The organism is Niallia sp. FSL W8-1348 (genome assembly GCF_038006745.1).
GTDB lineage: Bacteria > Bacillota > Bacilli > Bacillales > Cytobacillaceae > Niallia > Niallia alba.
In genome coordinates, this window is the sequence record NZ_JBBOVV010000001.1 from 3,553,599 (window position 1) to 3,611,269 (window position 57,671).

A 57,671-nucleotide genomic window follows, 5' to 3' on the forward strand; every position below is an offset into this window, starting at 1 on the left:
TTTTTTTCATTACCCATTGTTTTTTTTAAGATAATATTTACTCCAGGAGGGCAATGATCAAGTATGCCATTAAGTATGTTTGTTCCAAATGTATCATCTAAGTTCGTCACAATTAAACCGATTGTGAATTTATGTAATTCTAATTTTTGTGTGTTTGTTATTTTTCCTTTATTGGAAATAACAATAGTCCCCTCTTTCGGCTTTCTAGAAAGGTATCCTTGATTTTTTAATTCATTTAATGCACGTTTGATCGTTATACTACTAACGTTAAATTGAGACGCTAATTCTGATTCAGATGGAAGTTTTTCATTTAGTTTCCATTCCTTTTTTATAATTTGCTTTTCAAGTTTTTCATAAACTATTTGATAAAGAGGCTTTTTCATAATTTCACCTGTTTCTTCATAAATGTTATACATACCGATAAATACCCACTAGCGTCGCATTAAAATAACTTTTTAATAAACAATAGATTGTTTTTTCTGTCAATTCATTTCTCCATAAAAAAATCCTTTATAATGGTTTGGTGGTAGTAACCTATCCAAATCCAAAAATAAAGGAAATCGCATGGATAAGTTTACACGAAAAACATCATTTGAACAATGACTTTCACCCATTTCCAATAATCTTTTTGAGGAACAAGTGAAAACCTATCAATTAAATTACTATACTAAGAAGCTTCATATGACTTCCTTTTTGAAATTACTACTGTACGCACAACTCCATGAAACAGAGAGCTTGCGTGCTTTAAGTGATTGTGTATTTTCGGAAGAATTACAGAACACAACCCAACTTGATTCCATTAGTTTTTCTCAACTGGGTAGACGATTAAATCGGGTTCCAACTAAGTTTTTTCAAACCATTTTTCTTGATTTAGTCACGCAAATTCACGAAAAGACTGATTTTCAAGCGAGAAGAAAAACGACAACTCCACTCAAAATCATTGATTCAAGTACATTGCCATTGAATTTGAACAATCATAAGTGGGCAAAATTCCGGAAAACAAAATCTGGTGTGAAGCTCCACCTTCGCCTTGTGTTTATGGAAAAAGGATGTTCTTATCCAGACCAATCTGTGCTTACGAATGCAAACGAACATGACCGTGGTCAGCTTGAAGTACTTGTCGATGACAAAGAATGCATGTATGTGTTTGACCGTGGATACTTGGATTATGAACGATTCGATCGCATGACAGATGAAGGCTATTTCTTCGTTTCCCGTTTGAGAAAAAATGCTGTTGTACGTAAACTTGAAACATTTTCGTTACCAGAAGATTCTTCAGTTTTATCAGATGAAATGGTCGTCATTGGAACGACACAAAATCGTTCTGAAAATGAATTTCGTTTGATCAAAGTACTAGATTCAAAAGGCAATCAGCTACATTTATTAACGAATCGCTTTGATTTAAGTGCAGATGAAATCGCTGAACTTTACAAATCACGCTGGGCCATTGAATTGTTTTTCAAATGGATGAAACAACATTTGAATATCAAAAAATTCTATGGCCAGAGTGAACAGGCTGTACATAACCAAGTGTATATTGCCATGATCGTGTACTGTTTGAATGTACTGGCTCAGCTGAACACGGGAAGTAAGCGAACGTACTTACAAATTAGTCGCTATTTAAAAGCAGCTTTATGGAAGTCGGCTCGCGTTTGGTTGCGAAAAATAGAAGGCAATACAGTCCCATAAGGATCTCAAAGCCTCTGTCACACTTGTCAATGGTTATAGTAAAAAAATGGATGTTTGCTACCTCTACTTGAGCATCTTTCTTTTTACTCAAAATTGGACAAAATGAAAAACTGAAAATTCATTCAATATTTATGCGACTCTAGTGGTTTAATCTGCTTATTTAAAATCAAAATAAATAACATACAAGGGACTATTTTCATTGCAATGAAAATAGTCTCTTGTATGTTTTAGAACTTATTTATTTTTTCTTTTTTTACCTATTTCAATATCTTCCCCATCGGCATCATCAATTACTGCACCAATTTCTCCTTCTGTATATGTATCGCTAGCTTGCTCATGCGTCGTTGCTAATCCAGAAGAAAGTTGGTCGTTTTTTTCATAATCACTAGGATTAAATACACGACCGGCTACATCGGTGTTTTGATTAGAATTCTTTTTTTTCAATGGAAACACTCCTTTTTCGTAATAAGTTCTTCAGATGTATTTTTTTCTAAATGATAACAAATTACTCATGGAATTTTAGTTTTGCTGAAAATTAAATAAGCGATGATTTAATCTTGCTATTAAAAAGGATACTTTTTTAAAATTTATTTTCCTTTAATTTTAAGCAAAAAAAGAGCTTGTGAATAGCACAGTTCTTGTAATAGATACTTATTTTAAATTCCGACTCAGAAAAGCTTTCGTACGTGCAGATTGAGGATTTGTAAAGAAGCTGCTTGGAGGACCGGACTCCTCAATTACCCCGTTGTCCATAAAAATGACTTTGTTTGCTACTTCCTTGGCAAATCCCATTTCGTGGGTGACGACAATCATGGTCATTTTTTCTTTTGCTAAATCTTTCATCACTGCTAAGACTTCCCCTGTTAGTTCGGGATCTAATGCGGATGTAGGTTCATCAAAGAGTAAAATTTCCGGTTCCATCATTAATGCACGGGCAATAGCGACACGTTGTTTTTGCCCCCCTGACAGTTTTGCTGGATAGACATTTGCAAAATTAGAAAGACCGATTTTTTCAAGTGTTTTTATGCTTCTTTCTTGAATGGTAGCAGCTGATTCCTTCTTGACCAATTTCGGGGCCAGCTCTATATTTTCTTTTACAGTAAGATGTGGAAAGAGATTGAAATGCTGAAAAACCATCCCCATCTTTGTTGTAATTTGCTTGATTTTTTGGGCTTGTGAGTAGTGCCCGTATTTAACTAGGTCTTCTCCACAAACACGAATGCTCCCCCCATCTATCTTTTCTAGATCGACAAGACAACGGAGCATTGTGCTTTTTCCAGAACCAGATGGTCCAATGACAGCAATGACATCATTGGTATTGACATCAAAGGTAATCTGCTTTAATACTTCAATCGTGTCAAATGACTTCTTGATATTCTCTATTTCAATGATTGCCATGAGTATCCGTCCTTCTTATTCATATTTAAATCTGCGCTCTAGCCATTTAAATAGCGCTGTTAATAGCAGGGTCATGATTAAATAAATAATGCCCGCAACGAAAAATGGCACAATTGTAAAATCGCGGTTTACAGCAGTTTGTGCAAAGTGCAATAATTCTGGTACAGCAACAGCATAGAGTAGGGCAGTATCCTTTACTAATGTAACAGATTCATTTGCCACAGCAGGTAGTGCAATGCGAAACATTTGTGGCAGCACAACACGAGTCGTTGTTTGCCATCTATTTAAGCCAAGAACTTGAGAGGCTTCATATTGACCTTTATCGATAGCCAATAATCCTCCACGGAAAATTTCTGCGAAATAAGCTGCATAATTTAAAATAAAACCTAAAGATGCAGCGACAAAGCGATCTAATACTAAATATTCCCCAATTCCCGGAATCATCGGTAAACCAAAGCAGATAAATAATAATTGTAGCAAAAGCGGTGTCCCGCGCATTACATAAACGTAACAGCTTGCCAGCCACGTAATTGGCTTAATACTGCTTCTAATAGCGAGAGTTAATAGGAAACCTAATGGAATAGATACTACAATCGCAATCAGGAATAAGAGAACGGTTGCTTGTGCACCTTCCAACATTGGTTTCAGTATGGATAATATATAATCTAACGACATTTTTATTCCTCCAACAAAACAAAACAGGCTTTCGGAAAGAAATCCTGTTTTGTTTACGATTCATTTGCTAAATCTTACTGTAATACTTTATTTTCACCAAACCATTTTTCTGAGATGTCAGCGGCTGTACCATCTTCATTCATTTTATCAAGTGCTCTTTGAAGCTTCTCCAATAAAGCTTCATTGCCCTTTTTGACACCAATTCCATATTCTTCTGGAGCAAGTGATTCATTAAGTACTTTAAAGGAATCTTGTTCTTTCGTCATATAATAATCAATAACAATTTCATCAATAACAACAGCATCTAAACGACCGGATTTTAAATCATTTAATGCTAATACATTATCAGAGAACTCCGTAACTTCTTTAATTTTAGATTTGATTGAACTGTTATCTAATGCATCTGATGCAGAGGAAAGCGATTGAAGACCTACAACCTTTCCTTCTAAATCATCTAATTTCGTAATCGGTGAATTAGCTAATGTAACAACAACTTGTGCGTTTTTTAAATAAGGCTTTGTGAAAAGGACCTTTTCTTTACGCTCATCTGTAATCGTATAACCATTCCAAATTAAGTCAATTCGACCACTGCTTAGTTCAGATTCTTTTGTTTTCCAATCGATTGGCTGAAATTGAACAGACATATTCATTTTTTCAGCTGCCGCTTTCGCATAATCAATATCAAAACCGACAATCTCATTATTGTCATCCCTAAATCCCATTGGAGCAAATTTATCATCAATACCAATGATTAATGTATCTTCTTTTTTGTCTTTAGAATTGTTGGAACAAGCTGCAAAAACGAAAAATACTGATGCTAAAATAACTAAATTAATTGCTAAACGTTTCATGTTGAAAAGCCACCTTTATGAATTGTTAGTTATATTTCCAGAAGATAAATCTATTAAAATAACGGAAAAATCCTTTAGTTCGATAATATGTTAGAGTGATAAACCAATGAATAGAATTTACCATATTAAAAAAGGAATTGTCAATAAAATATTTTAGTATATTAGTATGATAAAGGATTTTGGCAGAAAAATAAGCTAATAACAGAGGGAATTTTCGGAATGAGTACTTTTTAAAGGGAAAGGATGTTTATTATCCTTAATTTATGTGATTCCTGCGGGAAGTGAGGGAAAAGGGAGGTCAATAGGCGAAGCCGAGGAGGTTTAGTGATTAATGCTAAAAAACAATAAAGCATTAAACACTTAGCCACCGTAAAAAGAACTTTCTATAATGCATAAGGTTTTATTCTTGCAGTAAATGGTTATTCTGGTATGTATTTTTGTGAAAAAACAAGTTTTTCTTTTTTCAAAATATAAGGATGAGTTTCTAATAAAATAGTTTCCAAAGTACTTGGCATTTTCCGTTCTCCATATGCGCATATCAACGGAAAGGAAATTTCGTTGACAGCGTTATCTACTACTCTTTCGAAATCTCCAATTAAATGGAAGGGTTCATCCATTGTTGCCCATTCTACATGTGCCCATGATCGAAAGGTGATATTTTGATTAATATAAGGTTGAACGGTTTTATTAAAGTAATCTGTAATTGCTGGTGGATGATAGCTCCCACTGGAAAAATAAAAATCTAAACTATTTACGTAATGTAATTGCTTCAATTGGATGGGGGTCAATCGAGCTTTTAATTGTTCTGAAATCTTTTTGAAGTTTCTGTCATTATCAATAAGGACTACGTACTCCCCTGCTTCTATTCCAGCATAGATAAAGCCGAGAACTTCCTCCATATAACTTTGCATGCCGGTGTAGAAGAATAAAACATGTAATTTCTCTTTCCCCTCAAAAAATAGCTGCTTTTTATTTTCCAAATATACACCTCTTCTTTTAATAATAATTTCATTATAGAGGATTTATAAGAGAAGATAACTAATAAAATATGAAATAAAAGGAGGAAATAATTTGTTATAAGAAAAAACTTTTTAATTCCTAGTTGACTTATAAGATAAATGAGTATAAATTAATAATAATAAATTTATTAAAAATACTTAATATTCCGAGTTGGAAGAAAGCTGATCAGAAAAACTGAAGGCTACTACCGTATTATAATGACGGTAGTAGCCTTTTTTTATAAAAAGAGGGGGAACCATTCAATGAAAAAAGAAGTAAAATCGTTATTTAAAATTTCTACTATTCTACTAACAGTATCATTAATACTTTCTGGATGCAGTGATTCCAAAAGCAGTGGTGCTAATTCGGATGCTTCATCGATAGAACTTTTGAATGTTTCATATGATCCTACGAGAGAACTTTATCAAGAATATAATGAGGCATTCGCGAAATATTGGAAAGAAAAAAAGGGACAGGATGTGACGGTTCAACAGTCACATGGAGGATCTGGAAAACAAGCGCGGGCGGTCATTGATGGAATCGAAGCAGATGTTGTTACACTAGCTTTGGCAGGAGATATTGATGCGATTGTAAAAGAAAGAGAAGGCATCATTCCAGAAGATTGGCAAACAAAATTTGAGAATAATTCTACCCCTTATACGTCAACTATTGTATTCCTTGTAAGAAAGGGTAATCCCAAAAATATTAAGGATTGGAATGACCTTATTAAAGAAGACATCTCAGTTGTCACTCCTAATCCTAAAACCTCTGGTGGTGCAAGATGGAACTATCTAGCCGCATGGGCTTATGCTGCTAAACAGTATAATGGCGATGAGGAGAAAATCAAAGAATTTATTAAAGGACTATTTCAAAATGTGGAAGTTCTCGATTCGGGTGCACGCGACTCCACTAATACATTTGTTCAGAGAGGGATAGGAGATGTATTAATAGCTTGGGAAAATGAAGCTTATTTAGCAATTGATGAATTAGGAAAAGATAACTTTGAAATAGTTAGTCCCTCATTAAGTATATTGGCGGAACCACCAGTAGCTGTAGTAGAAGGGATTACAGAGAAAAAAGGCACTACAGAAGTGGCTAAAGAATATCTTCAATATTTGTATAGTGAGGTAGGGCAGGAAATTGCAGCGGAAAATTACTATCGACCAAGAGATCCAGAAGTATTAAAAAAATATGCAGATCAATTTGAAGATATTGAATTAGTTACGATTGACGATGACTTCGGTGGCTGGACAGAAGCGCAAGAAAAACATTTTAGTGATGGGGGAACATTTGACCAAATCTATATTCCTTCTAATTAATTTGTAAAGAAAAGTAGTATTAAAACATTGCTGATTATTTCTATTAGGTAAAAAACATATTTTTCAAATCATCATTCCCATTTAACTATACTTAAGCGGGAATGATGATTTGCTGTTAAACAACATAAAAAGCAGTCTATCAATATTAACTATGGCTGTTTTCAAGCTTACAGAGGTGATGAGATGAGTAATGGAAGGAAACAAAAACGAGGTTTTAAAAAAAATAATGTTCTTCCTGGTTTTGGACTGTCCTTAGGATATACGATGCTATACCTAAGTATCTTGGTAATATTGCCATTAACCATGATCTTTTTTAATACGTCAAAAATAGGATGGACAAGATTTTGGGATACGGTTTTAGACCCAAGAGTAGTTGCCTCCTATAAATTAAGTTTTGGAGCGTCTTTCACTGCTGCCTTAATAAATGTAGTGTTCGGTGTATTACTTGCATGGGTATTAGTTCGCTATTCCTTTCCAGGTAAAAGGATTGTTGATGGGTTAGTTGATTTACCTTTTGCTCTTCCAACAGCAGTTGCAGGAATTGCATTAACAACTCTCTATGCGCCAAACGGATGGATAGGTAGTCTCCTTGGATTTAAGGTAGCCTTTACTCCTATTGGAGTAACCATTGCCTTAACTTTTATCGGCTTGCCCTTTGTTGTCCGGATGGTTCAACCCGTTCTGCAAAATCTGGAAAAAGAGATAGAAGAAGCGTCAGCAAGTCTTGGGGCAACTAGACTTCAAACATTTATTAAAGTAATTATTCCAGAGTTACTACCAGCAATTCTTGCAGGTTTTACACTGGCATTTGCTCGATCGTTAGGAGAGTATGGTTCTGTTGTTTTTATTGCCGGAAACATGCCGATGAAAACAGAAATTACGCCATTATTAATTATTACGAAACTCGAACAGTATGACTACGCAGGTGCTACTGCAATTGCATCTGTCATGTTATTTATCTCTTTTGTCTTACTTTTCTGTATAAATCTATTACAGTGGTGGACAAATCGAAATATGACTACGAACTAAGAAAGGAGGAGTTATTATGGCGGGAAACGTACCATTACAGCAAATCTCAGCACCTATTCAAACTAATTCAAGTACTTCGGAGCCAAAATGGCTACGCTTTGTTTTAATAAGCATTGCGCTTATATTCTTAGGTATATTTCTATTACTACCTTTAATCACCATTTTTATACAAGCATTTGACCAAGGCGTAAAGGTCTATCTTGCAGCTATAACAGAACCTGATGCTTTAGCTGCAATAAAGCTTACTTTATTGGTAGCAGTGATTGCTGTGCCGTTAAATGCGATTTTTGGAGTTGCTGCAGCATGGGCTGTATCAAAGTTCCAATTTAAAGGAAAGAATCTATTAATTACATTAATTGATCTACCTTTTGCCGTTTCGCCAGTTATAGCTGGATTAGTATTTGTGTTGCTTTTTAGTACACACGGTTTATTCGGAGAATGGCTTTTTGCTCATAATATAAAAATTATCTTTGCAGTTCCAGGGATTGTATTAGCTACAGTTTTTGTTACCCTGCCATTTGTTGCGAGAGAATTAATTCCTTTAATGCAAGCACAAGGAACATCGGAAGAGGAGGCATCTCTTACACTTGGTGCAGGAGGATGGAAAACATTTTGGTATGTGACATTACCGAATATAAAATGGGGTCTTTTATATGGAGTCATTTTATGTAATGCAAGAGCAATCGGAGAATTTGGAGCTGTTTCTGTCGTGTCAGGCCATATTCGTGGATTGACAAATACGATGCCTCTGCACATTGAGATCTTATATGGCGAGTACCGTTTTGCAGCTGCATTCGCAGTCGCCACACTTATGTCTATATTAGCAATTATTACCTTAATTATTAAAAGCTTACTAGAGTGGAAGACCAAAAAACAGCTTATGAATAACTAGTCATATGAGAGGAGGAAATAGGAGATGAGTATTTTAATAAAAGATGTTTCCAAAACATTTGGTTCTTTCCAAGCATTAAAGGATATAAATTTAGAAATTAATACAGGGGAATTAGTTGCATTACTAGGTCCTTCAGGGTCCGGAAAAACCTCTCTATTAAGAATTATTGCTGGATTGGAGACCGCAGATCAAGGAGTCATTTACTTTGGAGAAAATAATATGACGGAAATAAGCACAAAAGAACGAAATGTTGGGTTTGTGTTTCAGCATTATGCTCTTTTTCGTCATATGACAGTCTTTGAAAATATTGCATATGGGTTAAAGGTAAGACCAAGAAAAACTCGCCCTTCTAAGCAAGATATAGAATCAAAGGTAAATGAATTATTACGTTTAGTCAAACTAGAGGAACTGAAAAATCGCTTTCCTTCTCAGCTATCTGGAGGCCAAAAACAACGTGTTGCATTAGCAAGAGCATTAGCAGTAGAACCTAAAGTTCTCTTGTTGGATGAACCATTTGGGGCATTGGATGCGAAAGTTAGAAAGGATTTAAGACGATGGTTAAGACGACTACATGATGAATTTCATATTACGAGTGTATTTGTAACACATGACCAAGAAGAGGCACTGGATGTTGCCGATCGAATAGTCGTCATGAATGAAGGGAAAATTGAACAAATTGGTTCACCAGAAGAGGTATATGAACACCCAAACAGTCCATTCGTATATGACTTTCTCGGTAATGTAAATTTGTTTTATGGAAGGCTTGAAAACGGAAAGCTTCATCAAGGAGAAAGTATTTTTTCTGTTCCAGAATGGAAGCATGAAAAGAACAAGCAAGCAGTAGGATATGTTCGTCCCCATGATATTCATATTAGTAAAGAAGCACTAGGGGAAGATTCAATTTTAGCAACCATAAATCATATTCATATTGTAGGTCCGATTGTCCATTTAGAATTAAAGAGACAGGATTCTGATGAATATTTAGAAGCGGAAATTACAAAAGAAAACTTTCGTATTCTATCATTAAAGCAAAAAGAACAGGTTTATATAAAGCCAAACCAATTGAAGATATTTATTCCAGAAGATTATTCTATTTGAATAAAAATACGCTTTTTACTATGCTGTTATGCAGCATAGTTTTTTTCTGAGAATTAAAATTAATATGGTTTTGGAGAATGGCAATAATGATAGGAGAGGAAGGACTAGTTAGTTTTAGAGCCTTCCTCAATAGGAGTGTCTTTTGGAAAGGGCGTTTTCTAAAGGATTGTTGTTTTTTCAATCGAAAAAAATAATTAGTTGGAAAAATGGAGCAGCCGGAATACACGAAGACGCCACGGGGATTAGCGAGACAGTCTGAGACACCGGAGGAGAAGCTGAGGAGGCTCATCAGCGCGAGCCCCACGGAAAGCGAAGTGTATTCCGGCTGCGGGTAATCGCAACAAACTTTACGAAAAAAGCCTTTGGAAAATATAAAATCATGAAGATTGAAGATATTTGTAGAAGAAAAAAAGAAAGATGGATGAGAATGAGATTATCGACAGTTTTTCCATTTTAAAAAATATAGAATCGTGAAAACAAGAAATGTTACGCCAAAGATAACAAATATACTCATAAGTAATCTTTCCATAATAAATTTTAAATAAGGATTAGAACAAATCCATAAAAAGATATACATAAGAATGCCTGGAAGGATAGTATATAGAATTAACCTTGGATTAGATATTAAAGAAAGAAAAGTGTCCTTATAAGTTATTTTCCTTTTTTTATACGTAATCAGTTCATCGTTAGCTTTGTCATCAACATCTTTTTGGAACTGTTCTTCTGCCCACTGTTTGGCTAGTTTATTTATTTCAGCAGGTGTGTAATCTTGGTTAAAAAACGCTGCTTTTCTTTCTATCTGCTTTTTATATTTGCTATGTAGTCTTTCCATATGTCCTTCATCCAACAGTTTATTCTTTATTTGGATGGAAAAAGACTGATAAGGATCTTTCCTTTTTTTATATAAATAAACAAAACCAGCAACAAAACTAATTGGTAACCCCAAAATAATGATCGCTAAAAGATATAGTGGGCGTTTTTGAAGCTTGAAAAACGTTCGCTGAATATGGTCGCTAAATTCAATGAACATAGATTCTCTATTTCTATGAATGGGTGTTTCAGTATTCAAATATTTTTTTCCTCCTTTCTTTAAATTACATTATTCCGACCTGTATAGTATATTTTATTTGTAGAATACTAAAAAATCAATATATTTTGAAAGAAAAAAGTAAATTAGTAAATACATAGAAGGTGAAATAGGTGAACAGTATATTAAAGGTTGATAATTTAAAAGTTTCTTTTCTTACTCAGAATCAGGAATTTGAGGCAGTTAAAGGAGTAAGCTTTGAAGTGAAAAAGGGGGAAACGTTAGGAATAGTTGGTGAGTCAGGTAGTGGGAAAAGTGTCACAGCCCGTTCTATCATGAGACTCCTTCCTTCGCCACCTTCTTTGATGAAGGACGGCGTCATTACCTTTTTGGGAGAAAATCTTGCTGAGAAATCGGAAAAAGAAATGGAGCATATTCGTGGGAAAGAGATTGGCATGATCTTTCAAGATCCGATGACCTCCTTAAATCCGACAATTAGAATTGGTAAACAAATAGCAGAAGGTCTATCCAAACATCAAAAATTATCAAAAACAGAAGCGAAAAAACAAGCATTAGAATTGTTACGTTTAGTAGGAATCCGAGATGAGAAGGAACGCTATAATCAATATCCACATGAATTCTCGGGAGGAATGAGACAAAGGGTAATGATTGCGATTGCCCTTGCATGTCGTCCCACTTTATTAATTGCCGATGAGCCAACGACCGCATTAGATGTAACGATTCAAGCTCAAATCCTGGCTTTAATGAAGAATATGCAGAAACGGTTTGGTACATCCATTATTTTAATCACCCATGATTTAGGGGTTGTTGCAGGTATGTGTGATAATGTCGTAGTGATGAAAGATGGTGAAGTAGTCGAGTCTGGAACAACAGAAGAAATATTTGAAAAGCCTAAACATCCCTATACAAAAAAACTTTTACATGCTCTGCCAAGGCTTGACGAAAAGAAAAAAATAAAGCCAGCTCCTATTCATCTGCCAATCGAACAGGATCAGCCAATTCTTGAGGTGAATTCATTAAACAAACACTTTACTATTGGAAAAGGAGGTACTTTAAAAGCAGTAGATGATGTTAGTTTCGATATCCGAGCAGGAGAAACATTAGGCTTGGTTGGGGAGTCAGGTTCAGGAAAATCCACAACAGGGCGATCCATTTTACGATTACATGAACCGACGAGTGGTGAAATATTATATCAAGGAATTCCCGTTCATCGATTAAAGAAAAGTGAATTGAAAATGCTCCGTCGTCACATGCAAATTATCTTTCAAGATCCATATGCCAGTCTTAATCCAAGGTTCAAGATAGTAGATATCATTGGGCAAGCACTAGATATCCATCAATTATATAAAAATCCTACAGAACGTTTAAAAAGAGTAGAAGAATTATTGAATATGGTCGGATTGGATCCTTCTCATGCCTTTAGATAGCCCCATGAATTTTCAGGTGGGCAACGGCAGAGAATTGGCATCGCGAGAGCGAACCGTCTTTTATCGTTTGTGATGAACCCTTATCAGCGTTAGATGTTTCTATTCAAGCACCAAATTGTAAAGCTTTTAGAGGATTTGCAGCATAAACTGGGCTTGACGTATTTATTTATTGCCCATGATTTATCGATGGTAAAACATATTAGTGATCGAGTAGCTGTTATGTATGCTGGGAAGATAGTTGAAATTGCAGAAAGTGAAGAATTGTACGCGAATCCACAGCATGCTTATACGAAAGAACTATTAGCAGCAATTCCTATTCCAGATCCTAAAGTGGAAAAGAATAAAAACAGGAATATTACGGAAGGTAATCTTGGTGAAGATAAATATCAAGTAAACAATACAAGGCTTGTAGAAGTATCAAAAGATCATTGGGTAGCAATGCCTATTTAGAAATTATTAGGGGATAGGTAAATATTTAACTTAGCAATATCCTATCCCTAATATAAAAATGCAAGATGTATTTTTGTACTTTCCATTCCCTTAGTATTGTTGGAAATTTAGTAATTAGTTATAATAAGCGAGAAGATAAGGAAGATTTCTATTGTTAAAAAACTGATTATTTTGATTTTTTAAACAAACGGGGAGGGAGAAGGGAATGAGTATATATCAAATAGTACTATTTGACTTAGATGGTACGCTTTCAGATCCTAAAGAAGGAATTACGAAGTCGGTTCAGTATGCATTGCAAAAATTAGGGCAAGAAGAATCGGATTTAGCCAAGTTAGAAAGGTTTATTGGACCACCACTCCAAGAATCATTTTCTACATATTATGGTTTTAATCAAGATATCACGAATCAAGCAATAGCCTTATACAGAGAGAGATTTAAGCAATTAGGAATGTTTGAAAATAAATTATACTCAAATATAACCACCTTGCTTGACTCCTTGAGAGAAAAAGGCTGCATTTTAATTGTAGCAACTTCTAAACCAACTGTTTTTGCAGAAGAAATTCTGAAATATTTTCAAATAGAAAGGTATTTTGCTCATATTATTGGCAGTAATCTGGATGGTACTAGATCATCCAAAACAGAAATTATTCAATACATATTAGCGTTGTATCCAGCATATCAACATCGTGATTTTGTGATGATAGGGGACCGAGAGCATGATATTATTGGGGCAAATAATACAGGAATTGATTCTATAGGTGTTACATATGGATACGGCACATACGAAGAGTTAAATCACGTAAATGCAACATTCATAGTAGAAAGTATTAATCAATTAAAAGAAATTTTAATAGATAGAAAGAGAAAGGAGCGAATAAGCCTTGTGACAGAGGAAGAGGCTCCGATTGTACATAAATTAATGCTAGAAGCATTTGAAGATTATCGTTATATTGAGGTACCTTCCAGTGCATTGACAGAACCAGTCGACAAATTAATAAATGCTCTTAAAAGTGGAACGGAGCAAGCTATTATCTATTGGTTAGATGATATCCCCTACGGTTCCTCCCGTTTGCAGCTAAAAGATGATTCTCTTTATTTTTCCAGACTTTCGGTAATTCCTTCAGCAAGAGGGAAAGGGATAGCAAAAGCGATGCTAGCTTGGATGGAGGAATATGCATTGTTAAACAGAAAGCAGAAAGTAGAATGTAAAGTAAGAGCAAATATTCCGAAAAATATTGAATTATATGAAAAATTAGGTTTTGTTATTACAAAAGAAGAAACAGCTGCTAATCCAAATGGAATGGCAGTGAAAGCAGTCTATATGGAGAAACTTGTAGAAAGGGTAATCTCTATGAGAATTTGAGTAAAGTTCTTCAATTGATAGGGAGTTACATCAACAATTGTGAAAACGGTCTGATAGTGACATTCAGACCGTTTTCCTTTTTTATATCACTAAGCTAGGGTCATGAAAATAAACGATTTTTGTCTATTTGTATTAACCGATCCAGTATATAGCTAATCCTGCTGTAATTATGGTAACCAGTATCAGTAGTAGAAAAGGAATATTTGGGAACAAACTTACGATGGATAAAATAATAACTATAACTATTAACGTCACTATCAATGAAAAGAGCAAACCTTTCCATACTGGGTCTATTTCTATATAGGCAGATATATAAGCAATTAAAAAGAGAATTATAGCATAAGCAAAATTTGTTAATAGATATTGTTCGGGAAGAAGAAAAAATAATCCAAATAATATAAGGATAAATAAATTTTGTTGACCTTTTTTTCTTCTAAGATTTTCTAGCCACATTTTCATAAGATACCTCTTTTTATCTTCTATTTTATTTTTTTATTGAAATACCCTCTTTTTATTCAGCTGCATCAAAAGGCATATTCTTATCTATTTATTATAATAAATCACTAGTGTTGCATTAATTTATTTTTACTATTAAAAATACTCAAAATGTTCAATTTTATTATTTTATGCAAAGAAAAAGTCCTTTATAATGGATAAGTCAGGTGGTAACCCGTCCAAATCCACTAAAAAAGGACCAACTCATGGACAAGATTACACGAAAAACTTCATTTGGACAATGGTTTTCACCAATAAATCTTCAACTTTTTGAAGAAACCGTGAAAACGTTGAAATTAGATTACTATACGAAAAAACTAAAAACAGACTCATTTCTAAAATTACTCCTTTTTGCACAGCTACAAGAAGTCGAAAGTTTGCATGAGCTAAGCGATTGTCTTTTCGACGACCAACTACAAAAAGGCATTGATCTTGATTCAATCAGTATTTCTCAGCTCTCACGCCGATTAAACGGTATAAATCCAGATTTATTTCAAAGGCTTTTCCTTGATTTAGTCGCACAAATTCATGCAAAAACACATTATACAAAGCTTATTATGCCGTTAAAAATCATTGATTCAAGCACATTGCCACTTAATTTGACCAATCATAAATGGGCAAAGTTCCGCAAAACAAAAGCGGGTGTCAAGTTGCATTTGAGACTTGTGTTTATGGAAAAAGGGAGTTCCTATCCTGAAAAGGCTGTTTTAACAACGGCAAAAGAACATGATCGTGGTCAGCTTGAAATCATGGTTGATGATAAAGAATGCATGTATGTGTTTGACCGTGGCTACCTAGATTACGAGCGCTTTGACCGAATGACAGATGATGGTTACTTTTTTCTTTCAAGGCTACGGAAAAACGCAGTCATACGGGAAGTTTATAATTTTAAACTACCCGAGAATTCAGCTGTTTTGTCAGATCAAATGGTGTTGATTGGTACGACTCAAAACCGTGCTGAAAATTACTTTCGTCTTCTAAAAGTGATGGATTCAAAAGGAAATGAACTGCATTTAATTACCAATCGTTTTGATTTGAGTGCCGAAGAAATTTCAGAGATGTACAAATCACGGTGGGCAATTGAGTTGTTCTTTAAATGGATCAAACAGCATCTCAGCATCAAAAAGTTCTACGGTCAAAGTGAATGGGCGATTCAAAACCAAGTGTTTATCGCACTGATTGTTTTTTGCCTACATGTTCTCGTACAACTTGAAACAAGAAGTAAGCGAAAAACCTTACAAATTAGCCGTTATTTAAGGGCTGCATTGTGGAAACCAGCCCATATCTGGCTTCGAAAGATTGAAGGGAAAGCCATCCCTTAATAAGCAAATTGTTGTTGTCGCACAAGTCTAATTGTAAAAAAAACCCAAATGGATGGAGCCACCTTTGAATAGGTATTTACCTTTTTGGCTCTAAACAAGGAGGATAATCAGACTGAAAATTGCGACAATATTTATGCAACACTAGTGATAATAAATACAAAAAAAATCTGAAGTAACTATAATCTTAAATGTCAAAAATATATTCAAAAGCAAAATGTTAAACTATAATGAATATACTGAATATTCTAGTCTGAATAGTAAATAGATAGAAGGGGGAAGAAGTATGAATTACAAATATGCCAACCGAATAGAAAGAGTAAAACCATCAGCTATTAGAGAACTATTAAAGTTAGGGGCAGATCCATCTATTATTTCATTTGGTGGTGGATATCCAGACCCTGAAATTTTTCCAATAGAAAAATTACGAAAAGTGTATGATCAGGTTTTACAGGAAGAGGGAAGATTAGCACTTCAATATACTGGTACAGAAGGATTAATGGCGTTAAGAGAGAAGTTAGTGAATCGGGTAAAGCAGATTGGTATCAGCTGTTGTGTCGATAACCTTTTTATAATTCAAGGAGGTCAACAAGGGTTAGACCTTGCAGCGAAAGCTTTTATTGACAAAGGAGATATCATTATAACGGAAAATCCAACTTTTTTAGGTGCACTTGCTGCATTTAATCCATATGAGCCAGAATATGTAGGTGTATCTATGGATGAAGATGGTATGCGAATGGACGAGCTGGAAGCAGCTTTACAGAAGCATCCAAATGTGAAACTCATTTATACAGTTCCTGAATTTCAGAATCCAACTGGAGTGACAATGAGCTTGGAGCGAAGAAAGACATTAGTGGAATTAGCGAATAAGCATAATGTTGTCATTGTCGAAGACAGTCCGTATCGTGAAATACGTTATGAAGGGGAAGATTTACCATCTATTAAAAGTTTCGACACGGAAGGAAGAGTCATTCATATTGGTAGTTTTTCTAAAATCCTTAGCCCAGGATTACGTCTTGGCTGGTTAATTGCTGACCGTGCTTTAGCGGAGAAACTAAGTTTATTAAAAATGGCTTCCGATACGCAAAATTCAACCTTAAATATGTATGCAGTGAACCGGTTTATGGATATGTATGATTTAGATGAACATATCGTACATATTCGCGAAACATATAAACATAAAAAAGAGTTGATGTTTCAAACTTTACACGAAGCTTTTCCAAAGAGTGTAGCCTATACAAATCCTCAAGGTGGATTGTTTACATGGCTTACCTTTCCACAGCATATTGATACCAAAATCTTGATGCAGGAACGTAGTTTGCCTATCGCGAAAGTGGGCTATGTTCCAGGAGAAAGCTTCTTCCCTAATATTCAAGAGAAAAATCATTGTCGAATTAATTATTCCTATATGTCAGAAAAGAATATTATTAGAGGTATTACAAATTTAGGGAAGTTAGTGCAAGAAATATGTTAGGTGTACTTTTTTGATTTACAAAAAATAAAAGTAAGTTACTTTTAATAACTTTTTGAATAAAAGTAAGTCGTATTATTTGCAATTAAATAATCTCAGTATTAGGATAAAAATGTAGTAAAAAATTTTAAAAAAATACGGAGGTTAAAATGATGAAAATTGGAATTATCTTAGGTAGTACTCGTCAAGGAAGAGTAAGTCCACAAGTTGGAGCATGGGTGAAAGAAATAGCTGACAAGCGTGGGGATGCTGAATATGAAATCGTTGATATTGCAGACTTTAACTTACCATTTTTAGGAGCAGCAGAAGGGCAAGAAAATGTGGCAGCTTGGAATGAAAAATTAGCAAGTCTTGACGGATTTGTTTTTGTAGTAGCTGAGTATAATCACAGTATTACTGGTGCATTGAAAAATGCTTTAGATTCTGCAAGAGAAACTTGGAATAATAAAGCAGCAGGGATTGTGAGCTATGGTTCAACTGGTGGAGCACGTGCAGCAGAACATTTAAGAGGAATTCTAGGAGAATTGCAAGTTGCAGACGTTCGTGTTCATCCAACCCTTTCTTTATTTACTGATTTTGAGAACTTCACAACATTTAAGCCATCATCTCTTCATCTAGAAAATATCAATTCAATGCTTGATCAAGTAGTAGCTTGGAGCACAGCATTAAAAACAATTCGTGAATAATGGTTATACATAGAGTAAGGCTTTCAAAGCCTTACTCTTTTGGAAATAAAATGATATCCAGTCGAGAAACTTTTGGAAAGTCATTTTAAGAATACGACAAATGGGTATTATATATATGAAAAAATTTTCGATTGGAGGAGAAAAATGAGTGCATTTTTAGAGGCGATTAAAAACCGACGCTCATACTATGGTCTTAGCAAAGAACAGGTAGTGTCTGATGAAAAAATCCAAGAAGTTGTGAATGAAGCGGTACTTCATACACCATCATCCTTCAATTCTCAAAGTACAAGAGTAGTGATTTTATTAAAGGAACAGCATGATAGACTTTGGGATATAACAGCAGATGAATTGCAAAAAATTGTTCCAGCTGAAAATTTTGCTACCACTAAAGAGAAAATTAGTTCCTTTAAGGCTGGCTATGGAACAATATTATTTTTTGAAGATCAAGAAGTAGTAGAAGGGTTACAAAAGCAGTTTGCGCTCTATGCTGAGAACTTTCCTGTTTGGGCAAATCAAACAAATGCAATGCATCAATTAGTCATCTGGACTGCATTGGAAGAAGTCGGATTTGGCGCTTCCTTACAGCACTATAACCCTCTAATTGATGAGGCTGTACAGGTGGAATGGGATATACCATCTTCTTGGAAGCTCGTTGCACAAATGCCATTTGGTAAGCCAACAATAGAACCCGGAGAAAAAGAATTTAATCCGCTAGAAAATCGCGTGAAAATTTTTAAATAGAGCTTGTTTTAGAAGGACTCCTGAAAAAGGAGTTTTTCTATTGCACAAAGTAAGGCCTTTCCTTTAAAGAAGGTAGAGTTCAAAAAGAATTATTGAGTAGTCTGAATACAGGCAGACTTATGCAAGGTTTAGCGAGACAGTTGAGACAAGGAAAAATCTTGCCCATGGAAAGCTATGTGTATTCAGACTGCTCATATATTGCATGAAAACAGTCAAAGCAAAATAAAAGTAATATTCCTACTACTGTGATAGGATGATAACATCACTATAAAGAAGGTGGAAACATGAAAATTGAAGTATGGTCAGACTATGTGTGCCCATTTTGCTATATTGGAAAACGCCGTTTAGAGATGGCTTTAGAACAATTTCCTTACAAAGATCAAGTTGAAGTAGAATTTAAGAGCTTTGAATTAGATCCTAATGCTGAAATGTATGCTGGTAAAAGTATTCATGAAGTTCTTGCTGGTAAATATAGAATGAGTGTAGAAGAAGCGAAAAATGCGAATAGTAATGTTGGAAGTCAAGCAGCAAGTACAGGCTTGAAATATGATTTTGATAACATGAAACCAACAAATACATTTGATGCACACCGTTTAACAAAGTATGCACAAACAGTCGGAAAAGAAAAAGAGCTAACCGAGAAATTATTGTATTCTTACTTTACAGAAGGAAAATTAATAAGTGATCATAATACGTTAGTAGGAATAGGAAAATCAGTAGGACTTGAAGAAGAGGATCAACGAAAAGTATTAGCAGATTCAACAAGTTTTGCAAATGACGTCAGAATTGACGAGGCACTAGCAAGTCAAATTGGCGTAACAGGTGTTCCATTCTTTGTTATTAATCAAAAATACTCTATCTCAGGCGCTCAACCTTTAGAGACATTCAAGCGGGTTCTTGAGCAAGTATGGCAGGAAGATCATCCAACCCCTAAATTTCAAGATCTTTCAGGTGCAGGTACAGAAGGTGCGGTATGTACAGATGAAGGCTGCGAAATTCCGAAAAAATAATCACATTTATATCATAAAATGAAAGGCTGGGACAAAATATCCCAACTAAATATAAATCCGAACAATTATACGTAAATGCTGATTGAAAAGTTCGTATAATTGTTTGGGGTTTTATTCATTTTAAGAAGGAAGGTTTGTGGTGATCACCCGCAGCCAGCATACACTTCGCTTTCCATGGGGCGAGCCCTCGTTCCTGCAGGGTCTTGGACTTTCTCGCAGCTCCATAGGAGTCTACGTGTATTCAGTCTGCTTCGTATTTCCTACTCATTATATTTTCTTTTTAAAAAAAGGATGAAACGAGTTGGTTTCGCTACTAAATGAGAGATTGTTCGTCTTTACCCATTAGATATTTTGTTTTGTCACATCCTCTTTCTGCATTTCCCCCTTTTTCATCAACAGTTACTTTTCCTAAATCTCCTATTACCGATATGGTTTTCTGATTTTTTTGAAAGCGTTTTTAAAAAGGTATACGATTTATAAGGAAATGTATTATACTATAAATAGAGATTTCAAGGGTGCATTTTTAAAGTATAGACTTTTGTAATTAAATGCTTATAATTAAAAAGACATTTTGTTTTCGTTGAAAAAAGCAAGATTATATTTTATCCCACACTTAACGGGCAGTAAGACTCCCCCCTCAAGCTTATGAGAATACGAGGAAGATAGGTGGGAGATCAACTGTCCGTGAAGGTCCGATTGGTTCAACTAACCATCAGTGGAAGATGAGGAAAACCTCACTGATAGAGTCTTCGTTATAGATTATTTTTTATTAATTAAGGTGGTTCGTTTATGAACAAGTATGAAGCAATAGCAGTTGAAGTGAAACGTCGTATTAAAGAAAACTTTTATCCATTAGATCATCCAATTCCAGATGAAATATCTTTGTCTAAAGAGTTTTCATGTAGCAGAATGACCATGAAAAGGGCATTAGACAAACTAGTAATGGAAGGACTTCTGTATCGAAAAAGAGGGCATGGAACTTTTATTGTTCAATCGGCACTACATGATAGTAGGGTAAATGTGCTAACGAATGAAATATTAGGATTGTCTAAGCTGTTAGATGGAGAAAAGATAGAGAGTAAAATCATTAAATTTGAAGTTCATTTTCCTTCTGAAGAGGTTGCAGCACACTTAGCAATTGATGTGAAAACACCTGTTTACTATTTAATTAGATTACGCTCTGTAAAAAACGAACCATATGTTTTAGAAATTACGTATATGCCAACAACAGTAATTACTGGTTTAAATGATGAGGTGTTATATGGATCAGTTTATGAGCATATTACAAAAACTTTAGGGTTAACAATAGCTGGATCTCATCGGAAAATAAGAGCATGTAAATCGACTGAATTAGATCATGAACATCTTGAATGTGAATTGAATGATCCAATTCTAGAAGTAGAGCATGTGGGTTATTTAAATAATGGTGTTCCATTTGAATATTCTTTTTCCCGTCATCGTTACGATAAATTTGAGGTAACAACCGTAAATTTAAAGCGGTAAATAGATATGGAAAAGCTATGTTTATAAAAGTAGGAAAAAGACTTAATAAAAAAGCAGTTATCATTTTCTTTGTGATAACTGCTTTTTTGCAAAAAAAATGATGAAAAAACTATTTACATTTACGTTACGTCAACGTTTACGATTAAATTGTCAGGAGGTGAAAAAATGGAGTATACCATAAATGCATTAGGAAAGTTAGCAGGAATAAGTACAAGAACATTACGCTATTATGATGAAATTGGCCTTCTTAAGCCGGCGAGAATCAATTCATCAGGATATCGGATTTATGGACAAAAAGAGGTAGATTTATTACAGCAAATTCTTTTTTATCGTGAACTAGATGTTCCATTAGAAACAATTAAGAAAATGATGGCTTCTCCTTCTTTTGACGTCAAAGAAGCTTTAAAGCAACATCATGAAAAACTCCTGGCAAAAAATCAACAGCTTCAGCAATTAATTACAAATGTTGAAAAAACGATGAAAACATTAGAAGGGAGAACGATCATGTCTGATAAGGAAAAATTTGAAGGGTTCAAAAAGAAATTAGTAGATGATAATGAAGCAAAGTATGGAAAAGAAATTAGAGAAAAGTATGGAGAAGACACAATTAATCAATCTAATGCAAAACTAATGAATATGTCTGAAAGTGCGTATCGTAACATGGTAGAAGTAGAGACAGAGCTTTTTTCAACATTAAAAAAAGCAGTAAAAGAAGGTAATCCAGCAGGAGAAGCAGCCCAAAAAGCTGCAGATTTGCATAAACAATGGCTTTCTTTTACATGGCCGGAGTATAAAAAAGAGGCTCATGCAGGATTGGCAGAAATGTATGTTGCCGATGAACGTTTTACCTCTTATTATGATAAAGAGCAAGTTGGAACAACTGCCTTTTTACGAGATGCAATTTTAATTTATACAGGAGTGACTTCTGATAGCTAGGTAATAATAAAAAAGTTCCTTGATTCTCTTTTGAATCAAGGAACTTTTTAAGTAACGGTCAACTTAAGAAGCATTTCGAACTTTTTTCTCTGCTACTTTACGAGATACAGCATATCTCCACCCCGTCAGAATCAAACCAATAAAGCATAAACTGCTAGATACGAGAAATACGACATGCATACCACTAAGAAAAATATCAGGTCTTTCTGGAATAAGGGCAGTCACTCGGTAGCCTGCTTTCATGCTCATAACAGAGAATAAGATGCTTGTCGCAAGAGAAATACCAACAACCATACCTAAATTACGAACCAGTGAATTAATGCTGCCTGCAATCCCCAGTTGTTTTCGTTCCACTGTTGACATAATTAACGAATTATTAGGGGATTGGAAGAGACCAGAACTCGCTCCAAGCATAATGATCCATAAAGCAAGACTTGTAATAGAACTTCCTTCATGAAGGAACGTTAACCCGATTTGTGCGACAATCATTACTAATAATCCAGCAAAGGTAATAGCTTGACCACTTATTTTATCCGATAATGTCCCGCTTATAGGAGCAACAATTGCCATCGTAATCGGAAAGAGCATAAGAATGTATCCTGAATGTAATGCAGACATCCCTAAAATATCCTGCGTGTAAAAAGGAGACAGGATATTAAAACAAAAATTCGCAATAAAAACGATAAATGCACAAAAGATACTAATAGAGAAAAGTGGATTTTTGAAGATAGAAAGTTCCAGCATTGGATTTTCTTTTCGATATTCCACGATGATAAAACTGATAAAGGAAATAGCACCAATAAAGATAGAAGAGATAATCCCCCAATTAGCATAGCCATATTGCTGACCAAGTAATAAACCACCGATTAGAAGAATAATGGCAAAGCTAAATAATAAGCTGCCTGCTATATCTATCTTTGTTTTCGTTAATGTAACATCCTTAGGAAATATTTTCCACGCAAGAGAAATAGCTATAACGCCAATGGGAATGTTAATCCAGAATATATACTCCCATCCTAAGCTGGAAATAATAATTCCACCTAAGCTTGGTCCAGTAATACTCCCTAAAGAGACAAAAGTTCCAATTAGTCCTAATGCTTTTCCTCTTTCTTTTGCTGGGAATATTTCTGTTACAATTCCTTGGCTATTTGCCATTGTCATCGCTGCTCCAATTGCTTGGATAATGCGAGAAATGACTAAAAAGGAGAGTGAGTTACTGAATCCACAGAGGAAAGAACCAATGATAAATAGAACAGATCCCCATTTAAATACTTTTATTTTTCCAAACATATCCCCTAGTTTTCCAAAGAAAAGGATAACGGTACAGATGGTTAGTAAGTAACTAATGACAATCCACTGGGAATTTGCAAAGGCAAGACCTAATTGCTTAGATATAGTTGGGAGAGCAATATTAACAATACTAGCATCAAGAGTAGACATAAATGTAAATATATTTAAAACAGTAAAGATGAGCCATCGTCGTCGATAAACTTCATCATTGTGCTCAGGTACAGAAGCTTGCAAATAATCACCTCATTTATTTAGTTGCATAAGCAACTATTCTTGCTCCATTTTAAAATAAGTTAGTTGCGTACGCAACTATTTTTTTGTATGCTAACAAAGTAGCAGTTTTCTGAAGTACAATCTGTGTCTGGCGTACGAAGCCTAGCACCTATTAATCTTCAGATCATCTCTTTTGTAAGTCGACATCGATTCACTACTAACGTTCATCGAGTTTCCTATATCTCAGTCACGCAGTTTTAGTTTGTATGGCGATGGGCAAGGCATATGCGCTTTCTTGTATGTTACAATCAGTGAAATTAGTGTTAGCTTTCCAAAGGGAAACTATCCGAGGGGGTACCATAATGAATGAGATGCCGATTGGAAGGATTGTCTCGATGATTCACAGACAGAATCAGAAATTCCTTTCAAAGGAATTGAAACCCTATGAATTAGGGAATGGTGGGCAGCAAGCTTTTTTGAAAACAATTATTGCCAAACCGGGGATAAACCAAGACGAACTTTCCTCTCTTTTAAAATTTGATAAAGCAACAACAGCTAGAGCGGTAAAGCATTTAGAAGCTGTTGGATATATCGATAGACATACAGATACTAATGACCGACGATCTAATAATCTATACCCAACAACTAAAGCCAAGAACGTTTTTCCAGAGATACAAAAAGTGTTAGCAAGATTAAATAATGAAATTACGAGAAATTTATCAGAGGATGAAGAAAAACAATTGGTTCAATTATTAAAAAAGATTTATCCAGAATTAATGCACAATACGGGGGAGAAGGATAAATAAGAAAGAGATAAAAAGAGGGGAATGAGAAAATCCCCTCTTTTTAATGAATAGCTGATCGAATTATTTTTCTGCTAAATATGTAGCCAAGCTTAACCAATTGTTTTCAATTAAGGTAGGAAGTTGGGCTTTATCTCCTTTTGATAGACACTCAATAATTTCTTGATGCTGTTCAATCGACTTTTGCCCATCGAAAGAATTAAATTTTAGTAACTCCAGTCGGCGAATTTTAGGAAGAAGGCGACCTAGAGCTATAACTATTTCTGGATTTTGAGATGCCTCTAAAATAACTGCATGAAATTGATCATCCTTTTGAATTGCTTGAAATTTATCCGCTGCTTTTAGAGCTTTAGCAAATTCGTTATTAATTGCTGTCATTTGTTCAACATGTGCGGAAGATAAAGTAGTTAAAGCCAATTTAGCCGCTAATGCATGAAGGGAGGCTACTACTGTAAAGGCATGCATCGCTTGATCTACTTCGATTAAACTAACAATTGTTTCAGAACCTGGAGAAGTTACAATTAATCCTTCATCCTCCAATTTTTTGAGTGCTTCTCGTACTGGAGTTCTACTTACACCGAATTGTTCAGCCAATGTTTTATCATTAATTCTTTCACCGGGCTTTAATTCAAGATGAATGATTGCTAATTTTAATCGTTCATATATTTGTTCTCTTAATGATAGACGAGGAATTTGCGTAATATTTTTCATAGCAATAATATATCATATTTTGGTTATATTAGTGGAAAAGAGCTTCATTCATAAATTTGTCATTATTTATTATTTTACTTTTATACCATACTGGGGTATGATATATGTATACAAAATAAGCAAGGGGGAGTTTTATTGGAGAATAATGAACAGGAAATGGAAAGTTGTCATATCACTAGTGACAGAAGAAGTCACCATTCAGATAAAGTAAAGCAAAACTTAGTTACTAGATTAAATCGAATTGAAGGACAAATTCGAGGGATAAAAGGTTTGATCGAAAAAGATACGTATTGTGATGATGTTATTACGCAAATTTCAGCGACTCAATCTGCTTTAAATAGTGTAGCAAAGATTTTATTAGAAGGTCATTTAAAAAACTGTGTGGTAGAGCGTATCCAAGAGGGAGATATGGAAGTAGTGGATGAGGTTCTAACCACGATTCAAAAACTAATGAAAAAATAAGGAGTGTTCTAAATGGAAAACGTAACATTAAAAGTGGAAGGTATGTCTTGTAATCATTGTGTAAAAGCAGTTGAAGGAAGTGTAGGCGAGCTTGCTGGTGTATCTGATGTTAAAGTTAATTTAAAAGAAGGCTTAGTTGATGTTTCATTCAATGCTAATGAAGTAGCACTAGAAACAATCAAAGAAACTATTGATGAGCAAGGTTATGATGTGAAGTAATTTAATTAGGAAAATGTGCTGTTATAACTGCACATTTTTATTTTCAATAAAATATACCCTATATAGGTATAAGGAGTTTTGTGATATGGCGGAACAAAGTGTCATGAAAAGTAAGGAGAAAATAAAGGAACAAACCTTTGAAATTACGGGAATGACTTGCGCTGCTTGTGCCACTCGTATAGAAAAAGGACTAAATAAAATGCAAGGCGTTGAAAAAGCAACGGTTAATTTGGCACTGGAAAAAGCAACCGTTAAATATAGAGATGGTGAACTTTCCCCAATGGAAATAAAAGAAAAGGTGGAAGGGTTAGGGTATGGCATAGTAACGGAAAAACTTGAATTAGATATTTCAGGAATGACTTGTGCTGCCTGTGCAACAAGAATTGAAAAAGGTCTTAATAAAATGACTGGTGTAAACAAGGCAACGGTTAATCTTGCCTTAGAAAATGCTACCATTGAGTACAATCCAGCAAATATTGTTCCAGATGAACTAATTGGTAAAATAAATAAACTTGGCTATGGAGCAACGAAGAAGGAATCAGAACAAGTCACTGTAAATCAAAAAGAAGCGGAATTAAAGAGACAAAAACGAAAATTTATATTCTCCATGATTTTATCTCTGCCACTTTTATGGGCAATGGTTGGTCACTTTTCCTTTACATCTTTTATATATGTTCCAGATCTTTTTATGAATCCATGGGTACAAATGGCGCTAGCCACCCCCGTTCAATTTCTTGTCGGGAAACAGTTTTATGTAGGAGCATATAAAGCATTGAAAAATAAAAGTGCCAATATGGATGTTCTTGTGGCATTAGGAACTTCTGCGGCTTATTTTTATAGTGTTTATTTATCTTTCGAGTCATTAGGTCATTTTGGCCATCCTGTAGGACTTTATTTTGAAACAAGTGCCATTTTGATTACCTTAATTATTTTAGGAAAATTATTCGAAACGAAAGCAAAAGGAAGATCTTCGGAAGCGATAAAAAAATTAATGGGGCTGCAAGCGAAAACGGCAGTTGTTATTCGCGGTGGGGAACAGATGGAAATACCTTTGGAAGAAGTTTTAACAGGAGAAGTTCTTCTTGTAAAACCTGGTGAAAAAATTCCTGTTGATGGGGAAATTATCGAAGGACAGTCAGCCGTTGATGAATCGATGTTAACTGGCGAAAGTATTCCGGTTGATAAACAAGCAGGCGACACGGTAATTGGAGCAACAATAAATAAAAATGGCTTTTTAAAACTGAAGGCAACCAAGGTTGGCAAAGAGACAGCACTAGCTCAAATTATTAAAGTGGTCGAAGAAGCACAGGGTTCTAAGGCGCCAATTCAGCGTTTGGCTGATCATATTTCTGGTATTTTTGTTCCAATTGTAGTAGGTCTTGCCCTTCTTACATTCTTTGTCTGGTATTTTGTTATCACACCTGGCGACTTTGCAGAAAGTCTAGAGAAGTTAATTGCAGTATTGGTTATCGCATGTCCTTGCGCGCTTGGGCTTGCTACTCCAACTTCCATTATGGCAGGTTCGGGTAGAGCAGCAGAATATGGTATTTTATTTAAAGGTGGAGAACACCTAGAAATGACTCATAAGATTGATACTATTTTATTAGATAAAACGGGAACAGTAACAAATGGAAAACCTGTTTTAACAGATATAGTAACAGAATGGGAAGAAGAAGAATTACTATCCTTAGTTGGAGCAGCAGAAAGTAAATCAGAGCATCCTCTTGCTGAGGCAATTGTCAAAGGAATAACCGATCGTGGGATTGTTCTTCCGGAAACAGCTGACTTTGAAGCAATTCCAGGTTTTGGAATTCGAGCGAATGTGGATGGTAATGACCTATTAGTCGGAACACGGCGATTGATGGATCGTTATCGGATAAATGTTGGAAAAATTCTTCCTAGGATGAAAGAGCTAGAAGCTCAAGGGAAAACTGCAATGCTTATAAGTGTCAATGGCAAATATGCTGGACTCCTGGCAGTAGCGGATACCATTAAACAAACTTCAAAAGCGGCAATTAAACGATTGAAGCAGATGAATTTAGATGTCATTATGATTACGGGAGATAACCAGCAAACAGCAGAGGCAATCGGAAGACAAGCAGGAATTGATCACATCATTGCAGAGGTTCTGCCAGATGGAAAGGCAGATGCTGTGAAAAAGCTGCAACAAAAAGGAAAAAAAGTAGCGATGGTTGGGGATGGAATCAATGATGCACCTGCACTAGCACTAGCAGATATTGGAATGGCTATTGGAACAGGAACAGATATTGCCATGGAAGCAGCAGATATTACACTTATTCGTGGAGATCTACAAGCCATTGCAGATAGTATTTTAATAAGTAGAAAAACAATTACAAACATTAAGCAAAATTTATTTTGGGCTTTTGGCTACAATACACTTGGAATACCAATTGCGGCAATTGGTTTGCTTGCCCCATGGTTAGCTGGTGCCGCAATGGCATTTAGTTCTGTGTCTGTTGTATTAAATGCCCTTCGCTTGCAACGATTAAAACTGTAAAGGGGAAAACAATTTTCTGTTTGTTTCATAATCTAACCCACTTTATCTCATACTAGAATTGTACGTAATAACTACTAGCAGGAGGTAACGAACATGGCGAAGCAGAAAAAGTCTGAAGTAAACAACCAATGGGCAACTGCTAATACAGAAGTTACAAGTAAAAAGCAGCATAAGACAGCAACAGATAACCAATGGGCTTCTACTAATAAGAAACAGTAATGATTTTTGCTGAAAATAAAAGCATACCAATAACAAAATTGGTATGCTTTTTAGATTGTTTAGCTGTTACTTTTTGCAGCTTCCTGCATGGCTTTAAAGCGTTCACTATCATCTGGATTACCAAAGCTTCGTTGATTTGTGTCGAGAGAAGTAATGGTCTTAATATCGTCTGCATCAAGTGCAAAGTCAAATAAATCAGCATTTTCGATAATACGTTGCTCATGAACAGATTTAGGAATAATTATCGTATCGCGATCTAAATGCCATCTTAAAATAACTTGAGCAACTGTTTTATTATGTTTTTTGGCAATCTCAGCTAGAGCTGGTGAATCAAATAATCCATTCTTTCCTTGACCAAGTGGAGCCCAAGCTTCATGTGCAATATCATGCTGTGCCAAATAATTTCTTAATTCCACCTGCTGAAATAACGGATGTGTTTCTACTTGATTTAACATTGGTGTTATTTTTGCAGTTTCAGCTAATTTCTCAAAATGATGAATTTGGAAATTACATACACCAATTGCACGGACTAACCCTTCTTCATAAAGATCTTCAAGTGCTCTCCATGTTTCTTCAAAACCAGGTGCTGCCCAGTGAATAAGGTAAAGATCTAAATAATCTAATTGTAGCTTTCTTAATGATTCACGAAATGCTTTTTTTGTTTCTTCATAGCCGAAATCCGTAACCCAAACCTTTGTCGTAATAAATAATTCTTCACGTGGTACGCCAGCTGCTTTAATAGCATTGCCTACAAACTCTTCATTTTCATATCTTGTTGCGGTATCAATAGAGCGATATCCATTTTTAATGGCAGCAAGTACACTTTGTTCACATTCTTTTGGATCATTTACTAAAAAAACCCCAAAGCCTAAATAAGGAATTTCTACGCCATTGCTTAGTTTCTTTGTCGCATTGATTGATAAATCCATCCTGTCACCCCGTTAGAATAATTTTTTCTATCCTAAGAGTAGCGGTTTCTTAGGAGATTTTCAAATAATTGAGATGGGGAACGGGGGAAAGTAAGAGTTGGAAAGTCGCAAGTAAGAGTTGGGAAGTCGCAAGTAAGAGTCGGGAAGTCGCAAGTAAGAGTTGGGAAGTCGCAAGTAACCCTCAAAGAACTGCAAGCAAACAGCCAATATTTACGAATTAGATACATCCTTAAGTTTGCTATTTACTTGCAATCGTCATAAAAATAGTTTCAAGCCAACTCCAATAGGGAAAAGTCCTAACAACCTCGTCTACATACAAAGAAAAACCCTCCACAAAATAGAGGGTTATTCTACCAAGACGCTATTATTTTACTGTTTCAGGAACACTTAAGCCTAAACCTTCAGCAACTTTTGTGCCATACTCAGGATCTGCTTTGTAGAAGTGACCGATTTGACGAAGTTTGATTTCTTCTAATGCTACAGGTTTCATTGCGCCAACAATGTTTGCCACTAATCTTTCTCGTTCTTCTGTAGACATTAAACGATATAAATCTCCTGCTTGTGTGTAATGATCATTGTGATCGAATGCAACACTTTCTGCAACTCCAGATACAGCAAATGGAGTTGTTTTGTTTTCAGGAGTTTCTTTTGGACCACTAAAGCTATTTGGCTCGTAGTATACTGAACCGCCACCATTGCCATCAAAGCGCATTTGACCATCACGTTGATAGTTATTTACTTCGTTGCGAGGACGGTTAATTGGAAGTGAATTATGGTTTGCACCTACACGGTAACGATGTGCATCACTGTACGCAAATAAACGGCCTTGTAGCATTTTGTCTGGTGAAACCTCTACACCAGGTACTAATGTTCCAGGGGAGAATGTAGCTTGCTCCACTTCTGCAAAGTAATTCTCTGGATTACGATCAAGTACCATACGACCAACTTCGATTAATGGATAGTCTTTTTGTGACCATACTTTTGTTACATCGAATGGATCAAAACGATACGTATCTGCATCCTCTAAAGGCATAATTTGAACATAAAGTGTCCAAGCAGGAAAATCTCCTTTTTCAATAGCGTTAAATAAATCTTCTGTATGATAATCAGGATTTTCCCCAGCAAGTTTAGCTGCTAGATTCACATCAAGGTTTTTAACCCCTTGTTCTGTTTTAAAATGATATTTAACCCAAACGCCTTCTCCATCTTTGTTTACCCATTTAAAGGTATGGCTTCCGAATCCGTGCATATGACGAAGTGTTGCAGGAATACCACGATCTGACATAAGAATGGTTACTTGGTGCAAAGATTCAGGTGAATGAGACCAAAAATCCCATACAGCTGTTGGATTTTTTAAATGTGTTTTTGGATCTCTTTTTTGAGTATGGATAAAGTCAGGAAATTTAATCGCATCCCGAATAAAGAATACAGGTGTATTATTGCCAACAATATCATAATTTCCATCTTCTGTATAAAACTTCACAGCAAATCCACGCGGATCACGAACGGTATCAGCAGAGCCTAGTTCCCCAGCAACTGTTGAAAAACGAATAAACATGGATGTTCTTTTTCCAACTTCAGATAAGAAGTTAGCTTTTGTGTATTTTGTTAAGTCATTGGTTACTTCGAAGTAACCATGAGCTCCTGCCCCTTTAGCGTGCACAACGCGCTCAGGTACACGTTCTCTATTAAAATGAGCTAATTTCTCAAGTAAATGTACATCTTGAATTAAAGTAGGACCACGATGTCCGGCAGTTATGGAATTTTGGTTGTCTCCAACTGGTGCTCCCCAGCTAGTCGTTAATCGATTGTTTGACATATAAAAAATCACCTCATAATTTAGTTCTTTAGCATATATATATTATAATATCATCTCTAAATAAAAATCAATATAATTTTATAATAATTATAAATAAGTTTTTTCGAGAAAATAGTTTGAAAGGTAATTATAAGCTAATAAACGCTTGGAATATGACGGTAATAAGAGAACGTAAGGAAAAACTAATAGAGAACAGATATACATGAATGAGAATAAGAGAAGGAGGAAAGAAGCTAATCTATTTATGGAGAGGAGTATTATATTATTCGCTACATTTTATGAGAGTAGTAACCGATTTATTCCTAATAATCTGCTAGGATATAGGCTGTGTTTCCCTTATAATAAAAGAAAGATTTTTGTCGGACATAGATCATAGGGGGCATTATTTGATGTTGCGGAAGGAATTAGCGAAAGAGAAAAGCATTTTATTAATTGGGTTTATGGGAGTTGGGAAAACGACGCTTGGGAAAGCGCTAGCGGATAAACTCCAACGGGAATTTGTAGATGTTGATCATCAATTAGAAATTATATATAACATGAAGATTACGGAAATATTTAGCCATTATGGAGAAGCATTTTTTCGAGAAAAGGAGAAAGAGATAATCAAAGTGCTCACAGAACAGAAAGGAAAAGTTATTTCTTTAGGAGGTGGGGCTTTTCTGCAAGAAGACGTTCGTAACGTCTGTCTAGAGAATGGGATTGTCTTATATTTAGATATGTCCTTTGAAGCATGGAAGGAGAGAATTCCCTTTATAATCGATAGCAGACCAGTCCTGCATGGAAAGTCGGAGGAAGAAATAAAGGAATTATTTAATGTGCGAAAAGAAATATATGCTAATCATCATTTGAAAGTCACCATGAATGGGAAAGAGCTAGAGGAAATAATAGACTCTATTGTACATTCATTGGATCTCATATAAAAAAGTAAGTTGTTGGAGGGAAAAAAGTGAGCAAAAGCATAAAAGTAAGAGAGGTCATCATTGGGGATGGAATGCCAAAAATTTGTGTTTCTCTTATTGGAAGAACAGAACAAGAATTAAGGGAAGAAGCAGTCTTACTTAAAGAACGGGAAATCGATATAATCGAATGGCGTGCCGATTATTTTTCAGATGTAGATAATATTAATAGAGTGACACAAGTACTTCCCCACTTAAGAAAAACGATTGGGAATATTCCGTTACTATTCACTTTTCGTACTTCAAAAGAGGGAGGCGAGAGACAGATAGACGAGGAGGACTATTTCTCTTTAAATAAAAGTATATTAGAGACGGGAATGATTGATTTACTAGATATTGAATTATTTATGGAAGAAGTGACAATTAAGCAGGTAATAGATATGGCACATTCTCATCAAATTGCTGTCATTTTATCTAATCACGATTTTGAAAAAACTCCGTCGAAGGAAGAAATTGTTTTTCGATTGCAAAAGGCGCAGCAACTAGGTGCAGATATACCGAAAATTGCGGTAATGCCTCAATCTGTAAAGGATGTTTTAACATTATTAGATGCGACGGCTACGATGAAGGAAGAAGCACCAGATCAACCGATTGTAACGATGTCCATGGGAGGAAGAGGAACTGTGAGCAGAATGGCAGGAGAAATATTTGGCTCAGCTATTACATTTGCTGCAGCAAAGAAGGCATCTGCTCCAGGGCAAATTCCTATAGAAGAGTTGAGAAATATATTAACTGTAGTACATAAAAGTTTATGATAAGGAATTCGCATAAGAAACGTATGTTACTTCGCTCTTATGTGAATTCCTTTTTATTTTTTGGCTGTTTGTATGAAAACTCTTTAGGTAAAAGGCAACACTAAGCTGAACCTTCTAAATTTGAACTTTTTTAAAAGGCTAGGAATGATTAAATATAGTGCTTTTGTTATTCATTAAGCAATTTGTTCATTAGTGGGTTCAATACGATACCCTTTCCTTTTTAAGTATTGAATCATTTTTTGTTCTTTACTTTGTTCGAGATCAACATAATCAGGGCCTAGTTCCTGATATGGTTGCCTTGTTTTTAAAATATTGTAAGCAATTGTTAGGATTAAATGAGCGGAAGCGATCCGTGCTTTCGATTTTCCTTGTCGTTTCATAATTCTTTTTCTATGTGCAGATATGCGATTATACTGTCTATCTGTAGCCATGGAACATTCAACAGCGGTGGTTCTTAATGATTTGTTTCCGTACTGAGTTTTACCTGTTTTTTTTTTACCGGCACTCTCATAATTTCCTGGACTCACTCCAGCCCATGAGGCTAGATGTTTAGAACTTTTAAATACTGACATGTCTACACCCATTTCAGCTATAAAGATTGCGGATGCATTTTTATCCACACCCGGTATGGTATCTAGTAGTTCGCACTCCTCTTGATAAGGAATAAGCGCTTGGTCTATGCGTTCAACTACTTTTTCGATTGTTTCATCGATGTGATTGATATGGTCCCAATGGAAACGTAACATATCAATATGATGTTTACGTATTCCACCGTTAAGGGCTTCTGCAATATCTGTTGTGCTCGCCTTAACTCTTGAATCAACCATTTGTTGAAGTTCAAACACACCTATTTTTTCGCCGTTTATTAGGGCTTCAATAATGCGACAACCAGTGACACCAAAAATGTCAGATAAAACAGAAGTTAGTTTAATATTTGCATCCTGTAGAATTTTGTGGATTCGATTGCGCTCAGAAGTTCGTGTATGGATGAGTTTTTTACGATACCGGGTTAAATCTCGCAAATCACGAATTTCTTTGGGCGGTACAAAATTTTTTTCAATTAGTCCAGAACGCAAAAGTTTAGCTAACCACTCCGCATCTTTTACGTCTGTTTTCCTTCCGGGAACATTTTTAACATGTTGGGCATTGGCGAGGATTAATTGGAAGTCACATTCTATAACATTCCAAACGGGCTTCCAATATACACCGGTACTTTCCATTACAGCATCCGTTATTTTGTGTGAGGATAGCCAGTCGCTAAGTGCCAAAAGGCCACTTGTGGTTGTTGGAAAGGTTTGAATCTCTTTATTTGGTTTTTTATCTAATGAACCAAATAAAACACAAGCAACTACTGTTTCTTGGTGTACATCTAGGCCTGCACACCGTTCAATCATAGCTTCCATATAATCACCTCAAAGATTTTTAATACAATACAAGCGACAGAAGTCATCATACAAAATTTTTGTATTCGTGTTTATAAACACATTAGACGGTTCTTTTAAACTGTCACAACCAGTTTTTCTAACGGGGTATCAACTTGTATTGATCCACCAAACAGTCTTCGGACTGGTCGTATTGTACTATTAATTATGGTCAGGTGTTAAGTGGTTTAGACTTTCTATCATGGGATAGGAGCAAGTTTTCATGATAGACGGTGGCGGCGGGTAACGCCGCCATGAGAGTTTTTCTAAAGGATTGTTGTTTTTTCAATAGGAAAAAAGAATTAGTTGGAAAAATGGAGCAGCCGGAATACACGAAGACGCCACGGGGATTAGCGAGACAGTCTGAGACCCCGGAGGCTGAGGAGGCTCAAGCGTTGTCCACGGAAAGCGAAGTGTATTCCGGCTGCGGGTAATCGCAACAAATTTTACGAAAACAGCCTGTTTTTTTGAACAGTGCCTTCATAATACTTGCTTACTTTAAGAAAAAATTGATACACTCATGATTAAATATACCCATTAAGGGAGCGTGAAAAATGGAAGTAAATGAAAGATTAGCACAAACAAAATCATTCTTTTCCACACAAGCAACATTGCCACTTGCTTTTCGAATAGAACAATTGGAAAAATTGAGAAATGCTATTTTAGAAAGGGAGCAAGTCCTCCTAAAAGCATTGCAGAAAGATTTAGGAAAGCATCCTTTTGAGTCGTATGCCTCGGAAATTGGATTTGCGCTTCAGAGCATTCGTCATACAATAAAACATCTAAAAAAATGGATGAAGCCAAAAAAAGTAAGAAGTACATGGAGTCTATTTCCTTCTAAAGGAGAAGTTCTATATGAGCCATATGGAACGGTCCTTATTATAGGTCCTTTTAATTATCCTTTTCAATTATTGATTGAACCTTTAATTGGCGCAATTGCTGCGGGCAACTGTGCAATCCTAAAGCCTTCAGAACTTGTGCCAACCGTTTCAGCCGTTGTAACGGAAATGATTAATACTACCTTTGAGCCAGCTTATATCAGTTCGGTTGAAGGAGGAATAGAGACAAATCAAGCATTGATCCATGCTAATTTTGATTATATTTTCTTTACAGGCAGTACGAAGGTAGGCAAGATTGTGATGGAAGCAGCGGCTCAGCATTTAACTCCTGTAACACTGGAGCTAGGGGGAAAAAGTCCTGTCATCATCGATGAAACGGCTAACTTAACGATAGCGGCTAAGCGTATAATATGGGGCAAGACTTTAAACGCAGGTCAAACATGTGTGGCACCAGATTATATTATGGTTCATGAATCAGTTAAAGAATTATTCATCGTAGAAATGAAAAAAACGCTAGTAAACTATTTTGGAGAAACGATTGAAGATAAAGAGGATTTTGGCAGAATTGTGAGTGAACAACATTTTCTTCGCTTAAGAGAAATGCTAGAAGTAGATCGGAAAGCTATACTGTTTGGAGGAAAAAGTAATCGAGAAACACGTTTTATTGAACCAACGATTTTGGACGCTACATGGGATTCAGCAACGATGCAAGAAGAAATCTTTGGGCCGATATTGCCTATTCTAACGTATAAAGAACTAGAGGAAGCAATCGAATCGATTAGAAAGCTAGATAAACCGTTAGCCCTCTATCTTTTCACAAACAAAAAGGAGACGGAAACGAAAGTGCTTTGTGCCATTTCCTCAGGCGGAGTTTGTATTAATGATGTGTTAACCCATATTGTTCCTCCTAATTTACCCTTTGGTGGAGTAGGTACATCTGGAATGGGAGCTTATCACGGTAAATACAGTTTCACCACTTTCTCTCATCAAAAAAGTATACTCAGAAAGAGTACAAGAGTTGATATTCCAATTCTTTTTCCACCATATACAGAAAAGAAAGAGAAAATGATTCGTAAAGTGCTTAAATAATGATGGGAGGGCTATTTTGTTGGCAAATACACTTTTTGAAGAAGCAAAATTGTTTATTGATACAGCCTATAAGGAACTGAATAAATCAGAAACAGAAATCGAAAATCGTCTAATACAAATAGAAAAAGAGATTAATGAATATGGGGATTATGAGCATACGGAAGAAGAATTAATATATGGTGCAAAAATGGCATGGCGTAATAGTAATCGCTGTATCGGTCGATTGTTTTGGGAAAATCTCCATGTAATAGATAAGCGGCATGTTAAAACAGAAGAAGAAGTAAAAGATGCGCTGTTTCATCATATTTCCTATGCGACAAATGGCGGGAAAATTAAGCCAACTATTACTATTTTTCAGCAAAAAAAGAGGAATCCCTCTTTCCGAATATGGAATCATCAACTTATCCGTTATGCAGGGTATGAAACAGAAGAAGGAATAATCGGGGATCCTGATTCAATCGCTTTTACACACGAGTGTTTAAAGCTTGGCTGGACGGGGGAGAAAACAAATTTTGATATCCTTCCACTTGTTATTCAAATAAATGAGCAAAAGCCGAAGCTTTATGAAATTCCTAAAGAGCTTATATTAGAAGTGCCTATTCAACATCCGGAATATCCATGGTTTGAGGAGCTCGCTTTGAAATGGTACTCTGTACCGATTATTTCGAGCATGCGCCTTGAAATTGGCGGTATTTCTTATACAGCAGCACCTTTTAACGGTTGGTATATGGGTACGGAGATTGGAGCAAGAAATTTAGCAGATGAAAATCGCTATAATATGCTGCCAACAATTGGCGAATGGCTTGGTTTGAATGTGAAAAAAAATGTGACCCTTTGGAAGGATAAAGCTCTAGTGGAATTAAATATTGCTGTACTGGATTCATTTCAAAAGGCAGGGGTAACAATTGTCGATCACCATACAGCAGCACAGCAATTTAAGACGTTTGAGAATAAAGAAAAAGAAAAAGGGAGAGATATTACGGGGAATTGGGCATGGTTGATACCACCGCTATCTCCTGCAACGACTCATATATTTCATAAACGATACAATAACGATGTGAAAAAACCAAATTATTTTAATCAAAAAAACCCATTTGCCTAAATGGTAGAATAAGAGTGGAACTTTTTGTATAGATTAGTTCCCTCTAAATTCCGTAATTCCAAATGTTTGATCATAGTTATAACCATTAAAGTAAATATCTAAATCATGAAAATATCGATGCAGATTTCGCATAGCAACTCGATCATCCTTCTCTGCCACTACTTTCGCATTTGTGGCAATATCATTTATATCTTCTGCAATTTGTTCATCGGCAACTTTAATGTCCTTTAGTCCATTCAGAATAGATAATGCCGCTTCTTTTTGCTTTTCGTAGCTTGTTGTTTCAAGTCTCCCCCAACCTAATGTTTCGTTATAAAAATCATGCCAATTAGAAATAAAAGTATGTCCGCTAGTGCCATTTGTTAAAACAACAACTTCTTCATCAACAGGCGTATTAACTTGCTTTGTATCAAAGTTTTCTTCTGTTTCAGTGGAAGCTTGTTTTACTACAGAGCGCTCATTTTCTGTCTGTAAGGGAGATTTCTTGTCAAAAAGTGCTTGCATAACAAAAAAGGAAGAAACACTAATTGCTGTAACGGATAGTAAAATAATAATAGTCCAAGTCCAAAATTTCATATGTAAAATATTACCTCCTTTTGAAATGTTCAACTACTAGTCTATCATTTGTCAAATATGAATTCAATCATGCAAAACTAGTTGAATAAATTCAATCAAGCTGGACAACGTAACAAAAAAGGGGAGTGTTAAGATGGGCGGAGAAAAACATTTACCTAAGGAATTTAATCATCGCATGCACCACTTATTGGATCAATTACAAGATAAAATTGGAGATCTAAAGCAGACGATGGACGAAAAAGATTGCTGTATCTTAAATGACTTTGAAGAAGTAAATAAGTTATTTAAAAGTATCCATCACAATGCAGCTACATTTTATTTGCAACTATATTTAGAGCCTTATACGAAGCATCTAGAAATTCTCACTGCATGTGCACAAGCTCTATCCGAAAAACGCCATGGTGCATTAATCGCCATTAAGCGAAAAGATGCTATTGATACACTGGTTCATTCTGGAGTTCCGTTGCATGCAAAATTGTCGGCATCTTTACTAGAAGCAATTTTCTATCCAGGCAATCCATTGCACGATGGGGGAGTGTTAATCGAGGAAGATACGATTATATCTGCGGGGAATATTTTTCCTTCTGCAGTCCACTTTAAAGGCAAGGAAAAAGTAGGGACAAGACACCGTGCAGCTATTGGTTTAAGTGAGATATCTGATGCGTTAGTGATGGTTGTATCAGAAGAAACAGGAAGAATATCATTTGCCTTAAGCGGCGCATTGTACCCAATCCAGCCTGGAGGTATAAGCTTGTAGCATGTCTTTATAAAAAGAGATAGCAAAGGGATAATCTTATAATTAATGAAACAATGAAAAAAAAGACCATTTTTGGTCTTTTTTAAATAAAGTTAGAGAATATTCTTTAACGTTTCAGACTGTAGACAAACTCCTGAATTTTAGATATAGAGGTTTGTCTATAGTATATTTATTAGTCTTTTTGAATAGGGATGTTGCTTTTCGCTCCAGGGGTTCGCTTTCCGTGGGGCTCGCGCTGATCCGCTTCGGCCTTTGGCCTGCAGGGTCTCAGGCTGTCTCGCTAATCCCACAGGAGTCTCACCCCTTCCACTCCAAGCAACGCATGAAAATTCAATATAAGCTTCTAAAAATCTTTTTGTCGACAAACTCTAACGTTAGAGAATATTCTTTAACGTTTCTTGAAGTGTTCCTCTTGTTTCAGCATTTTTTTCAAAACTGATGCCGGCATGAACCATCTTTTTTACCAACTCCGGTCTCAGTCCAGTAATGATCGCACTGCACCCCATCATCGAAATGCCTGCTAGAACTTTTTCAAAATAATCAATTACATCCATTTCCATCATAGCAGTACCAGAAAGATCTATTACTAATGTCTGGATTCTGGATTCTGCTATATCATTTAGTACTTTTTCCTCAATTACTTTAATTCTGTACGAATCGATCGAGCCGATTAATGGTAAAACCGAAACAGAGTGCTTTATAGGAATGATTGGGACGGATAAATGTTCAACCATTTCTCTTTGTTTATGTATCATTTCATCTTTATAATGGGAATAACTAAGGAAAAAATTATTTAAAAACTGGTCTATCTTTTCATTAAATAATTTTTCCATACTGTAATAATCTTCACGATTATGCAGTATATTCTTTTCTTCATCAATGATGCTAATAAAATGCCATAAAGTCCTCCTAATCGCTTGAACCCATTCAAGCTTCAACTCTAGAGTTAAAGAGTGTTTTGCCCATGCAATTCCTTCTACTTTCGCAAAAGAAACTAGATCTTCCTCTTGTTGATCTACTGTGTAAAAAATTAATTTTTTGGCGTTTTTTAATAAATCAATATTTCCTTTAGTTAATATGTCTGTAATTTTGGTGGAAACGTTTGTTGCTTCCGTAAGTAATTTTTGGTTAAATATTTTTTCATTATCATTAATGAAATGCTTTAATTCTTCCTTTATATACATTATTATATTCATTTCCGTTGCTCCCATAGATAAAATTAAGGTAGAAAAACACTAATTTACACAAATAATAGATTTTAATATCAGCTATTTACCCTATTAATAACATGATTAAACCTAAAAAGATTGAATTTTGGAGTAAAATTTCCTCTGCATCTATAGATAAATCTTCCTTTTCTTTACATAACACTAATTATTTTATGTAAAGGCTTTCAACTATGGTGTACAATAAATAAAAAAAGTAATAAGGGAGATGGGAGATTGGTACACATTTTATCAAATGGCGTCTATAAGTTTTGCGAATGGGTAACGCGACTGGCTTATGTAAATATACTATGGCTCTGCTTTACTGTTTTAGGCTTAGGTTTATTCGGATGGATGCCAGCAAGTATGGCAATGTTCGCTGTGACAAAAAAATGGGTGAATGGGGAAACCGATATCCGTATTTTTCCTGTCTTTTGGAATAGCTATAAGCAAGGTTGGTGGAAAGGCAATATTCTTGGAATAATTATTGCCATTACCTTCTTTTTATTTTATCTGGATTTTCGGATTATCGGAACGTTTGAAGGAAATACAACACTTTTGCTTTTTGTTATGCTTGGCTTGTTTCTGTCCGTTAGTACTACTTTTTTTTATCTTCTACCTGTCTTCGTTTATTACGATCTTAGGTTATTAGAGTATATAAAATATGCATTTATTATCGGGTTTTTACGTCCGTTTCATACAGTAGGAATCTTCATCGCTGTTTTAGGTGTAACTTTAATTGCTTCACTTCATATTACGCTCCTTCTATTCTTTAGTATTAGTTCTCTTGCATTTGTCATCACATGGATTGCCAATAAAGCTTTTGTCAGCATTGATCATCGCCTGCGTAAGGTAAATCAGCAAAGGCTCGTTTAATTCAAAGAGGAGTTTTCATATGAAAAACTGGATTTCTTCTGCAATGAATAAGTATAGGCAGTTAAAAATAAAAAATAAGCTCATTCTAACTATTTTATTAATCATGATTGCTTCTCTGTCATTTTTATTAATCGGATTCCAATATGCCTTTCATGTTTATGATCAGCTATATTATCAAAAAACAACCGAAGTTTTACATATGTCTACCAATCAATTAGAAAAAGAATTAAAAAATATCGAAGAAATCTCTTATTCTTTAATGACAGATAATAAAATTCAGAAAAATTTAGTTGAGGTTAAGGAGAACGCCAATCCCTATCAACGATATCAGTTGGAAAATGAACTTTGGGATTTACTAACGGAGTATGTAGGATCTTCTAAATATATTCATTCCATTCATTTATTTGATGTAAATGGAGATGAATATCGGGCTGGTGGGTATACATTCCCTATTATTTCCGAGCAGAAAAATGAATGGATCGCAATTGGCGAAAGGAGTAATGGGGCGAATCAATGGATAACAGAGACCAATAGTAATAAAATCTTTGCTATTCGAAAAATAAGAAGACATCAAAATTTAAGCTTGGAAACTTTAGGGTCACTGCTTATTCAAGTTAATTTAGATAAAATAGTGGAAGATAGCGCATCAACAAATAATAAAATGACTAGTAATATGATGATTAGCAGTGGAAACAATCAATTTTTTTATAATGGGTTATTTCATGAGATAGAAAAAATTCCGTATCTTCCGAATACGAAGGTTGGCTACCAAATACAGACATTAGACGGAGAGAAATACTTTATAACCCATACAACTTCCTCCTACGTTGATTGGGTTTATTGGAACATTGTTTCCTTTGATACGATTATTTCGAAAGTGAAAACAACAAAATATGTTATGATAGCAATCTTCCTTTTACTAAACTTAGTTGTGCTATTCATGGCAATTCTTTTTTCTAGTAAATTAACAAAGCCAATTGAGCAGCTTGTGTTTGCGATGAAAAATGTGCAGAAAGGAGATTTATCGATCAATAATACACTACAACCTGTTGAATCAAAGGATGAAGTCGGCATTCTCACGGATCATTTTATTCTGATGATTGACCGAATTAATACGTTAATTAAAGAAAATTACGAAAAACAGTTATTAATCAAGGATACTGAGTTTAAGGCTTTGCAGGCACAGATTAACCCTCATTTTTTGTACAATACGCTAGAATCGATTAACTGGCAGGCAAAAATGAATCAGCAAACAGATATATCAAGCATGGTTGAATCTTTGGGCTATTTATTGCGAAATGCAATTAGTGTTAAAAATGACGTAGTATTGCTCGAAGAAGAGCTGTTTATCGTTTCCCATTATATAAGAATCCAAAAATATCGATATGGCGATCGCTTGATTTTTCACGAAACTATCTCTCCTGAGACAAAGAAATGCTATATTCCTAAATTGATGATTCAGCCTCTCGTCGAAAATGCGATCCATTATGCGCTTGAAATGATGATAGAGCCATGTGAAATAAAGGTTTCTGGCTATCTTCAAGAAAGTAATTTGCATATTACCGTTGAAGATGATGGACCTGGGATGGAGGAGGAACTATTAGCAAAGGTTAGAAAACAAGAGGTAAAAACGAGAGGGACTGGAATCGGGCTTTATAATATTGATTCACGGATTAAGCTTTTATATGGTGAGGAATTTGGTTTAACAATCAAAAGTAAATCTGGAATGGGAACCCAAGTTCATTTAATCATTCCAAATAGATGGCGGTGATAACATGTATAAGGTTTTTCTAGTGGATGATGAAAGAATCATTTTAGAGGGTATTTCAAGGATTATTGACTGGGAAAAGCTGCATACCATGTTGGTAGGGAAGGCAACCAATGGCATAGAAGCATATCAATTAATTGTTGATTCACAGCCTGATATTGTTATTAGTGATATAAAAATGCCTGGTATGAATGGAATGGAGTTAGTTTCGAAAATAAAAGAAGAATATCCCCATATCCATTTTATTCTTTTATCTGGGTTCGCCGAATTTCATTATGCCCAAAAAGGGATGGAATATGGAGTTAAACACTATTTATTAAAGCCTTGTAATGAAAACCAAATTATCGAAGCTATTCAACAGATAATTAGCGAAATTCGTATGAAAGAGAAAAAAGAACATTACTTGATCCAGATGAAAAAGAAAATGGAAACTGTGCAGCCCTTTGTGAAAAAGCAATTATTGACAGAGCTAGTTACTAGCAAAAAATCAGAAAAGAAGGTTTTGGCCTATTATGAACGGATCTTTCATACCAAATTGGAAGATAAGCAGATTTGTGTTGTCCTGTTTCATTTAGAGGGAGACTTTAACTATGAACACTTATTTATGTTGGAGAATGTAGGGAATGATATCTTTGAATCTCCTATTCTTTCTTCCAACATTGGAGAACATATTTTGTTTATTGTCGATGCAAAGAGCGGTCAAGATGAACTGCAAGAAAGACTGGAGCAAATTCGAAAAAACTTTTCTTTAGTATATGAGATGGATATGACGGTCGCAGTAAGCAGGATAGGATCTATAACCCTCACAAGAAAGCTTTACCAAGAAGCGCTTGAATGTCTAAGTCATCGTTTCTATTTAGGAGAGGGAAGCATTATTACCAAGAAGGATATACAGCAAGAACAGGAGATAGATAGTCTAGACTTTGGAGATTTACCATTATTTTTAGAAATCAAGTCAGGTAATTGGGCCAAAGCGGAGGAAGAAATGAACGAAATATTCGAACAGATTTCAGCCAAACGAGATCCTATTCACTTAACAAGAACTCACATCATTCAACTTTTTCTTTCAATCATCCAAGTATGCTGTGCTAAAAGCCTTTCTGACTATATGGGGAAAATATCTTTTTTATTAGAAGCGAAGAGCATTCAGGCGATGAAAGAGTTTCTGCTTCATCATACAAAAGAAATTACCTTTACATACTATGATAAGCACAAATCTTCGCAGTCGCATGTAATCGAGCAAATAAAAGAATTAATTAATAAGGAATTAAGTAATCCGGCGCTTTCCTTAAAATGGGTTGCTACACAAGTTTATATGAATGCAGATTATCTAGGGAAATTATTTAAGCAAGAAACAGGTGGGAAATTTTCGACTTATGTAACGAGAATGAGAGTGAATAAAGCATTGGAAGAGATTGAGAAGACGGGTGAAATTAAAATATTTACCCTTGCGGAAATGAGTGGATTCGGCGATAATCCTCAATACTTTAGCCAAGTATTTAAAAAGCATACGGGCTATACGCCTTCCGAATACAAAAATGTACGCTAGATTAAAAAATCCTAATTACTCTGGGAAAGAAGTGATTAGGATTTTTTAGCGATGTTTTAAAAAGAATATCTCTGTTTTTTGAACAGGATATCTCTATTTTTTAAATTCCATCAAGTGGGAATAACACGTAAAATTTAAATGAAAGCACTTACAATAAAGAAGGAAGAGGGGGATTGGATGAGGAAGATTCTCATTTTAGCCTTGAGTCTGTTTGTGGTAACGGCATTTAGTGGTTGTAGTGCATCTAGTAGTAATGAATCAGGCGGAGAAAATGGCAGTGAAAAGATTACGATTCGATTTGCATGGTGGGGTGGGCAGCCTCGTCATGATTACACGACAAAAGTTATTGAAATGTATGAAAAAGAAAATCTTAATGTAAACATCGAGCCCGAATTTGCTAACTGGGACGACTATTGGAAAAAGCTAGCTCCACAAGCTGCAGCAAACCAATTACCAGATGTGATTCAAATGGATATGGCCTATTTATCGCAATATGGAGAAAAGGGTCAATTGGAAGATTTAACACCTTATCTGGATAATGGAACGATTGATACTAGTTCTATCCCAGAAAATAATATTTCAGGTGGAAAAATAAAAGATAGCCTTTATGGATTGCCAGCTGGTGTGAATGTATTGTCGGTTATTTCTAATGATCGATTAGTAAAAGAAGCTGGGATTGAGATGGATAGTCAAACATGGACATGGGACGACTATGAAAAAATAGCCTTACAGTTACAAGAAAAACTAGGGGTTTACGGATCAAATGGGATGCATCCCCCAGATGTATTTTTCCCGTACTATTTAAGAACACAAGGTGAGCGCTTTTATAATCAAGATGGTACAGGACTAGCTTATACAGATGATCAATTTTTTATCGATTACTTCGAGAGACAATTGCGATTAATTGATGCCGATGCATCCCCAACTCCAGATGAACAAGCACAAATAAAAGGAATGGAAGATGATTTCATTGTAAAAGGTGCTACTGGGTTTACTTGGAATTATTCCAATCAATACTTAGCATTTTCTCAACTAACAGATGATTCTCTTACGATTAACTTTCCACCAGAACAAGAAACGGAAAGTGCCTTATTCTTAAAGCCAAGTATGTTATTCTCTATTCCAAAAAGTTCAAAGGTGAAAGAAGAGGCAGCTAAGTTTATCGACTACTTTGTAAATAATATCGAAGCCAATAAGATTATTAAGGGAGAAAGAGGAGTTCCAGTTTCTACAGAAGTATCTGATGCAATTAAACCAGAATTAAGCGAATCAGAAACAAAAATTGTCGAGTACGTAGAGTCTGCCACACAGCATGCAAGTCAAGCTGATCCACCAGATCCGATTGGGAGTGCAGAAGTAATGAAAGCACTAAAAGACGTTTCCGATCAAATCTTATTTAAACAAATTAAGCCAGAAGAAGGCGCGAAGAAATTTAGAGAACAAGCAAACGGAATTTTAGGAAGAAATAAATAGGGAGTTACACAACGTTTTCTTTCCGATAATTGGCTTTATTAATAAAGTTAAGAGAGACGACTGCTCGTTAAAAAAAAAACAGTTTTCTTTCTGTTCTATATAATTTTAGAACCCATTTTCATCAGAGGGAGATTTCAATCATATTGACTGAGTTATGAAAAATTCACAAAAATAAATGCACGAAAAGTTCAACTTTGAATGATTCGTGCTCTATTTCTGATAGAGAAAGGAGTTGTTTTAGAAATGAAGTCACGTGCTTTAAAAGATAATTTATCTGGCTATGCTTTTATATCGCCATTCATTATCGGCTTTACTGCATTCACCGTTGTGCCGATGCTTATTTCCTTGTATTTATCTTTCACTAATTATGATTTATTTACAACACCAACATGGATAGGGCTTGCCAATTATAAAGAAATGCTCTTTGGAGATGAAAAGTTTTGGAAGTCGTTAAGTGTGACATTTTACTATGTGCTTGCAGGTGTTCCCCTTCGCTTAATGTTTGCGTTATTTGTGGCAATGCTTTTAAACCAAAATAGGAAAGGAATTGGGATTTATCGAGTTCTTTTTTACTTGCCGTCGATTATCGGAGGTAGTGTAGCAGTTGCTATTATGTGGCGTAATATTTTTGGCAACGAAGGAGTAATCAATGCATTATTGTTCTTTATGGGAATTGATAAGAAAATCCTTTGGTATCAAGATCCGACAAGCGCGTTATGGACATTGATATTGCTTGCTGTATGGCAGTTCGGTTCTTCCATGCTTATATTTCTTGCAGGATTAAAAAATATTCCGCCAACCTATTATGAAGCCGCAAGTGTAGATGGAGCAAGTGCTGTACATAAATTTTTCAAAATTACGCTCCCGTTATTAAGCCCAATTATTTTCTTTAATTTAGTCATGCAAACAATATCTGCATTTATGACTTTTACACCAGCCTATATTATTTCCAAAGGGGAAGGTGGTCCTCTTGATGGAACGTTACTGTACCCACTTTATTTATTCCAAAAAGCATTTAATTTTTTTCAAATGGGATATGCATCTGCTATGGCGTGGGTCATGTTAATTATTGTTGGGCTTACAACACTGATCTTATTTAAGACATCATCCTTATGGGTTTATTACGAGTCGAAGGAGGATTGATAGACATGGAGACATATAAACAACCGACAAATAATGTTATCGAGCCAAACATCAAGCCAACGATAGAAAAGAAACGCACAAAAATAAAGCCCCAAAAAATACTTTTTCATGTAATTACTAGTATTATCGCCATAATAATGCTCTATCCTGTTATATGGTTAATCATGAGTTCTTTTAAAGAAAGTTCATCTATTTTTGTGACTGCTCATTCCCTTATTCCTGATAAATTTATTTGGACCAATTATGCAGATGGATGGAAGGGAATTGCCGGGCAATCCTTTGGAACGTTTATTAAAAACTCATTGACTATTGTAGGGCTCTCTACTATTGGGGCAGTAGCGTCCTCGGCTCTAATTGCTTATGGATTTGCGAGAATTCAATTTAAGGGAAAAAGCTTTTGGTTTGCTTGTATGATGGTGACCATGATGCTTCCACATGAAGTATTAATGATTCCTCAATATATCATCTTTGCTAAAATCGGCTGGATTAATAGTTTTAAGCCAATCATTGTCCCTCAATTTTTTGGGCATGCCTTTTTCATCTTTTTAATCGTCCAGTTTATTCGAACGATACCAGTAGAACTAGATGAAGCAGCTAGAATAGATGGGTGTGGCCGTTTTAGTATCTTCTTTCGTATCATTTTACCTTTAATAACACCAGCACTAGCTACTTCTGCTATCTTCTCTTTTTATTGGAAATGGGAAGATTTAATCAATCCAGTCTTATATTTAAATAAGGCTGAATTATATCCAGTTTCCCTAGCTTTAAAATTATTTTTAGATACAGAATCCGCATCAAATTGGGGAGCAATGTTTGCAATGTCTGTTGTTTCGTTAGTACCTGTTATTCTGATCTTCTTTTTATTTCAAAAATATATTGTGGAAGGGATCAGTACAAGTGGTTTGAAATAGTTGAAGTTCTTCGTCCAAATATTTTCTTTATGGAGGGAAAGAGATGGTTGATACTAAGCAAATTTTGGATAAACAACATGTCATTGTTTCGATTGAAAGACTAATGGAGAATCTCGCAAGTATTAAGGACCAAACAGGAGAATACTTGCTCCATTTTGACGGAGTTGTTGTCGATGATAAAAGCTGGGAAGTATGGAATTGGCCCCAAGGTGTAGGCTTATATGGAATCTATAACTATTGGAAAATATCGAATGATCAAAAGGCAAAGCAAATAATGACAGAATGGTATAAACGCAGATTAACAGAAGGGGTTCCCCCTAAAAATGTAAACACGATGGCGCCCCTGCTTACATTAGCTTACTTGTATGAAGATACGAAAGATCAAACATATTTGCCTTATTTAGAGGCTTGGGCTGACTGGGTATTATACGAAATGCCAAGGACAAAAGAAGATGGGTTGCAGCACATGACCTATGGACCTGAAAATAAGAATCAACTATGGGATGACACGTTAATGATGACGGTCTTGCCTCTAGCGAAAATTGGAAAACTTCTTAATAATCAAGCGTATATCGAAGAAGCGAAAAAGCAGTTCCTTATCCATATAAAATATCTTTCTGACCGGAAAACAGGCTTATGGTTCCATGGCTGGACATTTGAAGGGGATCATCATTTTGCCGAAGCATTATGGGCAAGAGGTAATTGCTGGATTACCATTGCTATTCCTGAAATAATCGACATGCTTGAGCTGCCACAGGGAGATTTCTTTCGTGCGTATTTATTGGAAACGCTTGCTAGACAAATAGAGTCATTGAAAGAATATCAACATGAAACGGGTATGTGGCATACATTAATAAACGATCGTACTTCTTATTTAGAAGCATCAGCAACAGCCGGCTTTGCATATGGGATATTAAAGTCCATCCACAAAAGGTATATTGGAGCAGAATATAAAGAGGTTGCTCTAAAAGCAGTGCATGCAATTATGAACGAAATAAATGAACAAGGAGCACTGCAAAAAGTTTCTGTAGGCACAGGTATGGGAGATACATTGGATTTTTATCGCAATATTCCAATGACAACGATGCCGTATGGACAATCATTAGCGATTTTATGTTTATCGGAATTTTTATATAGTTATTGCTAGCATAGCGTAATCGTAAAAAGGAGGAGACAGACTTGCAAAAGCTATATCATGGCGCAGCTTTTTATCCTGAATTATGGGAAAGGGAGGTTGTGGAAGAAGACATTCGGCATATGCAAAAAATCGGCATAAATGTAGTTCGGATAGGAGAATTTATTTGGTCCTATATCGAACCACGTGAAGGAGAAATCGATATTTCTTTTTTAATCAATGTTATTAAGAGATTAAAGGAACATGGAATCGATACAGTTATGTGCACACCGACAGCAACTCCGCCGATTTGGATGTCTTATCAACATCCAGAACGAATGCATGTAGATAATGAAGGAACAGTTATGAGTCATGGAGCAAGACAGCATTTTTGTACAAATAATGGTTATTTTCGAGAGAAAGCAGCGATCATAACAGAGGCTCTTGCAAAAGGGTTAGGGAAATTGCCTGGTGTCATTGGCTGGCAGCTAGATAATGAATTTAAATGTCATGTCGGCGAGTGTTATTGTGAGACGTGTAAAGTTGAATGGCATAACTTTCTAGAACAAAAATATCAAACTATTGACCAGTTAAATACTGCATGGGGCACGCAAATATGGAGCCAGTATTATCAAAGTTTTGAGCAAATTCCGCAGCCTAGTTCTACACCATTCTTGCATAATGCCTCCTTGTTAACAATGTATAAAATATTCACACATGAGAAAATAGCGGAGTTTGCTAAAGAACAAGCCACTATTATTCGTTCCTACTCAGACATACCAATTACACATAATGCGACAGTCTTTTTTGATTTAGATCAAGCATTGCTATTCGAAAATCTTGATTTTGCCTCTTTTGATACATATGCAGTACAGGAAAATGTAAGCTCCTATATGATGTTATGTGATTTATACAGAAATATAAAGAAAGATAGCCCCTTTTGGCTGATGGAAACAAGTACTTCTTTTAGTGCATCTCTTGAAAGATATGCCAGTCCTCATCCAGATGGCTATTTACAAGCAGAAGCAGTATATGCCTATGCGGCAGGAGCTGAAGGCTTTTGCTACTGGCTTTGGCGACAGCAGCGCACTGGCTGTGAGATTGCGCATGGTTCTGTTATTAGTGCCTGGGGAAAACCGACGATTGGATATAAAAATGTATTAGAAGTGGAAAGAATTCGCCAAGAACTGGAACCGCTGCTGCTTCATACAGAACCGCTACAAGCAGAAGTTGCAATTTGTTATTCTGATCGGGCAAAAGCTTATTTTCAGACAGAAGCCTTTAATGGGGTTCAATATAAACAAATTTTAACAGACTTTTATGAACGGTTTATTTCATTAGGAATTCATAGAGACTTGATAATGGAACAAGCAGATTTAGACGGATATAAATTATTATGTACGCCTTTCATCCCTTATCTTTCCTCTGAATATATACAAAGAACAATAGCATTTGTAGAAAAAGGAGGAATATGGATTGTTGGACCGCTAACTGGAGGGCGTACTAAAGATCATACGATTCAAACGGACTATGCGCTTGGTGAACTAGAGAAGCTAGCAGGTGTTCAAGCTTTATTTACGAATCCGTTAGATGGGACGAATACTTATGGTGAAGCGTTTGGCATAACGGCTGATTTAGGCCTATGGAGTACGATCTTTGATGTAGAGAAAGGGGAGAATATAGGGATAATCAAGGATGGCGTAGGTGCTGGAAATGCTTTTATAAAAGAGATGAAAAGAGGAAAAGGAAAGATTGTGTTCCTTGGTAGTTTGCCTCTTGGTTCACAGGGAGAAAAAATGGTAGAAGCATTGATCCATCATTACGCAAAGGAAGCGGCAGTTAAGATGGAAATAAAAACTACGGATGGCACGGCAATCATTCCTAGAATTGGGAAGGATGCATCCTATTGGGTTGTTGTGAATATGGATGGAAAAACTGGAGAGGTAACACTTCCGAAAAAGAGTGTGGACTGGAAAAGTAATCAAATACTAGAAAGTGGAAAATATGAAATTCCGCCATATGACTATAGAGTAATAAAGTACCATTTTTAGCTTTAAAAGTCTTCTAATAGACTGCAGAAAATACAGGTATATTAGGAGGCTTTTTTGAATTTGGTTAGAACACGCTATTTTTTTACTTATTTTAAGGTAGTACAAAGTTACCAATTTATTAAAATAAGGCAATAAAGGAAATAGAATAGACTTTAAATGGTGGTTGCTATTTGAAGATAGATATTTTATAATCAAAATTAACAACGTTGTTATTTTTCTATTCTTTTTTTTGTTCACTATTGAAATCGCTTTATAATTTCCTGTTTAACCCCGTACGATCGAGTCTATTCATCTAAGTTATAACATTATTGAACTATATATAGGGAGTAAATTCAGTTGAAATGAAACCGTTTACTAACTGGGTGTTCCTTAATTATCTAGGTATCTATTGTTTCATCTTTTTCCTTAAGGAAATGGAATGTTTTCTATTTTTTGTAAAAGAGGGGGAAATTATCATGAAAAAAAGTTTTACTTGGATTTTATTAATCATGTCTGTATTGCTCGTTTTTACAGGATGCTCGAATCAATCTAGCTCTTCTAGTAAATCTGGTGATTCCGATGGTGACCAAATTGTTCTTCGTTTCACCTGGTGGGGTGGTCAAGAAAGATCGCAAAAGACACAAGAAGTTATTGAGTTATATGAAAAATTGCATCCAGAGGTTAAAATTGTTCCTGAATTTTCTGGCCTTGAAGGCTACTTTGAAAAGTTAGATACACAGTTAGCTTCCGGTAATGCTCCTGATATCATACAATTTGGCGGGAATTTAAATGACTATGTACACAAAGGAGTAGTTCTACCACTAGATGAATACATAGGGAAGGAACTAGATTTAAGCAAACACCCCGAAAACATGATTAAGGCTGCTACTTATGAGGATAAATTTTATGGAGTTGTTCTTGGTGTGAATGCTGGTGGTTTATTGATAAATAAAACAGCATTTGACGAAGCGAATGTTCCAATCCCAGCTGATGATTGGACATGGGAAGATTTAGAGAAAACTGCAAAGCAGATTACAACTACATTAGACAAAAAGTACGGTGTCTTGGACTTTGATGAAGATGGTTTCGGTATGTTTTTGGCACAAAGAGGTAAGGTTGCCTATGACAATGGTAAAGTCGGATTTGAAGAACATGATTCGAAAGAATGGTTCCAGTTATGGCAAGATATGAGAGAGAGTGGAGCAGCAGCGCCTGCTGAATTACAAACACAAAATCAAGATGATCCTGCACAGTCGTTAATTGTTAGAGGAGATGTTGCGATGCAATTTGTGTTCTCTAACCAGTATTCTGCTTATAACAGTGCAACACCAGATGAGCTGACATTCCATATTCCTCCATATGATGCCGAAACAGGTAAAAATGGAGTGACCCTATTACCGAGCCAATTTTTAGCTGGAAATGCAAATACAAAGCATCCGAAAGAAGTTGCTGAGTTCCTTGATTTCTTCGTTAATAACATCGAAGCAGGGGAAGTTTTAGGAATGGATAGAGGAATTCCAGTTAATTCTGAGGTTCGTGAACAAGTAAGCGCATCTGCTGCAGAAGAAGATAAAGTTGTCTTAGATTATATTGATCTTGTCACAAAAACGTCAGATGCGGAATATACACCACTTTATCCAGGATATGTGGAGGAACAAAAGCTTTATAAGCAAACAGTTGAAACCATCGCATTTGAAAAGGATTCTGTCGATAATGCTTCTGAAAGATATTTTAAAGAATTAAATAAGATAATCGAGAGACATTCGAAGTAACGGTAGGGGAAAGAAGATCGGTAAATTACCGATCTTCTTGAACTAGATTAATAGAGGGGGATAGGGATGTCATTACGAGCGAAAACGAAAAATAGTCTGATTGCATACGGTTTTTTAACACCTTGGCTCATTGGTTTTTTTGGTTTGGTATTAGGCCCCATGATTGCGTCATTGTATTTATCTTTTACCCATTATAATCTGTTAAATGCACCAGAATGGATTGGTTTAGAAAACTATAAAAATATGTTTTTTGATGATGATAATTTTTGGGATTCTGTACACGTAACAGCTAAATTTGTTGTGTTATCTGTCCCGACCCAATTACTTTCTGCTCTATTGGTAGCACTTTTACTGAAAAAGGGTTTAAAGGGAATTGGTATTTATCGAACTATTTACTATTTGCCTTCTTTATTAGGTGGAAGTGTTGCAATTGCGATTCTTTGGCGTAATATGTTCGATTCAAATGGTTTAGTAAATACTTTTTTATCTCTCTTTGGTATACAAGGAAAGGCTTGGATTTCCCATCCAGATTATGCCTTATACACTTTGGTCATTCTATCCATTTGGCAGTTTGGTGCTTCTATGATTATTTTCCTTGCTGGCTTAAAGCAAATACCAGAAAACTTATATGAAGCGGCAGAAATAGACGGGGCTAATAAATTCCAGTCTTTTATCCATATTACGATGCCAATGCTATCACCAGTTATCTTCTTCAACCTCGTTATGGAAGTCATTAAGTCACTGCAAGCCTTCACGTCTGCTTATATTATTAGCGGAGGAACTGGCGGACCGATTAATTCTACTTTATTTTATACGCTTTACCTTTATCAAAACGGCTTCTCCTTTTTCAATATGGGCTATGCTGCTGCAATGGCGTGGATACTTGTACTTGTATTGGCGATCATTACGGGAATCTTATTTATCACCTCTAGATATTGGGTGTATTACGAAGATGCAGGGGGGAAATAGCAGATGATTGTAAAGAGAAGAATAAAAAGAGCTTTTATATATCTAGTTGTTAGTTTCATCGGAATTCTAATGCTATATCCAGTCTTATGGCTGCTTTCCAGCTCGTTAAAGCCAGAAGCACTTATCTTTAGCCAACAAGGACTATGGCCAAGAGAATTTACACTTGAAAATTATGCAAAAGGCTGGTATGTCATCAAAGATTTAAGCTTTGGTACATTCTTTAAAAATTCCTTATTTTTAAGCAGCATAAACGTGATCGCAAACCTTATCTCCTGTTCCATGGTAGCTTATGCATTTGCCCGGCTGCAATTTCCACTTAAAAAATTATGGTTTGTTTGTATGCTTACAACTTTAATGCTACCAGTGCATGTTACCTTGGTACCACAATATGCTATCTTCCATTATCTTGATTGGATTGATACATTTTTACCGTTAACAGTTCCTAAATTTTTTGCAACAGAAGCCTTTTTTATCTTTTTAATGGTGCAGTTTATCCGTGGAATTCCAAGAGATTTGGATGAAAGTGCAATTATGGATGGATGTGGAATATTCCGTATTTACTTGCGAATCATACTTCCGCTTGCAACACCAGTTCTTATTACTACTGCAATTTTCTCTTTTATATGGACATGGGATGATTTCTTTAGTCAAATGCTTTACTTAAATACAACATCGAATTATACGGTGACATTAGGACTTAAACTTTTCTTAGATTCACAAGGGCAATCTGCTTGGGGACCGATGTTTGCGATGTCCATTCTTTCTATTTTACCAATTACCATTATTTTCTTTATCTTTCAAAAATATATTGTGGAAGGTATTGCGACTACTGGTATAAAAGGATAAGTTGGACTCCCTACAATTTTTAAAGAGGTGCTATTCATATGATTAATCGCAAGGCTGTGGTAACAAGGCATCATCCTAAATATAAACGAGTAGAAAACCTAGCGCCATTATCCGTTGGGAATGGCCACTTTGCCTTTTCGGCAGATATTACAGGGCTGCAATCATTCCCGAAAGAATATCAGGTACCACTTGGAACACAATCTGAATGGGGATGGCATTCCACAAGAGGAAGAAATTTGTATAGAAAAGAACAACTTACTCAACAAAAGCTAGATACATATGGTCGAGAAGTTGCATATCCAATATATCCCAATGGGGAAGAGGAAGAAGCGTATCATTGGCTGAGACAGAATCCACATCGTGTTCATCTTGGTATTATAGGCTTTCGTTTATTAAAGGAAGATAACCAGGAAGCAAAGCTAAATGATATTTACAACATTGACCAGGAGCTAAACATTTGGGAAGGGACTTTATCAAGTACCTTTTATTTAGAAAATAAACCCGTCTCCGTTGTCACGGTATGTCATCCTGAATCGGATGAAATTGGTGTTCATATATGTTCGCCTCTTATTTCACTTAGTCAATTACAAATAACCTTGTCTTTTCCTTCTCCAGAAATGACATCGGTGAAATGGGAAGAATCTATTTTTCCAAACGCGTATTCCCTAAATCAAATAGAGATGCGGAGGCAAACCGATTCCTCTGTTTTTCTCCATAGACAGATGGACGAAGATAGTTATGAAGTAGGGTGGGCATGGTCTGGTGGGCAAATAATCAAAGATAGCAACGAGCGATTTGTTCTTATTCCTGATAATAAGACAGAAGAATTTACATTTTCTTTGAGCTTTGCAGAGCAAACACCTATCAATCATTCCTATGAAACAATCCTTTTTGCTAGTAAGAATCACTGGGAAAAGTTTTGGAATAGCGGTGGGGCAATTGATTTTTCTGGAAGTACGGATTCGAGAGCACATGAGCTGGAACGTAGAGTAGTGTTATCTCAATTTCTAACTGAGATTCATGATAGTGGAACTGCACCCCCACAGGAAACTGGTTACATGTATAATAGCTGGTTCGGAAAGTTTCATTTGGAAATGCATTGGTGGCATGTCGCACATTTTCCATTATGGGGACGTGAATCAATTGTGGAAAGAGCCATGGATTGGTATGTATCACATCTTCCTATTGCGAAAGACCTAGCCCGAGAGCAAGGCTATAAAGGGGCAAGATGGCCAAAAATGATTGGAGTGGATGGTAAACAAAGCCCATCACCAATTGCACCTCTTTTGATTTGGCAGCAACCACATCCAATCGCCTTAGCTGAATTATGTTTTCAAGCGAAACCAAAGAAAGAGCTATTATTAAGCTGGGAAAAGATTATCGTAGAAACAGCTGACTTTATGGCATCTTTTGTAGTATGGGATGACAAAAGAAATGCGTATGTTTTAGGACCTCCACTAATTCCAGCACAGGAATGTCATGATCCTGCGATAAGTTTAAATCCACCATATGAATTGGAGTATTGGAAGTATGGGTTAGAAGTTGCCAGTGAGTGGATGGAGCGTTTAGGAAAAAAAGCAAATCCTAAATGGCTTGAAGTGGCGGGAATGCTCGCAAAACCACCTCAAGCAAATGGAGTATATTTAGCGCATGAAAATTGTGTGGATACCTTTAAACAGTTTAATCACGATCATCCTTCCATGGTAGCAGCACTTGGAATACTAGAAGGAACCTTAATTGATCCTGTAGTAATGAAACAAACACTAGAGTGTGTAGAAAAAGAATGGCAATGGGAAACCGCATGGGGATGGGACTTTCCTATGTGTGCAATGACAGCTGCACGCCTTGGTGATAGTGAAAAAGCAGTTAATTTTCTTTTAATGGATCAAGTGAAAAATACGTATTTACCAAATGGGCATAACTATCAAAATAGCAGTTTATCTTGTTATTTACCGGGAAATGGTGGGCTATTAACTGCTGTAGCCATGATGGCATGCGGCTGGCGTGGAAATGAAGAACAACATATAAAAGGTTTTCCGCAAGATGGAACATGGCAAGTAAAGTGGGAAGGGTTACATCCTATTTTATAAGGTTACTTAGATTGGTGGGAAATAGAATGGTAAAAACAAAAGATATCCAAATTCGTGATCCGTATATATTTCCAGATCAAAAGACAGGAAATTATTATTTATATGGCAGTACAGACAAAAATATTTGGGGGAAAGGAACAGGATTTGATGTTTATGTGAGCCCTGATTTAAATAATTGGGAAGGACCTTTTCCAGTTTTTCGTCCAGAGGAAGACTTTTATTCGGAAGAAAATTTTTGGGCACCAGAAGTACATGAGTATAAAGGACATTATTATATGTTTGCAACCTTTCTTCGAAAAGATAATGGTTGCAGAGGAACAGGTGTCCTCGTATCGGATCAGCTTACTGGTCCGTTCAAACCGCATAGTACTTCACCGTTAACACCTGAAAATTGGTATTCATTAGATGGAACATTATTTATCGCTGAGGATGGAAAACCCTGGTTGGTGTTCTGCCATGAATGGGTTCAGGTAAGTGACGGGCAGATTTGCGCCGTGCAGCTTCAAGATAATTTAATGGATGTGATTGGAGATCCTATCATTCTATTCCATGCTTCGGAAGCAAGATGGCCCACTTCCTTTCAACACAAGAGGTTTCCTGGTCAAAATAATTATGTGACAGATGGTCCGTTTGTGTTTACACTTCCTAATGGAGAATTAGGAATGTTATGGGCGAGTTTTATCAATAATGTCTATGCACAAGGAGTTTCTTGGTCTCGGACTGGTAACATCCAAGGTCCATGGGAACATGATTCAGAAGCAATCTATCAAAATAATGGTGGTCATGGTATGATTTTTCGAACCTTTGAGGGATCTTTTAAATTAACATTACATGCTCCAAATGACACA

General features: G+C 35.7%; 52 protein-coding genes and 1 pseudogene (2 of these 53 cut by a window edge). 38 read left to right on the forward strand and 15 right to left on the reverse strand.

What is annotated here, in order from left to right:
• Window positions 1-416: the 5' end (the start) of a GntR family transcriptional regulator gene (locus NST60_RS16700; RefSeq protein ID WP_101729258.1), read on the reverse strand. The gene continues 736 nt to the left of window position 1, outside the view; the window shows 416 of its 1,152 coding nt (coding positions 1-416); its start codon is at window positions 414-416; the stop codon falls past the left edge of the window.
• 196 nt (window positions 417-612) lie between these two features.
• Here NST60_RS16700 and NST60_RS16705 point away from each other — a divergent pair, with 196 nt between their 5' ends.
• Complete coding sequence (locus tag NST60_RS16705; protein ID WP_254416347.1) at window positions 613-1,689, forward strand: IS4 family transposase; 1,077 nt, start codon at window positions 613-615, stop codon at window positions 1,687-1,689.
• Window positions 1,690-1,923: 234 nt separating this feature from the next.
• Here the strand turns inward: NST60_RS16705 and NST60_RS16710 are convergent, their stop codons facing one another.
• The 5 genes from NST60_RS16710 to NST60_RS16730 form a co-directional block, all read right to left on the reverse strand.
• A complete protein-coding gene (locus tag NST60_RS16710) occupies window positions 1,924-2,133 on the reverse strand; it encodes a YozQ family protein (RefSeq protein WP_016203841.1) in 210 nt (69 codons plus the stop codon).
• A 207-nt stretch (window positions 2,134-2,340) separates the two neighbouring features.
• Window positions 2,341-3,087: an amino acid ABC transporter ATP-binding protein gene (locus NST60_RS16715; RefSeq protein WP_341099508.1), complete on the reverse strand. Its 747-nt coding sequence runs from the start codon at window positions 3,085-3,087 to the stop codon at window positions 2,341-2,343.
• 15 nt (window positions 3,088-3,102) lie between these two features.
• Entirely contained in the window at window positions 3,103-3,762 is a 660-nt protein-coding gene (locus tag NST60_RS16720; RefSeq protein ID WP_341099509.1) for an amino acid ABC transporter permease, read from the reverse strand.
• A 74-nt stretch (window positions 3,763-3,836) separates the two neighbouring features.
• On the reverse strand, window positions 3,837-4,613 hold the full coding sequence (locus NST60_RS16725) for an amino acid ABC transporter substrate-binding protein (RefSeq protein WP_016203838.1): 777 nt from the start codon (window positions 4,611-4,613) through the stop codon (window positions 3,837-3,839).
• Between the two features lie 419 nt (window positions 4,614-5,032).
• A complete protein-coding gene (locus tag NST60_RS16730) occupies window positions 5,033-5,593 on the reverse strand; it encodes an MEDS domain-containing protein (RefSeq protein WP_016203837.1) in 561 nt (186 codons plus the stop codon).
• A 282-nt stretch (window positions 5,594-5,875) separates the two neighbouring features.
• Here NST60_RS16730 and NST60_RS16735 point away from each other — a divergent pair, with 282 nt between their 5' ends.
• The 4 genes from NST60_RS16735 to NST60_RS16750 all read left to right on the forward strand — a co-directional run bounded on the left by NST60_RS16735 (window position 5,876) and on the right by NST60_RS16750 (window position 9,950).
• Complete coding sequence (locus tag NST60_RS16735; RefSeq protein ID WP_254415652.1) at window positions 5,876-6,931, forward strand: sulfate ABC transporter substrate-binding protein; 1,056 nt, start codon at window positions 5,876-5,878, stop codon at window positions 6,929-6,931.
• A 183-nt stretch (window positions 6,932-7,114) separates the two neighbouring features.
• The gene (cysT, locus tag NST60_RS16740; protein ID WP_341099511.1) at window positions 7,115-7,960 is read left to right on the forward strand and encodes a sulfate ABC transporter permease subunit CysT; all 846 of its coding nucleotides are present in this window, start codon (window positions 7,115-7,117) and stop codon (window positions 7,958-7,960) included.
• Window positions 7,961-7,976: 16 nt separating this feature from the next.
• The gene (cysW, locus tag NST60_RS16745) at window positions 7,977-8,852 is read left to right on the forward strand and encodes a sulfate ABC transporter permease subunit CysW (RefSeq protein ID WP_016203834.1); all 876 of its coding nucleotides are present in this window, start codon (window positions 7,977-7,979) and stop codon (window positions 8,850-8,852) included.
• A 24-nt stretch (window positions 8,853-8,876) separates the two neighbouring features.
• Window positions 8,877-9,950 carry a sulfate/molybdate ABC transporter ATP-binding protein gene (locus tag NST60_RS16750; RefSeq protein ID WP_169189052.1) on the forward strand — a complete coding sequence of 358 codons (1,074 nt, stop codon included), beginning with the start codon at window positions 8,877-8,879 and terminating at the stop codon, window positions 9,948-9,950.
• 433 nt (window positions 9,951-10,383) lie between these two features.
• On the opposite strand, the gene NST60_RS16755 is transcribed toward NST60_RS16750, so the two are convergent.
• Window positions 10,384-11,019, reverse strand: coding sequence for a hypothetical protein (locus NST60_RS16755; protein ID WP_169189051.1), 636 nt, complete (start codon window positions 11,017-11,019; stop codon window positions 10,384-10,386).
• Window positions 11,020-11,150: 131 nt separating this feature from the next.
• Between NST60_RS16755 and NST60_RS16760 the strand changes: the two are divergent.
• Window positions 11,151-12,875 (forward strand): annotated as a pseudogene (locus NST60_RS16760) (ABC transporter ATP-binding protein).
• 205 nt (window positions 12,876-13,080) lie between these two features.
• Window positions 13,081-14,238: a GNAT family N-acetyltransferase gene (locus tag NST60_RS16765; protein ID WP_169189050.1), complete on the forward strand. Its 1,158-nt coding sequence runs from the start codon at window positions 13,081-13,083 to the stop codon at window positions 14,236-14,238.
• A gap of 132 nt (window positions 14,239-14,370) precedes the next feature.
• Here NST60_RS16765 and NST60_RS16770 read toward each other — a convergent pair whose 3' ends face one another.
• Window positions 14,371-14,697, reverse strand: coding sequence for a hypothetical protein (locus tag NST60_RS16770; RefSeq protein WP_101729254.1), 327 nt, complete (start codon window positions 14,695-14,697; stop codon window positions 14,371-14,373).
• 242 nt (window positions 14,698-14,939) lie between these two features.
• Between NST60_RS16770 and NST60_RS16775 the strand changes: the two genes are divergently transcribed.
• From NST60_RS16775 to NST60_RS16805, 7 genes are all read left to right on the forward strand, one after another.
• Window positions 14,940-16,055, forward strand: coding sequence for an IS4 family transposase (locus tag NST60_RS16775; protein ID WP_016201461.1), 1,116 nt, complete (start codon window positions 14,940-14,942; stop codon window positions 16,053-16,055).
• A gap of 283 nt (window positions 16,056-16,338) precedes the next feature.
• Entirely contained in the window at window positions 16,339-17,526 is a 1,188-nt protein-coding gene (locus NST60_RS16780; protein WP_212117349.1) for an aminotransferase-like domain-containing protein, read from the forward strand.
• Window positions 17,527-17,675: 149 nt separating this feature from the next.
• Window positions 17,676-18,209, forward strand: coding sequence for an NADPH-dependent FMN reductase (locus tag NST60_RS16785; RefSeq protein ID WP_341099890.1), 534 nt, complete (start codon window positions 17,676-17,678; stop codon window positions 18,207-18,209).
• A gap of 144 nt (window positions 18,210-18,353) precedes the next feature.
• Entirely contained in the window at window positions 18,354-18,950 is a 597-nt protein-coding gene (locus NST60_RS16790) for a nitroreductase family protein (RefSeq protein WP_341099515.1), read from the forward strand.
• A 284-nt stretch (window positions 18,951-19,234) separates the two neighbouring features.
• Window positions 19,235-19,960 (forward strand): DsbA family oxidoreductase, encoded by a 726-nt coding sequence (locus NST60_RS16795; RefSeq protein ID WP_016203827.1) that lies wholly within the window; start codon window positions 19,235-19,237, stop codon window positions 19,958-19,960.
• A 789-nt stretch (window positions 19,961-20,749) separates the two neighbouring features.
• On the forward strand, window positions 20,750-21,463 hold the full coding sequence (locus NST60_RS16800; protein ID WP_016203826.1) for a GntR family transcriptional regulator: 714 nt from the start codon (window positions 20,750-20,752) through the stop codon (window positions 21,461-21,463).
• 165 nt (window positions 21,464-21,628) lie between these two features.
• A complete protein-coding gene (locus NST60_RS16805; RefSeq protein ID WP_341099518.1) occupies window positions 21,629-22,399 on the forward strand; it encodes a MerR family transcriptional regulator in 771 nt (256 codons plus the stop codon).
• A gap of 63 nt (window positions 22,400-22,462) precedes the next feature.
• On the opposite strand, the gene NST60_RS16810 is transcribed toward NST60_RS16805, so the two are convergent.
• Window positions 22,463-23,923, reverse strand: coding sequence for an MFS transporter (locus NST60_RS16810; protein ID WP_341099519.1), 1,461 nt, complete (start codon window positions 23,921-23,923; stop codon window positions 22,463-22,465).
• A 341-nt stretch (window positions 23,924-24,264) separates the two neighbouring features.
• Between NST60_RS16810 and NST60_RS16815 the strand changes: the two genes are divergently transcribed.
• Window positions 24,265-24,708, forward strand: a complete 444-nt coding sequence (locus NST60_RS16815; RefSeq protein WP_016202494.1) for a MarR family winged helix-turn-helix transcriptional regulator — start codon at window positions 24,265-24,267, stop codon at window positions 24,706-24,708.
• Window positions 24,709-24,768: 60 nt separating this feature from the next.
• Here NST60_RS16815 and NST60_RS16820 read toward each other — a convergent pair whose 3' ends face one another.
• A complete protein-coding gene (locus NST60_RS16820; protein WP_101729250.1) occupies window positions 24,769-25,416 on the reverse strand; it encodes a GntR family transcriptional regulator in 648 nt (215 codons plus the stop codon).
• A gap of 156 nt (window positions 25,417-25,572) precedes the next feature.
• Here NST60_RS16820 and NST60_RS16825 point away from each other — a divergent pair, with 156 nt between their 5' ends.
• The 4 genes from NST60_RS16825 (at window position 25,573) to NST60_RS16840 (ending at window position 28,834) form a co-directional block, all read left to right on the forward strand.
• Window positions 25,573-25,878: a metal-sensitive transcriptional regulator gene (locus tag NST60_RS16825; protein WP_040343087.1), complete on the forward strand. Its 306-nt coding sequence runs from the start codon at window positions 25,573-25,575 to the stop codon at window positions 25,876-25,878.
• Between the two features lie 12 nt (window positions 25,879-25,890).
• Window positions 25,891-26,097 carry a copper chaperone CopZ gene (gene copZ, locus NST60_RS16830; RefSeq protein ID WP_016202491.1) on the forward strand — a complete coding sequence of 69 codons (207 nt, stop codon included), beginning with the start codon at window positions 25,891-25,893 and terminating at the stop codon, window positions 26,095-26,097.
• 85 nt (window positions 26,098-26,182) lie between these two features.
• On the forward strand, window positions 26,183-28,615 hold the full coding sequence (locus tag NST60_RS16835; RefSeq protein ID WP_341099521.1) for a heavy metal translocating P-type ATPase: 2,433 nt from the start codon (window positions 26,183-26,185) through the stop codon (window positions 28,613-28,615).
• Between the two features lie 93 nt (window positions 28,616-28,708).
• On the forward strand, window positions 28,709-28,834 hold the full coding sequence (locus NST60_RS16840) for a hypothetical protein (protein WP_263479846.1): 126 nt from the start codon (window positions 28,709-28,711) through the stop codon (window positions 28,832-28,834).
• A 59-nt stretch (window positions 28,835-28,893) separates the two neighbouring features.
• Here NST60_RS16840 and NST60_RS16845 read toward each other — a convergent pair whose 3' ends face one another.
• On the reverse strand, window positions 28,894-29,763 hold the full coding sequence (locus tag NST60_RS16845) for an aldo/keto reductase (RefSeq protein ID WP_016202489.1): 870 nt from the start codon (window positions 29,761-29,763) through the stop codon (window positions 28,894-28,896).
• 68 nt (window positions 29,764-29,831) lie between these two features.
• Here NST60_RS16845 and NST60_RS16850 point away from each other — a divergent pair, with 68 nt between their 5' ends.
• On the forward strand, window positions 29,832-29,984 hold the full coding sequence (locus NST60_RS16850) for a hypothetical protein (RefSeq protein ID WP_341099523.1): 153 nt from the start codon (window positions 29,832-29,834) through the stop codon (window positions 29,982-29,984).
• 143 nt (window positions 29,985-30,127) lie between these two features.
• Here the strand turns inward: NST60_RS16850 and katA are convergent, their stop codons facing one another.
• Window positions 30,128-31,582: a catalase KatA gene (gene katA, locus NST60_RS16855; protein ID WP_169189046.1), complete on the reverse strand. Its 1,455-nt coding sequence runs from the start codon at window positions 31,580-31,582 to the stop codon at window positions 30,128-30,130.
• 389 nt (window positions 31,583-31,971) lie between these two features.
• Between katA and NST60_RS16860 the strand changes: the two genes are divergently transcribed.
• Window positions 31,972-32,502 (forward strand): shikimate kinase, encoded by a 531-nt coding sequence (locus NST60_RS16860; RefSeq protein ID WP_341099524.1) that lies wholly within the window; start codon window positions 31,972-31,974, stop codon window positions 32,500-32,502.
• Between the two features lie 26 nt (window positions 32,503-32,528).
• The gene (gene aroD, locus NST60_RS16865; protein ID WP_341099525.1) at window positions 32,529-33,293 is read left to right on the forward strand and encodes a type I 3-dehydroquinate dehydratase; all 765 of its coding nucleotides are present in this window, start codon (window positions 32,529-32,531) and stop codon (window positions 33,291-33,293) included.
• 173 nt (window positions 33,294-33,466) lie between these two features.
• On the opposite strand, the gene NST60_RS16870 is transcribed toward aroD, so the two are convergent.
• Complete coding sequence (locus NST60_RS16870; protein WP_100525939.1) at window positions 33,467-34,696, reverse strand: IS110 family transposase; 1,230 nt, start codon at window positions 34,694-34,696, stop codon at window positions 33,467-33,469.
• Window positions 34,697-35,268: 572 nt separating this feature from the next.
• Here NST60_RS16870 and NST60_RS16875 point away from each other — a divergent pair.
• Both NST60_RS16875 and NST60_RS16880 read left to right on the forward strand, forming a co-directional pair.
• The gene (locus NST60_RS16875) at window positions 35,269-36,642 is read left to right on the forward strand and encodes an aldehyde dehydrogenase (RefSeq protein WP_341099526.1); all 1,374 of its coding nucleotides are present in this window, start codon (window positions 35,269-35,271) and stop codon (window positions 36,640-36,642) included.
• Between the two features lie 19 nt (window positions 36,643-36,661).
• Window positions 36,662-37,744 carry a nitric oxide synthase oxygenase gene (locus NST60_RS16880; protein ID WP_341099527.1) on the forward strand — a complete coding sequence of 361 codons (1,083 nt, stop codon included), beginning with the start codon at window positions 36,662-36,664 and terminating at the stop codon, window positions 37,742-37,744.
• Between the two features lie 33 nt (window positions 37,745-37,777).
• On the opposite strand, the gene NST60_RS16885 is transcribed toward NST60_RS16880, so the two are convergent.
• Window positions 37,778-38,320, reverse strand: coding sequence for a hypothetical protein (locus tag NST60_RS16885; protein WP_341099528.1), 543 nt, complete (start codon window positions 38,318-38,320; stop codon window positions 37,778-37,780).
• A gap of 133 nt (window positions 38,321-38,453) precedes the next feature.
• Here NST60_RS16885 and cdaS point away from each other — a divergent pair, with 133 nt between their 5' ends.
• Entirely contained in the window at window positions 38,454-39,077 is a 624-nt protein-coding gene (gene cdaS / locus NST60_RS16890) for a sporulation-specific diadenylate cyclase CdaS (protein ID WP_341099529.1), read from the forward strand.
• A 374-nt stretch (window positions 39,078-39,451) separates the two neighbouring features.
• Here the strand turns inward: cdaS and NST60_RS16895 are convergent, their stop codons facing one another.
• Window positions 39,452-40,273, reverse strand: a complete 822-nt coding sequence (locus tag NST60_RS16895; RefSeq protein ID WP_341099530.1) for an STAS domain-containing protein — start codon at window positions 40,271-40,273, stop codon at window positions 39,452-39,454.
• A 246-nt stretch (window positions 40,274-40,519) separates the two neighbouring features.
• On the opposite strand from NST60_RS16895, the gene NST60_RS16900 reads away from it, so the two are divergent.
• From NST60_RS16900 to NST60_RS16960, 13 genes are all read left to right on the forward strand, one after another.
• The gene (locus tag NST60_RS16900) at window positions 40,520-41,158 is read left to right on the forward strand and encodes a YesL family protein (protein ID WP_341099532.1); all 639 of its coding nucleotides are present in this window, start codon (window positions 40,520-40,522) and stop codon (window positions 41,156-41,158) included.
• Between the two features lie 19 nt (window positions 41,159-41,177).
• Entirely contained in the window at window positions 41,178-42,929 is a 1,752-nt protein-coding gene (locus NST60_RS16905; protein WP_341099533.1) for a cache domain-containing sensor histidine kinase, read from the forward strand.
• Between the two features lie 4 nt (window positions 42,930-42,933).
• Window positions 42,934-44,475 carry a response regulator gene (locus tag NST60_RS16910; RefSeq protein ID WP_341099534.1) on the forward strand — a complete coding sequence of 514 codons (1,542 nt, stop codon included), beginning with the start codon at window positions 42,934-42,936 and terminating at the stop codon, window positions 44,473-44,475.
• A gap of 177 nt (window positions 44,476-44,652) precedes the next feature.
• A complete protein-coding gene (locus NST60_RS16915) occupies window positions 44,653-45,948 on the forward strand; it encodes an ABC transporter substrate-binding protein (protein WP_341099535.1) in 1,296 nt (431 codons plus the stop codon).
• Window positions 45,949-46,191: 243 nt separating this feature from the next.
• On the forward strand, window positions 46,192-47,091 hold the full coding sequence (locus NST60_RS16920) for a carbohydrate ABC transporter permease (RefSeq protein ID WP_212117311.1): 900 nt from the start codon (window positions 46,192-46,194) through the stop codon (window positions 47,089-47,091).
• 5 nt (window positions 47,092-47,096) lie between these two features.
• Window positions 47,097-48,002: a carbohydrate ABC transporter permease gene (locus NST60_RS16925; RefSeq protein ID WP_341099537.1), complete on the forward strand. Its 906-nt coding sequence runs from the start codon at window positions 47,097-47,099 to the stop codon at window positions 48,000-48,002.
• A gap of 43 nt (window positions 48,003-48,045) precedes the next feature.
• Window positions 48,046-49,149: a beta-galactosidase BglB gene (gene bglB, locus NST60_RS16930; RefSeq protein WP_341099538.1), complete on the forward strand. Its 1,104-nt coding sequence runs from the start codon at window positions 48,046-48,048 to the stop codon at window positions 49,147-49,149.
• A gap of 32 nt (window positions 49,150-49,181) precedes the next feature.
• The gene (locus NST60_RS16935) at window positions 49,182-51,167 is read left to right on the forward strand and encodes a beta-galactosidase (RefSeq protein ID WP_341099539.1); all 1,986 of its coding nucleotides are present in this window, start codon (window positions 49,182-49,184) and stop codon (window positions 51,165-51,167) included.
• Between the two features lie 455 nt (window positions 51,168-51,622).
• Window positions 51,623-52,918: an ABC transporter substrate-binding protein gene (locus NST60_RS16940; RefSeq protein ID WP_341099541.1), complete on the forward strand. Its 1,296-nt coding sequence runs from the start codon at window positions 51,623-51,625 to the stop codon at window positions 52,916-52,918.
• A gap of 66 nt (window positions 52,919-52,984) precedes the next feature.
• A complete protein-coding gene (locus NST60_RS16945) occupies window positions 52,985-53,887 on the forward strand; it encodes a carbohydrate ABC transporter permease (RefSeq protein ID WP_341099543.1) in 903 nt (300 codons plus the stop codon).
• 3 nt (window positions 53,888-53,890) lie between these two features.
• On the forward strand, window positions 53,891-54,733 hold the full coding sequence (locus tag NST60_RS16950; protein WP_341099544.1) for a carbohydrate ABC transporter permease: 843 nt from the start codon (window positions 53,891-53,893) through the stop codon (window positions 54,731-54,733).
• 38 nt (window positions 54,734-54,771) lie between these two features.
• Window positions 54,772-56,823 (forward strand): glycoside hydrolase family 65, encoded by a 2,052-nt coding sequence (locus tag NST60_RS16955; protein WP_341099546.1) that lies wholly within the window; start codon window positions 54,772-54,774, stop codon window positions 56,821-56,823.
• A gap of 26 nt (window positions 56,824-56,849) precedes the next feature.
• Window positions 56,850-57,671: the 5' portion of a glycoside hydrolase family 43 protein gene (locus tag NST60_RS16960; RefSeq protein WP_341099548.1), read on the forward strand. It continues 84 nt past the right edge of the window; 822 of the gene's 906 nt are visible here — the first part of the coding sequence; its start codon is at window positions 56,850-56,852; its stop codon lies off the right edge, out of view.

Bases quoted from the DNA above. Each gene is read 5' to 3' on its own strand.
- NST60_RS16720 (WP_341099509.1), bottom strand. From the start codon at position 3,762: ATGTCGTTAGATTATATATTATCCATACTGAAACCAATGTTGGAAGGT.
- NST60_RS16940 (WP_341099541.1), top strand. From the start codon at position 51,623: ATGAAAAAAAGTTTTACTTGGATTTTATTAATCATGTCTGTATTGCTC.
- NST60_RS16910 (WP_341099534.1), top strand. From the start codon at position 42,934: ATGTATAAGGTTTTTCTAGTGGATGATGAAAGAATCATTTTAGAGGGT.
- NST60_RS16870 (WP_100525939.1), bottom strand. From the start codon at position 34,696: ATGGAAGCTATGATTGAACGGTGTGCAGGCCTAGATGTACACCAAGAA.
- katA (WP_169189046.1), bottom strand. From the start codon at position 31,582: ATGTCAAACAATCGATTAACGACTAGCTGGGGAGCACCAGTTGGAGAC.
- NST60_RS16800 (WP_016203826.1), top strand. From the start codon at position 20,750: ATGAACAAGTATGAAGCAATAGCAGTTGAAGTGAAACGTCGTATTAAA.
- NST60_RS16905 (WP_341099533.1), top strand. From the start codon at position 41,178: ATGAAAAACTGGATTTCTTCTGCAATGAATAAGTATAGGCAGTTAAAA.
- cdaS (WP_341099529.1), top strand. From the start codon at position 38,454: ATGGGCGGAGAAAAACATTTACCTAAGGAATTTAATCATCGCATGCAC.
- NST60_RS16945 (WP_341099543.1), top strand. From the start codon at position 52,985: ATGTCATTACGAGCGAAAACGAAAAATAGTCTGATTGCATACGGTTTT.
- NST60_RS16955 (WP_341099546.1), top strand. From the start codon at position 54,772: ATGATTAATCGCAAGGCTGTGGTAACAAGGCATCATCCTAAATATAAA.
- NST60_RS16715 (WP_341099508.1), bottom strand. From the start codon at position 3,087: ATGGCAATCATTGAAATAGAGAATATCAAGAAGTCATTTGACACGATT.
- NST60_RS16820 (WP_101729250.1), bottom strand. From the start codon at position 25,416: ATGAAAAATATTACGCAAATTCCTCGTCTATCATTAAGAGAACAAATA.
- NST60_RS16790 (WP_341099515.1), top strand. From the start codon at position 18,354: ATGAGTGCATTTTTAGAGGCGATTAAAAACCGACGCTCATACTATGGT.
- NST60_RS16750 (WP_169189052.1), top strand. From the start codon at position 8,877: ATGAGTATTTTAATAAAAGATGTTTCCAAAACATTTGGTTCTTTCCAA.
- NST60_RS16765 (WP_169189050.1), top strand. From the start codon at position 13,081: ATGAGTATATATCAAATAGTACTATTTGACTTAGATGGTACGCTTTCA.
- NST60_RS16895 (WP_341099530.1), bottom strand. From the start codon at position 40,273: ATGAATATAATAATGTATATAAAGGAAGAATTAAAGCATTTCATTAAT.
- NST60_RS16770 (WP_101729254.1), bottom strand. From the start codon at position 14,697: ATGAAAATGTGGCTAGAAAATCTTAGAAGAAAAAAAGGTCAACAAAAT.
- NST60_RS16920 (WP_212117311.1), top strand. From the start codon at position 46,192: ATGAAGTCACGTGCTTTAAAAGATAATTTATCTGGCTATGCTTTTATA.
- cysW (WP_016203834.1), top strand. From the start codon at position 7,977: ATGGCGGGAAACGTACCATTACAGCAAATCTCAGCACCTATTCAAACT.
- NST60_RS16825 (WP_040343087.1), top strand. From the start codon at position 25,573: ATGGAAAGTTGTCATATCACTAGTGACAGAAGAAGTCACCATTCAGAT.
- NST60_RS16775 (WP_016201461.1), top strand. From the start codon at position 14,940: ATGGACAAGATTACACGAAAAACTTCATTTGGACAATGGTTTTCACCA.
- copZ (WP_016202491.1), top strand. From the start codon at position 25,891: ATGGAAAACGTAACATTAAAAGTGGAAGGTATGTCTTGTAATCATTGT.
- NST60_RS16785 (WP_341099890.1), top strand. From the start codon at position 17,676: ATGAAAATTGGAATTATCTTAGGTAGTACTCGTCAAGGAAGAGTAAGT.
- NST60_RS16885 (WP_341099528.1), bottom strand. From the start codon at position 38,320: ATGAAATTTTGGACTTGGACTATTATTATTTTACTATCCGTTACAGCA.
- NST60_RS16725 (WP_016203838.1), bottom strand. From the start codon at position 4,613: ATGAAACGTTTAGCAATTAATTTAGTTATTTTAGCATCAGTATTTTTC.
- bglB (WP_341099538.1), top strand. From the start codon at position 48,046: ATGGTTGATACTAAGCAAATTTTGGATAAACAACATGTCATTGTTTCG.
- NST60_RS16795 (WP_016203827.1), top strand. From the start codon at position 19,235: ATGAAAATTGAAGTATGGTCAGACTATGTGTGCCCATTTTGCTATATT.
- NST60_RS16815 (WP_016202494.1), top strand. From the start codon at position 24,265: ATGAATGAGATGCCGATTGGAAGGATTGTCTCGATGATTCACAGACAG.
- NST60_RS16860 (WP_341099524.1), top strand. From the start codon at position 31,972: ATGTTGCGGAAGGAATTAGCGAAAGAGAAAAGCATTTTATTAATTGGG.
- NST60_RS16835 (WP_341099521.1), top strand. From the start codon at position 26,183: ATGGCGGAACAAAGTGTCATGAAAAGTAAGGAGAAAATAAAGGAACAA.
- NST60_RS16735 (WP_254415652.1), top strand. From the start codon at position 5,876: ATGAAAAAAGAAGTAAAATCGTTATTTAAAATTTCTACTATTCTACTA.
- NST60_RS16875 (WP_341099526.1), top strand. From the start codon at position 35,269: ATGGAAGTAAATGAAAGATTAGCACAAACAAAATCATTCTTTTCCACA.
- NST60_RS16950 (WP_341099544.1), top strand. From the start codon at position 53,891: ATGATTGTAAAGAGAAGAATAAAAAGAGCTTTTATATATCTAGTTGTT.
- NST60_RS16780 (WP_212117349.1), top strand. From the start codon at position 16,339: ATGAATTACAAATATGCCAACCGAATAGAAAGAGTAAAACCATCAGCT.
- NST60_RS16805 (WP_341099518.1), top strand. From the start codon at position 21,629: ATGGAGTATACCATAAATGCATTAGGAAAGTTAGCAGGAATAAGTACA.
- cysT (WP_341099511.1), top strand. From the start codon at position 7,115: ATGAGTAATGGAAGGAAACAAAAACGAGGTTTTAAAAAAAATAATGTT.
- NST60_RS16840 (WP_263479846.1), top strand. From the start codon at position 28,709: ATGGCGAAGCAGAAAAAGTCTGAAGTAAACAACCAATGGGCAACTGCT.
- NST60_RS16915 (WP_341099535.1), top strand. From the start codon at position 44,653: ATGAGGAAGATTCTCATTTTAGCCTTGAGTCTGTTTGTGGTAACGGCA.
- NST60_RS16845 (WP_016202489.1), bottom strand. From the start codon at position 29,763: ATGGATTTATCAATCAATGCGACAAAGAAACTAAGCAATGGCGTAGAA.
- NST60_RS16925 (WP_341099537.1), top strand. From the start codon at position 47,097: ATGGAGACATATAAACAACCGACAAATAATGTTATCGAGCCAAACATC.